Here is a 54,592-nt window from a genome sequence, read left to right as displayed (position 1 = left end):
GTCTCGGGCATGTTGTGGCGCCAGCAGGTGCAGTTGCGCCGCATCGAAAATCAGCGGCTGCTCGCACAGGCGCAATGGATTGCACGCGCCTCGCTCGACTGGACGCGCCTCGTGCTGCGCTCCGAAGCGGATACGTCGGCGGGCATCACGTATCTTGGCGGCGCGTGGGGCGTGCCGCTCGCGAGAACGCGGCTGTCCGACTTTCTCGGCCAGATCGGCGACGCGCGCGCGCAACAGGGCGCGGACACCTGGCTCTCGGGTTCGATCGAAGACGCCCAGGCGCGCTTCAATCTGCGCGATCTGGTGGCGAGCAACGCGCCGGGCTCGCTGCAGCTGAACCTGACCGAGATCGAAGCGTTCGCGCGCCTGTTGCAGATTCTCGGCATCGACCAGCAACTCGCCAAGAACACCGCGGTGTATCTGCGCTCGGGCCTCGCCTACTCGGCAACGCGCTTCCAGACGCAAACCGCTACGACGAGCGGCACCTCGCAAACCGAGGTGCTCGCAGGCGGCGGAACGACTGGCGGCGGCAACTACACCGACAACCCCGGCCTCTCCGATTCCGACAACAACAGCGGCGTCGCGCCGCTCCTGATGACGAGCGTCGATTCGCTGCTCGACGTGCCCGGCTTCACGCCCGACGCCGTCGCACGGCTGCGCCCGTTCGTGACGATCCTGCCCACCGTGACGCCCGTGAACATGAACACGGCGAGCGCCGAGGTGATCGCCTCCGTCGTGACGGGCATGAGCCTGTCGAACGCACAGGCGCTCGTCGCGCGTCGCCAGAGCGTGTTTTTCCGCAATGTGAGCGACGTGCAGCTCGCGCTCGAAGGCGTGGGCGTGAAGCAGGCCTCGATCGATACCACGCAGATCGACGTCAACACGAGTTATTTTCTGGTACATGGGCGCGTGCAGCACGAGCGCGCCGAGGTGGACCGCACGACGCTTGTCTGGCGCGACCCGCTCACTCATACGACGCGCATCGTGCGCGTTCGCGACGAACCATGAATCCGTCCCCGACCAACATCGAAAAGAGGTGCGTTTGAGCACGCTGATCGTTCTCATGCCGCCCCGCGACCCGGCGGTCCACTCGCAGGAATGGCAGCTGCCGGAGCTGCCGTTCGTGCTGCTCGACAAGACGGGCAACACGCAGCGCGCGGGCCGTTCGGCGCTCGGGCTGCTGCCGAAGGCCTCGGCCACCATCCTGATGATCGCCGCGCGCGACCTGCTCACGCTCGCCGCCACCGTGCCGCCGCTCAAGGGGCCGCGGCTGCGTCAGGCGCTGCCGAACGTGGTCGAGGATCATCTGATCCAGGACGCGCAGACCTGCCATCTGGCGCTCGATCCCAAGCGCCTGGCCGACGGCCGCCAGGTGGTGGCGGCCATCGATCGCGGCTGGTTCCGCTTTCTGCTGGAAGGCTTCACCGCCGCGGGGCACCGCAATCTGCGCGCCGTGCCCGTGGCGCGCTGCCTGCCGGCCGCGCAGGCGGTGGAAGCGGTTCAAGAGGTTCAGGTGACCGAACCAGCCGAGCCCGCAGAGCCGACCGCAGCGCCCGACGCCGCGGCTCCCGCGACGCCCGCGCTCGAACCCGTGACCGCGTGCGTGCTCGGCCATGTCGTCGCGACCGCGCCCACGCTGCTGCCCGGCGTCGCGCCCGAACCCGCGGCCGCCACGGCGCAAGAGGCGCTCGAACTCGCGATCGTGCGCGGCGCGCTCGCCGAGGGCTTCGCGGTGCCCGCCGCGAGCGTCGCCGCCACCGTCACGGCGCTCGCGGGCGGCGCGCCGGTTTCGGGCTACGTCCTCACCAATCTGCCAGGCGAGCCCGTGAGCGCCGCCGCGCGCGCGTCGCTGGCCGCCACGTTGCCGGGCGCGCAGACGCTCACGTTCGAGGCGCTCGCGCGCCGCGCGCTCGCCTGCCGTTTCGACCTCTGCCAGTTCGAGTTCGCCTCGCAGCCGTGGCGGCTCGACCGCGCGACGCTGCGCCGTCTGCGGGTGCCGATCGTGCTCGTGGCGGCGTCGCTCGTCGTGGCGGTCGTCGGCGCGAATATCCAGTGGCTCATGATGGCGCGCCAGCGCGACGCGATCAGCGCGCAGATGACCGAGCTGCTGCTCAACGCGTTCCCGAAGACGACGGTCGTGCTCGATCCCGCCGGGCAGATGGCGCGCCAGTTGCAGCAGTTGCGCCTGGCCGCGGGCGAGCCTTCGCCCGACGACTTCCTCGCGCTCTCCGACGGCCTCGCGCGCTCGCTCGGTCCGGTGCCCGCGAACGCCATCGCGGCCCTCGACTATCACGACCGGCGTCTGGACGTGACCTTCAAGCCAGGCGTCGACGTCGACGCCGATCTCGTAAAACGCCTCGCGGCCAACGGCCTTGCGGGCACGGTGGATGCCAGCACGGGCAAATGGACCATCAGGAGCGCATCGTGAAGACAACGGCTGTGAGCGGCGCGTGGGCCGAGGCCTGGACGGACTTCTGGGAGGCGCGTTCGACGCGCGAAAAGGCGCTGCTCACGTGGGGTGGCGCGGTGCTTGCGCTCGCGATCGGCTGGTCGGTGCTGTGGCAGCCCGCCGCCGACGGCCGCGCGCGCCTGCGTGAGAGCTTGCCCGGCATGCAGCGCGGACTCGCGCAGATGACGGCCGAGGCCGACGAGGCGCGCTCGCTGGCTGGCGCGGCGGCGAGCGTGGCGCCGGGCGGCCAGGCGCTCAAGGACGCGCTCACCGCCTCGCTCGCCGATCACGCGCTCACGGGCGCGCAGATTCAACTGATCGGCGCGACGGTGCAGGTGCAGATGAAGAACGCGTCGTTTCCGGCGTGGGCCGCGTGGCTCGACGACGTGCGCAAGCAGTTCAAGGTGCAGGTGGTCGAGGCGCACATCACCGCGCTGAAGGCCGATGGCCAGGTCGACTTGACGGCCTCGCTGCAACCGGCGAATACGCGTTAAAAAGAAAAAGCGCGCATCGAAAAGCGCGCAAAGAGAATCGCCGGAGAAATAAGCAATGAGTTACTGGATGCGGCGTCTGCGCGCCGCGTTGCCCTGGCTGATCGTGGGCCTGCTGTCGAGCGCCGTCGTGCTGCTCGCCCGCCTGCCCGCGGCCTGGATCGCGCCGCAGTTCGCGCGCGCGACCCAGGGGCACGTGAATCTGATCGACCCGGAAGGTTCGCTCTGGCACGGCTCCGCCACGCTGATGCTGGCCGCGGGCCAGGACGCGCGCGGCGCGACGCTGCTGCCGGGGCGCATCGTCTGGCGTACGGCGTTCTGGCCGCTTTTCGTCGCGCGCGTGCGCATGGAAATGCTGCAGACCGAGGCGATGCCCGACGCGGTCACGGTGGATGCGTCGATGCGCGGCGCGAACGTGAGCGCGGGCACGATCGCCGTGCCGGCGTCGCTGCTCGCGGGTCTCGGCGCGCCTTTCAACACGCTCGATCTGGACGGCAAGGTGCGGCTCGCGTGGAGCCCGTGGCGCGTGTTCGGCACGGATGCGTTCGGACGACTGACCGTCTCGCTCGCCAACATGAGCTCGCGCGTTTCGCTCGTGAAGCCGCTCGGCACGTATCAGGTGGTGTTGCAGGCGCAAGGGGCGACGTCGACGCTCGATCTCTCGACGCAAAAAGGACCGTTGATGCTCGAGGGGCGCGGTGCGTTCTCGCGTGCGTCGGCATCGTTTCAGGGCACCGCGAGCGCGGCGCCGGATCAGCGCGACAACCTGGCGGGCCTGCTGAATCTGCTGGGCCGGCCGGTCGGGCCGGGAACCGTCGCGTTGACCTTCATGCGCTGAGGTTCGTGGTCTGAGCGTGCGCCCGCCTGCGCGGGCGCGTACGCATTACTGCGGCTGCGCGGCCGTCGTAGCCGTAGTCGCCGCCGCTGGGGACGAAGGCGCCGAAGCCACCGAAGCCACTGCCGGCGCGGCCACGCTGCCCGTCTCGTGATCCATCTGCGAGGCATCCCAGCCGCCGCCCAGCGCCTTCACGAGCCCCACCGACGACACCATGCGCTGGCCGCCGATGCTCACGAGCTTCTGCTGCGCGGTGAAGGCCGTGGCCTGCGCGGAAAGCACGTTCTGGAAATCGGTCGTGCCCGCTTTGTACTCGTTCGTCACGATCGCGAGCGCATGCTGTGCCGACTCCACCGCCTGCTGCTGCACGACGACCTCTTGCCCGAGGATGCGCTGCGAAGCGAGGTTGTCCTCCACATCCTGGAACGCGGCCAGCACCGTTTGCCGGTACGTGGCCACCTGCTGGTCGTAGGCGGCGCGCGCGGCCTCAGTCTGGGCCTTGCGCAGCCCGGCGTCGAAGATCGTGCCGGCAAGCGAGGGCCCGAGCGTCCAGAAGCGCGAGGGCATCTGCAACAACTGCGACATCACCGAGCTTTCGAAGCCGCCGCTCGCGGACAGCGTGAGCGTGGGGAAGTACGCCGCGATGGCGACGCCGATCTGCTCGTTGGCGGACGCCGCCTTGCGCTCGGCCGAGGCGATGTCGGGCCGGCGCTCGAGCAGCGCCGAAGGCATGGCGAGCGGCACCGTGGGCGGCGTGGCGGCGAGCGGCGACGGCGGGATCGAGAACGTGGAGGCGGGCTGGCCGACCAGCACGGCGATCGCGTGCTCGTCCTGGGCGCGCGCCACGCCGTTGTCGATCGCGGAGGCCTGGGCGGATTGCAGCTGGGTTTGCGCCTGGATCACGTCGGCGCGGCCCGCCACGCCCTGGGCGTACTGATTCTGCGTGAGCTGCAGCGACTTCTGGTACGCGAGGACCGTGTCGTCGAGCAGCTTCTGCTGCGCGTCGAGCGAGCGCAACGTGAAGTAAGTCTGCGCGAGCGTGGCCTGGGCCGACAGTCGCGCGTTCGCGAGATCGGCGGCGGCGCCCTGCTGGCTCGCCTCCTGCGAGCTGACCGTGCGGCTCACCTTGCCCCAGAGATCGGGTTCCCAGGTGGCGTCGAGCCCCAGGTTGACGTTGTTGTTGATGCTGCCGCTCGACAATCCGCCGCTCGAGTTGGACACGCGCGTGGGCGTGTACGAGCGCGTGCCCGCGAACGAACCGCTGATCACAGGGAAGTACGCCGCCCGCGCCTCGCCCACGAGCGCCCGCGCCTGGCGGTAGGCGGCGGCATTTTGCGCGACCGTCTGGTTGCTGGTGTTGAGCTGGTCCATTAGCGCATTGAGCTGCGCGTCGTCGTAGATCAGCCACCACGCGCCGCGGTCGGCGGTATCGGCGGGTTGCGCGACCTTCCAGCCCTCGGGCGCTTCCTTGAACGAAGCGGGCACGGCGGCGCTGGGCCGATGATAGTCGGGGCCGACGGCGCAGCCACTCAACTGGAAGGTAAGCGCGGCAGCCGCGCACAGCGTCAGGATGGAAAGCGGCTTGGGCGCGCGGCGCGCCACGGACCCGGCGGATCCAGCGGTCGCGCCGGAGCGGACGAAACGGCAAGGCATGCAAGGATTCCTGTCGATGCAACCGGCGCGCTCAGGCGGCCGGGCGCGCACGGGGTTGTCGCGTTGCGGCAATGGTAGCGCACGCGCTAGTCATTACACGGAATCCGAAAGCTTACGCGTTGGAAGGGTTGGCGGGTGTTACGGCGTGAGGCGCGCAGGTTACGCGTCGTTACGGCGGCGCTTCGGTGCGCGGCAGGCGGGCTGGCCGCCACCGCACACGGGCGCATCCGCTGCTGGTGTTACTGCCGCTGCTGCCGTTGCGGTCGCGGGCGTGGCCGGCACGACAGCGCTTGCCGCGGCGGGTTCGGGCTGCGCGCGCCGACGCTGCGCCCACACCACGGCCACCACCGCGATCGATCCACCCGGCAGCGCGAACATGGCCGCATACAACGCGAGCTTGCGCCAGCGCGACGACTCACCGGTCTTCGCGAAAGCGAGGCGGGCGGTGTCGGTGACGGAGCGGCCAAGGCCGCCAAGCGCGTTGATCAGGAAAAGCATGATGCGGAAACGGGTGGACTTAGGAGAATGAAACTGGTTGCCTGTCATAATATTGACTATGCAATCAAATCACAACATACTTTGCAGCGCATCAAACCAACTGTTGTTTTTACGCGCCGATCGCCGCAGCCGAAGCCTTGGCAACCCGGCGATTGACTTATCTGCCTGAGCAGCGAAATAACCCGTTATAATCCGCTCGTCTTTTGAGATGCTGCAAAGCGAACTGCCATGAGCGATGGTCCTTTCGTCCCGGCCAGTCTGGGCGTCGAGCCAAGTCTCGGCTATTTCCTTTCGACCGCGCGCAACGTGCTGGCCGGGCGTATCGACCGTGCGGTTGCGCCGCTTGGACTGACATCCTCGCAGATTGGTGTGATCCTTTTATTGTGGTTCGAGCGCGCCAGCACGCCGAATGAGATGTCGCGCGCGCTCTCGTACGACACCGGCTCCATGACGCGCATGCTCGACCGGCTGGAGAAAAAGGGCTTTCTCGAGCGGCAGCGCAGCCAGGCGGACCGCCGGGTCGTGGAACTCGCACTGACGGAGCAGGGGCGCACGGCGGCGCAGCAATTGCCCGACCTGATCGCCGCGGAGATGTCCGAGCAGCTGCGCGGCTTCGCGCCCGAAGAAGTCGCGACGCTGGTTCATTTGCTGCAGCGCTTCATCGCCAATGACGGCTCGACCACACCGCTCTGCGGATCGATGGACGGCACCGGCAAGGACGCACAAGCGCCGGCGCAGGAAGACGGCGACTAGCAACGCCGCACGCTGCGCGGCAGCGCAACACATGGCGTAGTTTGATCCAATCACTGTCTGGGCAGAAAATGCACAGACACGAAATAGCAGGCTGCCGTGCGCGGCTCCCCGGGGGCAGCGGCAACGGCCGACCCAACAAGGACACGGAACATGGCAGCTTCTCCCGCGGTGCCCGCGCAGGCCGAACCCGCACCGTTTTCCGGCGGCACGCTCGCGCTCCTCACAGTCGGGCTCGCGCTCGGGACCTTCATGGAGGTGCTGGACACCTCGATCGCCAACGTGGCGGTGCCGACCATCTCGGGAAACCTGGGTGTCGCCAACAGCGAAGGCACGTGGGTCATCTCCTCGTATTCGGTCGCCTCGGCGATCGCCGTGCCGCTCACCGGATGGCTCGCGCGCCGCGTAGGCGAAGTGCGCCTCTTCACGCTCTCCGTGCTGCTGTTCACGCTGGCCTCGGCCGCTTGCGGCTTCGCCACCAACTTCGAAACGCTCATTGCGTTCCGTCTCGTGCAAGGGCTCGTTTCCGGGCCGATGGTCCCGCTTTCGCAGACCATCCTCATGCGCTCCTACCCGCCTGCGAAACGCGGCCTCGCGCTCGGGCTCTGGGCGATGACCGTGATCGTCGCGCCCATCTTCGGACCGGTGATGGGCGGCTGGATCACCGACAACTACACGTGGCCGTGGATCTTCTATATCAACGTGCCGATCGGCGTCTTTTCGGGCATCTGCGCGTACCTGTTGCTGCGCGGCCGCGAGACGAAGACGACGAAGCAGCGCATCGACGCCGTGGGCCTCGCGCTCCTCGTGATCGGCGTGTCGTGCCTGCAGATGACGCTCGACCTCGGCAAGGACCGCGACTGGTTCAACTCGACGTTCATCGTCACGCTCGCCATCATCGCGGTGGTCGCGCTCGCGTTCATGCTCGCGTGGGAGGCGACGGAAAAAGAACCCGTGGTCGACCTCTCGCTCTTTCGCGACCGCAATTTCGCGCTCGGCGCGATGATCATCTCGTTCGGCTTCATGGCCTTCTTTGGCTCGGTGGTGATCTTCCCGCTCTGGCTGCAGACCGTCATGGGCTACACGGCGGGCCTCGCGGGTCTGGCCACCGCGCCGGTGGGCCTGCTCGCGCTCGTGCTCTCGCCGCTCATCGGGCGCAACATGCACCGGCTCGATCTGCGCATGGTCGCGAGCTTCGCCTTTGTCGTGTTCGCGATCGTCTCGCTCTGGAACTCGACGTTCACACTCGACGTGCCGTTCGACCACGTGATCCTGCCGCGTCTCGTGCAGGGTATCGGCGTGGCCTGCTTCTTCGTGCCGATGACGACCATTACGCTCTCGAGCATTCCCGACGAGCGGCTCGCGAGCGCCGCGGGCCTCTCGAACTTTCTGCGTACGCTTTCGGGTGCGATCGGCACGGCGGTGAGCACGACGTTCTGGGAAGACGCCGCGATCTATCACCATGCCGTGCTCTCGGAATCGGTGACCCAGTACTCGCCGAACACCGTCGCCTACAAGGACGCGCTCGCGAACCTCGGTTTCGCGGGTCAAAGCCTGACGGCCAAGCTCAACGACGTCGTGACGACGCAAGGCTACATGATGGCCACCAACGACTTCTTCCGCATTTCCTGCGTGATGTTTGTCGTGCTGGCCCTGCTGGTATGGGTGACGAAGCCGAAAAAAGGCGCGGGACCGGCAATGGGTCATTGACGGTCCCGAGAAAGGCCGCCCGAGCGACGCCGCGGGCGACCGGGTGCGCGTTGCGCTGCGTTACTGGCGCAGTGTGATGCCGCTTGTCTGGATCTCGACGCGACGGTTCTTTGCGCGGCCTTCTGGCGTGGCATTCGACGCGATGGGCCTCGAGAAGTCGTAACCGTGCACTTCGTACTGGCCAGCGTGGAGGCCACGCGACTGGAGATAGCTGCGAACGGCCTCGGCGCGGCGCAGCGAGAGGCGATCGTTATACGCCTTCGAGCCGACCGAGTCGGTGTGGCCGTCGATCACGACCGTACCGATGTTCGCACCGTCGCTTTCCCTGACGAACTGGTCGAGCGTGCGCTTGCCGTCGGGCAGCAGCTCGGCCTTGTCGAACGCGAAGTTGGCGTCGGCGTTCAGCGTGATCGTGCGCGGCTGAACCTGGGGCGGCGTCTCGCCGATCGGCGCCGGGGCGGGCGACGGGACCGGCGCCTGTGGCGACTGGCAGATGAACGTGATTTCACGCGGGTCGTCTTCCGGCTTGAGGCCGGAAACGGCGCGATCCACCGATGAGACGCGCAGCGGCGTCTTGCTGCCGCAGATCTCGCTGACCTTTTTCATACAGGTTCTGGAGCTTTCGAACAGGCCGAGACATTGCACGCGGTACGCCTGCGAGCCGTTAGCGAGCGTGACGATGTCGAGATTGTGGGTGGGGCCTGAGGCGGTGGTACAGCCAGCGGCGGCGGCGATGACGGCAGCCGCGGCACTGGCAGACAGAAGGCGCAATTTCATTGTCGATTCGAGTTGTGGATGAGGATGAACGGCCCAGACCACGCAGGCCGAATCGAGCCCAAGATACGGGCTCCTCAATCCCTCCCTCAATCAGACAATGCCCAAAATCGGGCATCAGCGATCAATGCGCGCTCGAAGCCGGCTCGGCCACGGCTGCGCCGCTCACGCCAGCCGTGTCGCCACCTGCGCCCGTGGTCGTGTCGCCGGGAATCGGCGCATCGACGCCGGTTCGCACGTACTGCTTGAACGCCGCGCCCGCCGACCACGGGTTGGGCTTGCAGCCGAGCGAACTGTCGCAATGCGCGGCGAAGCCGATCGTGGCCGTGCCGTCGTTGTTGGCGGACTTCGTGATTTCATAGGCGAGCAGACGCCGGCCGCCGCCCGGGCCCGACGTCTGGATCAGCGTGTCGGTCACGGTTTGCACTTCGTACTTCGAATGACTGCGCACCCAGTCCTGGGCGCGTTGCCACCAGAGATCGCATTCCGCCTTGTTCGAACAGGTGAGCGGCGCGGTTGCGATCTGCATGACGTCGGGATTGACCTGCCCGCGCGACGCGCAGGCCGCAGCCGTCGCGCACAGCAGGATCGCAAGAATTCGTTTCATCGCGTGGATTCCTCCCAGAGTGAGCCGTATTGCGCGCGGCCCGTGCATTTTTGGTGTTTTCAGCTTCGTTCGTCCGGCGCGCTCGTCCGCGCGGTTCGGTAACGCGGCGCCTACCCTGGTTGGACCGCATCTGCACGCTGACGTTGCGCGCAAATGCGGTGCCCGGGACAAACCTCGATGGGATGGGGCGCGCCGCAGCGGCGCACCGGCACGCGGCTCAGACGCTGAAGCGATTGAGCGTATAAGCGCGATAGGCGGCGACGAACGCGTCGAACGAGCCGACTTCGTCGTGCTCGAGTTGCGCCTGCTCGGCGAGCGATTCGCGCGCGAGCGTTTCGAACTCGGCCGTAGCTGCGGCATCGAGCGGACGCGCGAGGAATTGCGCCGCGTGGTGCTCGCTTTGTGCGCGTGCAAATTGCAGGAAGGACTGCTTGCTATCGCGCATGGTTTGCAGCACGCGCGCCGACGGCGTGAGCGACGGGTCGGCCAGCTTCGCGCGTTGTGCCGCGAGCGAGCGCGTATGCGCGTCGCTGCCGTGCTCCGCGTCGAGTACGGCGGCTGCGTGGCCGATCTTTTCGAACAGCGCTTCGGCCCACTCGTGCATCGCCACGTCCTTGCCGTCGCGCTTGAGCGCGAGACCCGGGCGGCGCCCTTCTTTCGTCACCAGGCCAAAGTTTTCATTGGATTCGGCGTAGGCGTCGGCAGGCAGGAACGGGCTTTCATCGAGCGCGCAGGCGAGCAGGTAGGCGTCGAGAAACCGTGCGGTTTCGAGCGAGATGCCGGTCGGCTCGAACGGATCGATGTCCATGCAGCGCACCTCGACGTACTGCACACCGCGCGCGGCGAGCGCATGCAGCGGCCGCTCGCCCGGATGCGTGACGCGCTTGGGGCGAATCGTTGAGTAGAACTCGTTCTCGATCTGCAGCACGTTCGTGTTGATCTGCACCCACTCGCCGTCGCGATGCGTGCCGATCGCCTCGTAGGGCGGATACGGCTGGCTCACGGCCTGCGCGAGCGCGTCGAGATAGCCTGCCAGCGTGTCGTAGTCGGCGCGCAAGGCGGACTGGCCCGTCGTGTTCGAGTAGCCGAGATCGCTCATGCGCAGGCTCGTTGCGTACGGCAGATAGAGCGTGTCGGCGTCGAACGCTTCGAGCTTGTGCTCGCGGCCGCGCAGGAAGCGTGCGTCGAGCGCGGGCGAAGCGCCGAACAGATACATGAGCAGCCAGTTCGTGCGGCGGAAATTGCGGATCAGCGCGAGGTAGCGCTCCGACTGATAGTCGGTGAACGAGGCCGTGGACTGATGATGCGCATGCAACACGCGCCACACTTCGTCGCTCAGCGAATAGTTGTAGTGGATGCCGGCAATGCACTGCATCGTGCGGCCGTAGCGCAACGCGAGGCCCATGCGGTACACGTACTTGAGGCGGCCGATGTTCGAGCTGCCATAGCGCGCGATGGGAATGCCGTCGTCGGTGTCGGGCAGGAGGCCCGGCATCGATTCGTTCCAGAGCATCTCGCCGTCCCGCGCGAGTACCGCATAGACGTAGCGATGCAGCTCGTCGAGCTTCGCGAGCGTGATCGACGCGTCGGGCTCGGCGGGCGTGATGATCTCGATCAGCGCTTCCGAATAGTCGGTGGTCAGCGACGGATGCGTGAGCGCCGAACCGAGCGCTGCCGCGTGCGGCGTCATGGCGAGGCGGCCGTCGCGCGTCACGCGCAGGCTCTCCTTCTCGATGCCGCGCAGACCGCGCGTGAGCGCGCCGCGATGTGGCCCGTCGCCCAGCACAGAAAGGCGCTGCGCGAGAACGTCGTTCGTGCGTGTAGAGGTCGTGTCTGACATTGGGGCAAGTCGGGCTCGGGCCGGCGGTGCAGTGCTGCGCGCAGTGCTGCTAACACTCGCCGGCCGGGATTCTTTTCGGTAGCGGGCACTTTAACATCTCGCCGAAAGACCTGCTTGGGCCTGCCTCGGGCGGGGTTTTGGCCTGTCGGCGCGTGCTTCTCGCGGTGATGGCACCCCGTTCCCTGCCGCTGCCTTCCGCTGCCCTAGCCGCCGCGCGCCGCGCCCGCGCGATCGGCGATTTCGTTCCACAAATGCATGGCCGCGTATGCGCGCCAGGGGCTCCATGTGTCAGTGCGGGTGCGCTGCTGGGTCGCGCGCACGAGCGCCGGGTCGCGCGCCGCGATGGCCTGCATGAGCACGAGATCGGTCGCGGGCCACGCGTTCGCGTCGCGCCATGCGCGCATCGCGACGTATTCCACGGTCCACGGTCCGATGCCAGGCAGCGCGAGCAGCGCGGCGCGCATGGCGTCGAGGCCGGCGGGTTCGGGTGCGATAGCGTCGATTTGTCTGCTTTGACGCTTGCCGCGCGGCTTGTTTTGATCCTTCTGCGCGTAGTCGCGTTCGATGATCACCGCGCCGCTCGCCACGGCCTGCGCGAAGCCCTGCAGCGCGGCGACGCGCTTGCCCGGCATGCCGATGCCCGCGAGATCGGCGGCGGCGAGCGCGGCGGGCGTCGGAAAGCGCCACGCGGTGCGCGCGTGCGCATGGTCGTCGATGCGCTTGCCTACGCGTTCGACGAGGCGCCCGATGATCGTCGTCGCCGCCTTCACGCTGACCTGCTGGCCGACGATCGCGCGCACCACGAGCTCGAAGCCCGACCACGCGCCGGGCACGCGAAGCCCCGGAACGGCCGCGACGAGCGGTGCAAGCCACGGGTCGCTGCGCAGATGGGCGGCGACGGCGGCGGGATCGGCCTGCAGGTCGAACATGCGCGAGAGCGGCGCGGCGAGCGCCGCCGCATGCGCGCTCACGGGCCCGTCGATCTGCACGACGAGGCAATGCTTGCGCGCGTGGCGGCGCACGGCGAGCGTGCCGCTCGCGCCGTTGAAATCGATTGCACGCAGCCACGCGCCGTCCTCCACCGCCTCGACGCCCGGCGTGGCGCGGCCGCTGAAGAAGCGCAGCACGCGTGGCCAGTCGTAGGGCGCGCGAAACGGCAGTTCGAGTGTGGCGCGGTGCGTCGGCGCCTCGGTTTGTGCTTCGGGTTGCGAGGCGATAGCGCTCAAGTGGCGGTCTCCGGCGTGTTGGCGCGGTTCGGGGTCGATCGGGTGCTTTTCGGGTTTTTTGCGCCGGTTTGCGCACCTTGCGAGGCGCGCGCTTCGGCGTCGATCAGCGCCGCCTTGCGCTCGAGCCCCCAGCGATAACCCGCGAGCGAGCCGCCCTTCTGCACGACGCGATGGCACGGAATCGCCAGCGCCACCGGATTCGACGCGCACGCACTCGCCACGGCCCGCACCGCGCGCGGCGCGCCGAGCGTTTCGGCGATCTGCGAGTAGCTGCGCGTCTCGCCGTAGGGAATGCGCTGGAGCGCGTCCCAGACGCGCTGCTGGAACGCCGTCGCGGCAATGTCGAGCGGCAGATCGAAACGCTCGCGCCGGCCGTGCAGATACGCGTCGATCTGCGCGGCGAACGGCGCGATTGCGGCCTTGTCCTCGATGCACTGCGCGTTCGCGAAATCGGCCGTGAGTGCGGCGGTGAGCGTCGCGGCTTCGTCGCCGAACGCGATCCGGCAAATGCCCTTTTCCGTTGCCGCGATGAGCACGAGCCCGATCGGCGTGGGCGTGGCGGCGTAGTGGATCGTCTGGCCGGCGCCCTTGCGGCGGTAGACGGAAGGCGCCATGCCCAGCTCGCCCGGCACGCTGTGATAGAGCCGCGACGACGAGCCGAAGCCGGCGTCGGCGCTAGCGCGCGTGACGTCGGCGCCCTCGCCGAGCGCGTCGCGTAGCACGGCCCCGCGCCGCGCCGCCTGGTATTGGCGCGGCGAGACGCCCAGCACGCGCTTGAAGAGGCGCTGCAGGTGAAACGGGCTGAGATGCACGGCTTCGCCCAGCTGCGCGAGCGTGAGCCGCTCTTGCGGGTCGGCGTCCAGCGCCGCACACGCGCGCCGCACGATTTCCAGTTCGCGCGGCAGGCCGCCCGGGCGGCAACGCTTGCATTCGCGATAGCCGGCGGCACGCGCGTCGTCGGCCTCGGCGAAGAATTCGATGTTCTCGCGCCGCGGCAGCCGCGACGCGCACGACGGGCGGCAGAACACGCCGGTAGTGCGCACGGCGTAGAAGAACGCGCCGTCGGCGCGCGCGTCTCGCGACGTCACGGCTTGCCAGCGGTCGGCGTCGTTGGTCCACTCGCTGTCTGGCGTTTGCCTGGGTTTTGCGGGTTTCATCGCGGGTTTCATTGCAGGAACGGCGCTCATTTGAGGGCTCCTCGAAGTGCCTGTCTGTATGCCCTTACTCTAACTTCGCGTACGGAGGACGGCGCGCCGGATCTTGCGCTGTCATTGCGGTCGACATGTGCCGTGAATGCGCCATGATCGGGTACTTTTATGGCCTTCGGTGAATCCCTGGTGGCGTCTTGCAGATTCCCGTGCGACAAAATGGCAACTTTGCGGGTTTTCCCTTAAAAACTTGTTGCGTCGCGACAGCCGACTCGGTATAGTGGTTCCTGTCTCCTCCATGTCTCCTCCTGATATGGATTAAGCCCGCTCACAGCAGCGGGCTTTTTTTCGTCCAGCGTTTCCTTACGTCAACTCGCCCCCCGCGCGGCGCGCCCGCAAATTCCGCGGCTTCAGCGCTTTCGGCTATTTTCCGCCGCTTCCCACTGTTCTGCTGCCGGCGATTCCGCTTCGCGAGTCTCGCTGAAATGCGCGCCTTCTGCGCAGCCCGGCGTCCACAGGTTCATCATGAGAATCCCAGCACGACCTCGAGGACGCCATGCGGATCCAGATTCGCGAGATCGATCACGTCGTTATCCGGGCCGCCGATATGGCCGCCATGACGCGTTTCTATTGCGAAGTACTCGGTTGCCAGCCGGAGCGTGAACAGCGCGATCTCGGCCTCGTGCAGTTGCGCGCGGGGCGCTCGCTCATCGATCTCGTGACGATCGGCGGCCCGCTCGACCGGGGTTCCGGCGCGCCGCCCGCTGGCGCGAGCGGCAACATGGATCATCTTTGTCTGCGCGTGGAGCCGTTCGACGCCGAGGCGCTCGCGTCACATCTGACGCAGCATGGCGCGCGTCCAGGCAATGCCGTCGAGCGCTATGGGGCGGAGGGTTTGGGGCCGTCGCTGTATCTGTTCGACCCGGAAGGCAACATGGTGGAACTCAAGGGGCCGCCGCACGCCTGAACGCGCACAGCCCGCTTTCACACGTTTTCGGGCGCCTTGAATACGCTCCATTCGACTGCCACTGGCTCGGCGCTCGTATTGCCGATCCACGCCGCGCCGTCCTGCACCGTGCATTGCAGGCGCATGGTGCGCTCGGCCAGCGCGCCGAGCGACGTGGCGACGCCCTCGCCCAGCGACCAGACCGTCACGTTGCGCAGGCGCTCGACCTTGTTGCGCACGCCTTGCCACCAGATGTCGGAGGTGCGCCCGCCGTAAGCGATCACGATGACTTCGCCCGCACGGCCGCTTGCCTTGGCAATGCGGCGCTCGTCGGGCTGGCCGACCTCGATCCACGTTTCGATCGCGCCCGTGTAGTCCTTGCACCAGAGGTCAGGCTCGTCCGTGTCGGAGAGTCCCTTGCAGAATTCGAGCCGCTCGCCCGCAAACAGCGCGAACGCCGCGATGCGGACCATCATGCGGTCGTCGGTTTCGGACGGATGGCGCGCGATCGTGAGCGCATGGTCGGCGTAATAGTGCCGGTCCATGTCCGCGATCTGCAGTTCTGTCTTGTAGATGGTCGATTTGAGTGCCATACCGAATTCCGGTCGCGCGAAAGCCGCACATGATAGCGAAGTTTCTAGCAAGCGATGTGCCGGTCGAGTCGACGCGCAGCGCGCGTCGATGCGGCGCGCGACGCAATGCGGATGGTCTGACGAGAAAGTGACGGGGGTTTGACAGCGGCGCGCGACGCGTTGCATTACGTCACGGCCGCGCGCCCGGCAAGCACGATGGCCCGGCGCACGTGCGTCGGGCCATGTCGAGAGGCGCGATGGGAGAGGCGGCCTTACTGCTTGATGAAGCGGTCCGTGGTCCAGAGACCTTGCTCGTCGGTATTCGCCGCGTTGACGAATTCGACGTCGTGGCCCACCACCTGTACGACGCGGAACGACTGGTTGTCGGGCGTGGACAGACACTGGAATCCCGAGAAGTATTCCTGCATCTGCTGATGCTCGCCGGCCTGCTCGTGAAGCGCGACGGCGTCGAGCTTGTCTTTCGTGAGGCAGCCATAGGAGCCCGGCTTGAGCTGCACCGTTTGCTGCGCCTTGACGCTCACATCCTGAGCCTGAACCGCAACGACGCAAGCGAGGCTGGCCGCCGCGACGACCATACCGGATAGCATTTTCATGATTGCCTCCTGCGGGTTTGTACTCAGGTTAGCTATGTATTTAACTCTCATGCCATACCCGCGTCTTTAAACATAGAAAACTGCCGAAAGACTGCAAGCCCGACTTGTGTGCGCTCGCAATAGTCGTGGAGGCTCGCAGCATGATGTCGAGCGCCGCTATGCCATTCAGCCTGACACTAAAAGGCGTCCAGCAGCACTCCGAAGCATCGATTACAAAGCCCCGCGCCTTATCCAACAAGGCATAGACGGTTATAGCGGGGATAGAAGAATCGAACTGGCTTTGATTTAAACGGCTTAATAGATCGCGGGACAGCCAATGACGCGGCGCACCCAAAGTCGCATGGGCGCCAAGTGGGGACGCGAACATTAATGGATTGGCGACAGAATAAAAACAATGCCAGGCGCCACAGGAAGCTCTCGAAACGAAGCCGCGCGCCGCGCTTGCATCCCGCAAAAGTTCGTGGATAAATCGGGCTTCCCAATGGAGGAACCCCATGACTTTCGCTCACTGGCTGCCGTTCGCGATCGCGTCGGCCATTCTCGTAGCCATTCCCGGCCCCACCGTGCTGCTCGTCGTTTCCTACGCGCTTGGCCACGGCCGCCGCTACGCGCTCGCAACCACGGCTGGCGTCGCGCTTGGCGACTTCACGGCGATGACCGCCTCCATGCTCGGACTCGGCGTGATCCTCGCGGCTTCCGCCACGCTGTTCTCGGTGCTTAAATGGATTGGCGCCGCCTATCTGATCTATCTGGGCGTGAAGCTCTGGCGCGCGCCCGTTGGCGTTGGCGACGACGCACCGGACACCTCCGAGACGCGCACCGGCCGCATCTTCGCGCATGCGTACGCGGTCACCGCGCTCAACCCGAAGAGCATCATTTTCTTCGTCGCCTTCGTGCCGCAGTTCATCGATCCGCATCTGGCCATGACGCCACAGATCGTCGTGTTCGAGGCCACCTTCATCGTGCTCGCGACGCTCAACGCTCTCGCCTATGCGCTGCTCGCGGCGGCGGCGCGCAAAGTCGTGCGCAGCCCGCGCGTGCAACGCGTGGTCAATCGTACGGGCGGCACGCTGCTCATCGGCGCCGGGCTCTTTGCCGCCGCGTGGAGAAAGTCGGCGACATAAGCGGCACATTCGGATCGACGGCGACCCTGACGCGGGGCGCGTCCCGGGCCCCGCGAATCGGGCACGCAGGCTGCTCTTCGTGGCTTGTGATGGTTGGCGAACATTGTTTTCAAGCTTCAGTGCGCGCCCAATGGGCAAACTGTCGCGTCTTGGCTACAATGCAATTGCAAACCGCTTGACAACCAGGAGGTAATCGTGATCGAACACGTAATACTGGGCGCGTTTCTGGTGATCCCCCTTGTCATCGTCGTCTTCCTGTTTTCCGACGAAATCCTCGAGGAACATCGACAGCGCGTAGAAGCGGGAGACGGACATCATATGGACTGGCGCCATCCGCTACGCAGCTTCCTGCATCACTGAGCGGGAGCACGCATCGCGCGGATGAACGCGCCGAAGCACATGGGTGGCACTCGTGGATTTCGAGTTCTCCTGGATGGCGTACTTCGTCGCATTGTTCGTGCTGATGGTGTTATCCATCGCGCTCACCCTTCTCTGTCCGCCTGCCGGGCAGCGCGGTAGCACGCCGCGCACACACGAGGCAGACGCGCACGACGGCGAGCACGCACGCTGACGGGATTCGCTCCCGGCCAGCGCGCGCTGGCAAGCCACACCTTCCGGTAATTCGGCGTTACCACTTGCAGCACCTGTATCCAGCAATCGGGCTGACAATCGCTCGCATGTTTTCAAAGGTTCTCAGGGAGAACGACATGCGAAAGATGGCAGCCGTTTTGGTGCTGGCGGGGTGTGCGGTGGCGGCTGGCCCCGCGAGTGCGCACGATCACGGCGGTGACGTGGTGGGCGCGCTGGTTGGCGGCGCGTTGATTGGCGCCGCGGTGGGCGCCGTGCTGAACAGCGGCCCCGCGGTGGCCTACCCGGCACAGCCGGCCTATGTGCAGCCCGCGCCCGTGTATGCCCAGCCGGCGCCGGTTTATGCCCAGCCGGCGCCTGTCTATGCCGCCGCCCCGGCCGGCGCAGCGTGTTACGACCAGTATTCGGGCCGCTACGTGCCTTGCGCGCCAGTCCAGATCGCGCCGCCGCCGCAATATGACGACGGCTACGCGCAGCCCGGCTACGGGCAACCGCCGGTTTATGCCCAGCCTGGCGGCGGCTGGTAATGCACGAAGCGGCGCACGCCACGGTGCGCCGCCCTTCACCTCGGTCGTTCCTTGCGCCTAGCTCGCCTGCTCGACGGGCGTCACGCTCAGGTTGAGTCGCTGCGTCAGGCGAATCACGCCGATTTCCACCGTGCGATCGATGCGCGAAACGTCGAAGAGACGCTGCAGCGTGTCGATACCGTCCACCGGCACCCCATCGATCGTCACGATCGTGTCGTCCACGCGCAGGCCGCCGAGCGCAGCGGGACTGCCCTTGACGATCTCCATCACGCGCACGCCGGTGGTCGCGCTCAGGCCGAAGTAACGCTGCACCTTGCGCGCGATCGGCACCGTGGTCCCGGCAATGCCGATATAGGCCCGCCGCACCCGGCCGTGCGCGAAGAGCTGCGTGATGACCCACTTTGCCGTGTCGATGGCCGTGGCGAAGCAGATGGCCTGCGCACCCGGAATGATCGCCGTATTCACGCCGATCACCTGACCCGCCGAATTGATGAGCGGCCCGCCCGAGTTGCCCGGATTGAGCGCGGCGTCGGTCTGGATCACGTCGTAGATCATGCGGCCGGACTCCGAACGCAGCGAGCGGCCGAGCGCCGACACCACGCCCGTCGTCACCGTTTGCGCGAGGCCGAGCGGGCTGCCCACGGCGATCGCGATCTGCCCGACGCGCAGGCCCGCCGAATCGCCGAGCTGCGCGTGCGGCAGCGCCTCTGGCGTGCCGATACGCAGCACGGCGAGATCCGTGCTCGGGTCGTCGCCGACGAGGTCGGCGCTCTGCGTCGTGCCGTCCGCAAGCGTCACGCTCAGCCTGCTTGCGCCATGCACGACGTGGCTGTTCGTCAGCAAGTAGCCGTCCGGCGTGAACAGGAAGCCCGAGCCGCTGCCGCCGCGCGCGGGGGCCGGGCCCGATGCGCGGCGCTCGACGGCAATGTGCGCGACGGCCGGCTGCACGCGCTCCAGCGCGCCGATCACGGTGCGCGAATAGGCGTCGAGGAGCGCGTCGTCGTCGAAGCCCAGGCGCTGGCCCGCGCCGTCGGGAGGGACGCCGCGAGCCAGATCGTCAATGAAGGAAGGTCGTCTGCCCACGATCTGAATCTCCGAAAAAGTGGGCTCTACATGCAGGGGGCGCGCGACGTTTTCAAGAGCGCGCGCCGAGTCGGCCGAAACGTTAAGGATTGTCAAATCGGGGCGCAAAGCGTTGCTGCGCCTTGGGCGAGCCGCGAGAATGGTGTGGCGGCGACAACCCCTCGGCGCCGCGTAGGATGCCTGATGGCAAGCTCTTGACCGCGGCCCCTGCCGCGGTCTTTTTACGTCTGCCAGCCCGTTGCGAGCGCCCCGGAAAAGAAAAAAGCCCGCTCGCGCGGGCTAATCCATGCTCGGGTGACATGGCGAGGTTAAGCGGGAATTCGCGGCGCGGCGCGCTCGCGAAGCAAACGCGTGAACCGGTGAGTCAGGCGGCCAGCGCCTCGCGCACTGCTGCGCCGGTGGCAGCCTGGCGCGATTCGAGTTGGACCATGAGCGCGTCGACGGTGCGGAACTGGGACGGCGTAATCTGGGCAAGGTCGAGCAACGCGCACAGGCGCGCGTACCAGTAATCGAATGAAAAGACAGCCGGCGTCGTGCCGGCAGATAACGAGGGCGCCATTACGCGCGTGATATGCGCGATCTCGTCGTCGATGAATCTCATGGTTGCCCCCGTGCGCTGGTCCAACGTCTTGTGAAAACCTGTCCCGCCACTTTAGTTCGGCGGCGGCGCGTGTCCAGCTATCACATCGGATAGGTCAAGTTCATACGTCAGACATCAACCTTTCAGACGGCTTGTTACGGTCCCCTTAACGTCGCCAGCCGTGGCCGTAATAGCCGCCCACGCCAACCCCGATATCTACCGACGGCGCCGCATAGTAGCCCGGCGCATAGCCATAGCCGTAGGCCGGCGCAGGCGCGTACGCGTACGGCGGCGCCACCACACAACCCGTGAGGCCGGCCGACAAGCCAACCAGAGCAATTACACAGAAGAGTGTTTTCATCGTCGTTCTCCTATACCGCTGATTGTCGGCGAGCCACGCCGAGGCAAGGGTTTGGAAAAGCAACGATGTGTGTCCACAAATTACAGCCGCACACCGCGGCCGTTGTGCGTTTATGGAGGCAGAGCGGGGCGCGTTAGCGAGCGGCAGCGTTGAGGCGCCCGCAGGACGATCGCCTGCTTGTGAACTTGAAGATAGGTCGCACTACGAATTAAATGACCTGGCAGTTAGCTCGTAGTGCGCTGAGATGAGGCTGAACAAGCTTTGCTTTTGAGCAGCGTCGCCGATTTGCTTGACGGTCGCTGGAAAAAGCGCCCGGGCCAGAAGGCCCGAGCGAAGCCGTCGCGTCAACGACGGCGGAGGTATTCGTTCAGGTATGCGAAACGCCTGCTGGAGATGATGGCAAGCGTTTCAGCAGTATTCCCGTGTTACGGATGGTTATACATCGCGTTCCAGTCGGCCTTGGACACCGCCGGGCGGCCTGCATCCGAGTTGCCGGCTGCCGCGCCGCCGTAGCCGCTCGTTGCGCCGTTCGCGGCGGCTACCTTGGCTTCGGCTGCGAGAAGATCGTCGGGGTAGTGCGGGTCGGCCCCTGCGCCCGGACGCCAGCCCGCCTTCGCGAGCTGCTCGAGCTCGGCGCGCACCTGGGCGCGGGTCACGGGCGCATTCGATTGCGCGAACGATGCCATCGGCACCACGAGTGCAACGGCAACGGCTACGGTCTGGATCAGGGACTTCATGCTAACTACCTCCTTTGGCTTTTGATTCGGTGCGACAACCTGTCTGCATCCGATGAGCGAAAGTCTAGGAGGATTGGCGCCGAGGGTTAACCCTCGGGCTTCGAAGGGATTGTTCCAGGCTGAAGAAGAATGGGGCGGGGCGTGCTCGCGGGTTACTTCCCGATACAAAAGCGGCTGAAAATCACGCCCAGCAAGTCATCGGAGGTGAATTCGCCGGTAATCGAATTCAGCGACTCCTGCGCGAGCCGTAGCTCTTCGGCGAACAGATCGAGCAATTGCGAATTCTGGTCGGCGTGCGCCGCCGCGTGCGCGAGATGCTCGCGCGCCGCACGCAGCGCGATGAGATGCCGCTCGCGCGCGAGATAGACGCTTTGCGCGTCCGCCTGCCAGCCCGCAATGCGCAGCAACTCGGCACGCAGCAGCCCGACGCCGTCGCCCTGTTTCGCCGAAAGACGCAACTCGCAGACTTCGCTGCCGTTCCCGGCACGACGCTTCGCCACTTCGGGCCGCACACCGGTCAGGTCGGTCTTGTTCAGCACGCGCACGACCGGCACGCCGGCGGGAAAGCGCGCGGCGATCACCTCGTCTTCGGCGTTCATGCCCGTGCGCGCATCGAGCAGATGCAGCACCACGTCTGCGCGGCCGATCTCGCTCCACGTGCGCTCGATGCCGATCTTCTCGACCTCGTCCTCCGTGTCGCGCAAACCTGCCGTGTCGATCACATGCAGAGGGATGCCTTCGACCTGGATGGTTTGGGAAATCTTGTCGCGCGTCGTGCCGGCCACGGGCGTCACGATCGCGAGTTCCGCGCCTGCCAGCGCGTTCAACAGCGACGACTTGCCCACGTTGGGTTGTCCCGCGAGCACGACCGAAAGTCCCTCGCGCAGCAGCGCGCCCTGGCGCGCTTCGGAGAGCACGTGGTCGAGCTGATCGCGAATGCGTGAGAGCTTGCCGCGTGCGTCCGCGGCCTCGAGGAAGTCGATCTCTTCTTCGGGGAAATCGAGCGTCGCCTCCACGAGCATGCGCAGCGTCACGACGTCGTCCACGAGCGCGTGAATGTCGCGCGAGAACGCGCCGTCGAGAGAGCGGCCGGCCGAGCGCGCCGCCGCTTCGGTGCTCGCCTCGATCAGATCGGCCACGGCTTCCGCCTGGGCCAGATCGAGTTTGTCGTTGAGGAAAGCGCGCCGCGTAAATTCGCCAGGCTCGGCGAGGCGCAGCCCGAACTCGCGGCCGGCCTCGATGCAGCGTTGCAAAACGAGTTGCAGCACGATCGGGCCGCCGTGGCCCTGCAGTTCGAGTACGTGCTCGCCGGTGTACGAATGCGGCGCGGGGAACGACAGCGCGATCCCCCGGTCGAGCACCGTGCCGGCACCGTCGAGGAACGGCACGTAGCTCGCATGGCGCGCAACCAGCTCCTGGCCTGTGAGGGCCTGCATCAACGCGACAGTCGCCGCCGCGCCGGCGCGGCCGGCCGAGACGCGCACGACACCAATCCCGCCGCGTCCGGGCGCAGTAGCAATGGCGACGATGGGATCGGAATCGGTGGCGAGCATGATGGGCGTGGACCGTAAAGCAGGGCTGGAATCGGGATGGAGTGCGCGGACTCACTGCGGTCTCACGAGCACTCGCAAAACGCGAGGCATTGTAACGCGGCGGACAGAGCGTTTTCCGGCTGGCAACCCGGCTGAGAATCGTCTCGCTTTATCTTAAATTAGCTAAGATTAGTCTTAAGGAATTCTGTCAGATTTCAGATAATTCGAGCGCCAAATCCCGCCAACGGCTTTCCACTAGGGAATTCGTGGGGATCTCGACCGAAGTCATACGGTAGCCAGAAGCAGGTGAATTATCTCTTTTATACGCTAAATGTAGCCCAACTGGTTGTCATCTTCGGCTATTTCGGGCTGCACAATCTGGCCCATGCCGACATCCGACGAAAAAGCCGCCTTTGCCGAACGTCTCAGGTTCGCGATGAAGCGCGCGCCCGAAAAACTACGCGGCAGCACCGACCTGGCGAACCGGTTCAATCTGCGCCATCACGGCGAGCATCCGGTTTCGCCGCAAACCGCTCACAAATGGCTGAGTGGCCGCACCATTCCCACGCAGGACAAGCTGGAGACCCTGGCGAAATGGTTCGACGTGGACATCCACTGGCTGCACTACGGTCCTCCGGGCAAGGCGGGCTCGACTGTGCCGCGGCCCCGCAAGCCTGACGGCAAATATCCGGTTTCCGAGGAAACGCTCGAACTGGCCTCGAAGATCGAGTCGCTCAGCGCCCATCACCGCTATCTCGTGCAGGAACTGGTCGCCCAATTCTACGGCGACGCCGAGAAGAACTAACGCGCACACACGAACGCTGCGCTCTGCGCCGTCAAGGAAATGGCGCTCCAACCATGCAAAAAGCCGTCCGGTTCGCACCGGACGGCTTTTTTTCGAGCCTTGATTCAGGTGGCGGCATCACTGCCGCCCCGGCACTCAGGCGGCCTTCTTCTTGCCTTTACCCATCATGCGCGTGATGTAGTACTGCTGCGCGATCGACAGCACGTTGTTCACGACGTAGTACAGCACGAGGCCAGCCGGGAAGAAGAAGAACATGACCGAGAACGCGATCGGCATGAACATCATCATCTTCGCCTGGACGGGGTCCGGCGGCGTCGGGTTCAGCTTGGTCTGCACGAACATCGAGACGGCCATCAGCACCGGCAGGATGAAGAACGGGTCCTGCTGCGAGAGGTCGTGAATCCAGAGAATCCACGGCGCGCCGCGCATTTCCACCGACGAGAGCAGCACCCAGTACAGCGAGATGAACACCGGGATCTGGATCACCACCGGCAGACAGCCACCGAACGGGTTCACCTTCTCCGTCTTGTAGAGCTCCATGAGCGCCGCGTTCATCTTCTGCGGGTCGCTCTTGAAGCGCTCGCGCAGCGCCTGCATACGCGGCGTGATTTCCTTCATGCGCGCCATCGACTTGTAGCTGGCGGCGGAGAGCGGGAAGAACACGGCCTTGATGAGCAGCGTGAGCAGCACGATCGACCAGCCCCAGTTGCCCACGTAGCCGTGGATCTTCTCGAGCAGCCAGAAGAGCGGCTTGGCGATGATCGTCACCCAGCCGTAGTCCTTCACGAGCTCCAGACCCGGCGCGATGCCTTCGAGCATGCGCTCTTCCTGGGGACCCGCGAAGAGGCGAGCCTGCACGGTATCCGTCGCACCCGGTGCGATCGTGCCGAGCGGCTGCTTCACACCCACGCGATAGAGCGAGTTGTCGAACTTCTCGACGTAGATGCTGCGCTTGGCGCCTTGCTGCGGAATCCACGCGGTCGCGAAGTAGTGCTGCACCATCGCGACCCAGCCGTTGTCGGCCTGGCTCACGAAGTCGGCCTTGTTCTTGTCGATGTCGCTGAACGTGATCTTCTGGAAGTGATGCTCGTTCGAGTACACCGCCGGGCCGATGAAGGTGTGCGAGAAGCGCGGCGTTTCGACCGGTTGGCTGTCACGCACGATTTCCATGTAGAGCGTGGGCGAAACCGGCGCGCCGCTGACGTTCTGCACCTTCCAGTCCACGCCGATCACGTAGCTGCCGCGCGTGAACGTGTAGGTCTTGGTGACCTTCACGCCGCCTTTCTCGGGCGACTGAAGCGCGACCTGGAAGGAGTTGGCGTCGCCGGTCAGCTCGCGCGGGCCTTCGACCGCCGTGAACACGTCGTTGTGGTTCGGGAAGTCGCCGCCGAGCAGGCCGGTGCGCGCCAGGTACGTGTGGTCGTTCGTGTGATCGAACAGCGTGATGTACTGGTCGGGACCCTTGCCGTCGGCGCTTTCCTTCAAGAGCGAGAGCTTCACGAGCGTACCGCCGCGCGTGTCGATCACGCCGTCGTAGACGTCGGTGCGAAAGTGAACGAGCTGTGCTGCGGCTGCAGCCGGCTGGGCGGTGTTCGTCGGCGCCTGGCCCGCGGCGGCGGCGGCCGTCGGCAGGTCGGACGCGCCGTTGGCGGCGCTAGCCGGCGCAGGGCCGCCTGCGGCGGTTTGCGTCTGCGTTTGCGTCGCGTTCGGGAAGAACATCGACTGGCGTCCATGGTCGCGCTGCCAGTTGTCGTACAGCATGACAGCTGACATGAAGAAGATGACCCATAGGACGGTGCGTTTGATATCCATGCGTTGTCTCAGTGTCGATGGAATGGCGCGTCAGCGCTTTTTCGGAGATGCAGGCGGGACGAGATCGACGCCGCCCGCCGAAAACGGATGGCAGCGGCACAGCCGCCGCGCGGCGAGGTAAGTCCCACGCGCGGCGCCATGATACTGGATTGCCTCGCGTGCGTAATCCGAACAGGAAGGATAAAAACGGCACCGGCTGCCGAGGAGGGGACTCACGGCGAGCTTGTAGAAACGCAGCAGTGCGATCAATACCGTTTGCATGGCGTTGCGGCCTGGCTGCGCCGCGTTCGATGACGAACCACGTGCCGCTTGCGCGGCGGCGACGTCGGATATGCCGGACTCGCGCGCCCCGCTCATGATGCGCGGGGCTTGCTCTCGTCCGGCGGCAAATCTTTACTGGCCTGGGCCTGCGCCGGTTCCCCGGCTGCCTGCCCACTTGGTGCCGCAGCCTGCGTCGCACAAGGGGTGCGCGCAGATGTCGCAGGCGCAGCACTGCCACGCCGCGTGACTTCGCGCGCGGCCTTTTCGAGCAGCGTCTCGATCTCGCCGCGGCACAAAGCTTTGAGCCCCGGCGAAGACGCGGCCGGCCGTGCCTTGCGGTCGAACTTCGTATGCAGGCGCAGCAGCAGGTCGAAACCTTCGAACTGCGCACGGCGCACACGAAACGCTTCGCGGGCAATCCGGCGCACCAGGTTGCGCGTGACCGCGCGCGGTGCGTACTTCTTGCCGATCACGAGTCCGAGCCGCGCCTCGTTGCCGGTGGGCCGCCCGTACACGACGAAGTGCTCGGTGCGGCGCCAGGGGCGCAAACGAAAAACGGATGAGAACTCATCCGTTTTCAGTAGCCTTGCGGCTTTCGGAAAAGCGGCTTGCGTTCGCGACGGCATGACGCCCCGATCAGTTACCAGGTTCGTCCTGTTCGCCGTGCTCGCGAGCGGGCCGCTACCCGTGATTTCGCTGATAGCGATGCTGCCCGACTTAGACGGCGAGGCGCTTGCGACCCTTCGCACGGCGTGCGTTGATCACTTTGCGGCCACCAGCGGTCTTCATGCGCACGCGGAAACCGTGGGTACGCTTGCGACGGGTAACGGAAGGTTGGAAAGTACGTTTCATGTTGCTCTCACTGTTGAGTTTTGACCGCGGCGAGCATCGCGGAAAAAGGCAATGGCCGGTGGTACTAGGGATTGGTTTTCGAGGAACCCGCTATTTAAGCCGGTTTTTCGTTGGCCGTCAATAGGTTAGGCGATCGAACCTTCTGGACCGGGCGCGCAGCGCCTGCATCGGCCGTGGCGCGGGCACGAACGAGCGTGCGTTGATCCGTCCCTGTGGATAACTTCCTGGTGAGGGTATTTCGGCGTTAGAATCTCGCCTATCCCAAGAATCCTGCATGCCGCTCCGGCCCGCCTGCTTGCCGCAAGACCTTTGCCGCGCGGGCTTCCGGAGCCATTGCCGTCGCCTCGTCAGGGCCTCGTCGCGTATGTGCGACAAGAGCGGAGTGACCGCAACGCATGCAAACAAAACGACCACAGCAACTCGATGAACGATTTCTGGCAACACTGTTCCGCACTACTGGAGCGTGAGCTAACGCCCCAGCAGTACGTGACGTGGATTAAACCGTTGGCCCCGGTTGCCTTCGATGCTGCGGCGAACACGCTGCAGATAGCCGCTCCCAACCGTTTCAAGCTCGACTGGGTCAAGAGCCAGTTCTCGGGCCGGATTACCGATCTGGCCCGCGACTTCTGGCAGACCCCGGTCGACGTGCAGTTCGTCCTCGATCCGAAGGCGGGCATGCGCGCGCCTCACGTCGCACCGGCACCCGCCGCGTCGCGCGCGCCGCTGGCTGCCGCGTCGGTCATGAGCGCAGCCGCCGCGCCGCAGCCGGCCGCCATGACTGGCGGGACGGGACTCGCGGGCATGGTGCAAGCCGCGTCGGCCGCCGCCGCGCAGGCCACCGCCGAAGACGCCGCCGACCTCGATCTGCCCAGCCTCGACGCCAACGAAGCCGCCGCCGGCCGCCGCACATGGCGTCCGGGCCAGGGGGCGGCCGCGGCCGCTTCGAGCGGCGAACCGGACCCGACCTACGAGCGCTCGAAGCTCAACCCGGTGCTCACGTTCGACAACTTCGTGACGGGTAAGGCGAACCAGCTCGCGCGCGCGGCCGCCATCCAGGTCGCCGACAACCCCGGCATCTCGTACAACCCGCTATTCCTCTACGGCGGCGTGGGTCTCGGCAAGACCCACCTGATCCACGCGATCGGCAACCAGCTGCTGCTCGACAAGCCGGGCGCGCGCATCCGCTACATCCACGCCGAACAGTATGTGTCCGACGTGGTGAAGGCTTACCAGCGCAAGGCGTTCGACGACTTCAAGCGTTACTACCACTCGCTCGACCTGCTGCTGATCGACGATATTCAGTTCTTCTCGGGCAAGTCGCGCACGCAGGAAGAGTTCTTCTACGCGTTCGAGGCGCTCGTCGCCAACAAGGCGCAGGTGATCATCACGAGCGATACGTATCCGAAGGAAATCTCGGGTATCGACGACCGCCTGATCTCGCGCTTCGACTCGGGCCTGACCGTGGCGATCGAGCCGCCCGAGCTGGAAATGCGCGTGGCGATCCTGATGCGCAAGGCGCAGTCGGAAGGCGTGAGCCTGAACGAGGACGTGGCGTTCTTCGTCGCCAAGCACCTGCGCTCGAACGTGCGCGAACTCGAAGGCGCGCTGCGCAAGATCCTCGCGTATTCGAAGTTCCACGGCCGCGAGATCTCGATCGAGCTGACCAAGGAAGCGCTCAAGGACCTGCTGACAGTGCAGAACCGCCAGATTTCGGTCGAAAACATCCAGAAGACGGTGGCGGACTTCTACAGCATCAAGGTCGCCGACATGTATTCGAAAAAGCGCCCGGCGAACATCGCGCGCCCGCGCCAGATCGCCATGTATCTGGCCAAGGAGCTCACGCAGAAGAGCCTGCCGGAAATCGGCGAGCTGTTCGGCGGCCGCGACCACACCACGGTACTGCACGCCGTGCGCAAGATCGCCGACGAACGCACCAAGGACGCCCAGCTCAATCATGAGCTGCACGTGCTCGAGCAGACGCTGAAGGGGTAATACACAGCCAGGCGGCACCGGAATGGCGGGGCGGACGGCCGCAACCCGAAGGTTTGCCTTGTTTATTTCGCGGATCGCCCCCAATTTAGGGAAGTGGTCCGTTTTCAGGCACAATATGGGTTTAACCGCCCGGCGGTCCGGGGCGGGAACCACGCCGCGGCCTGTGCTGCATTAACCGCCAGAGCGGCGCCGGGGTCGCGTGACATACGTGGGGTCATGTCGGCAAAACCGGCGTCAGGCGGGCGCGCAGACCGTCACATCAACGAAGGAACTCTATGCAACTGGTCAAGACCGAACGCGATAACCTGCTGAGGCCGCTGCAAACGGTGAGCGGCATTGTCGAACGCCGCCACACGTTGCCGATCCTCGCCAATCTGCTGATCACCAAAACCGGTTCCGACGTCTCGTTCCTGTCGACCGACCTCGAGTTGCAGATCACCACGACCGCCGACTTCGGCGTCGGCAACGACCAGGTGGCCACGACCGTCGCCGCGCGCAAGCTGCTCGACATCCTGCGCGCCATGCCAGACGGCCAGGTCACGCTCACGCTCGCCGACAAGCGCCTCACGGTGCAGTCTGGCAAGAGCCGCTTCGCCTTGCAAACGCTCGCCGCGGACGAGTTCCCCACGGTGGCGCAAGCCAAGGACTTCGGCGCGAACCTCGCGGTGCCGCAGAAGACGTTCCGCCAGTTGCTCGGCATGGTGTATTTCGCCATGGCGCAGCAGGACATCCGTTACTACCTGAACGGCATGCTGCTCGTCGTGGACGGCGACCAGCTCATGGCAGTCGCGACCGACGGCCACCGTCTCGCGTTCTCGTCGATGAAGATCGAAGGCTCGTTCGCGCGCCAGGAAGTCATCATCCCGCGCAAGACCATTCTCGAACTCCAGCGCCTGCTCGAAGACATCGACGACGTGCTGAAGATCGACATCGGTTCGACCCAGGTGAAATTCACGTTCGGCCAGGTCGAACTGGTTTCGAAGCTCGTGGAAGGCAAGTTCCCCGACTTCCAGCGCGTGATCCCGAAGGCGCACAAGAACACCTTCCAGATCGGCCGCGAAGAACTGCAACGTTCGCTGCAACGCGCGGCAATTCTCACGTCCGACAAGTTCAAGGGCGTGCGCTGCATCATCGAGCCGGGCCAGCTCAAGATCATGTCGACCAACGCCGACCAGGAAGAGGCGCAGGAAGAACTGGAAATCGCCTACCAGGGCGACACCATCGATATCGGGTTCAACGTCACGTATCTGCTCGACGTCCTCGCGAACCTGAAGGTCGACACGCTGGAAGTGAGCCTCGGCGACGCCAGCTCCAGCGCGCTCATCACGATTCCCGAGAACGAGGAATTCAAGTACGTGGTGATGCCGATGCGCATCTAAAAAGCGCGACAGAAGAAGAACACCAGGGGGCGCTGCGCCCCTTTGGCGTTTTTATGGCTTTTTGAAAAAGTCTCGAGCAGTAACACAGGCAGTACGCAGAACCGGAAAATTCCATGACTGATACGAACAACTCGCAACCCGACAACAGCAGCTATGGCGCCTCGTCGATCCAGATCCTCGAAGGTCTGGAGGCAGTGCGCAAGCGGCCCGGGATGTACATCGGCGACACGTCGGACGGCACCGGTCTGCACCATCTCGTCTTCGAAGTGCTGGACAACTCGATCGACGAAGCCCTCGCCGGCTACTGTAACGACATCCGCGTGGTGATTCACGCGGACAACTCCATCTCGATCACCGACAACGGCCGCGGCATTCCCACGGACGTGAAGATGGACGACAAGCACGATCCGAAGCGCAGCGCCGCCGAAATCGTGATGACCGAGCTGCACGCGGGCGGCAAGTTCGACCAGAACAGCTACAAGGTCTCGGGCGGCCTGCACGGCGTGGGCGTGTCGTGCGTGAACGCGCTCTCGAGCTTCCTGCGTCTCACGGTGCGCCGCAACGGCAAGAAGCACTTCATGGAATTTCACCGTGGCGTGCCGCAGAACCGTGTACTCGAAGAGCGCGACGGCCACTCGGTCTCGCCCATGCAACTGCTCGGCGATACCGAAAATCGCGGCACCGAAGTGCACTTCATGGCCGACGAAACCATCTTCGGCAGCGTGGAGTACCACTACGACATTCTCGCCAAGCGTATTCGCGAGCTCTCGTTCCTGAACAACGGCGTGCGTATTCGCCTGACCGACCAGCGCACGGGCAAGGAAGACGATTTCGCCTTCGGGGGCGGCGTGAAGGGCTTTGTCGAGTACATCAACAAGGCCAAGCAGGTCCTGCACCCGACCATCTTCTACATTCAGGGCGAGAAAGACGGCGTGGGCGTCGAAGTGGCGATGCAGTGGAACGACAGCTACAACGAAAGCGTGCTGTGCTTCACGAACAACATCCCGCAGCGCGACGGCGGCACGCACTTGACCGGCCTGCGCGCGGCGATGACGCGCGTGATCAACAAGTACATCGCCGACAACGAAATCGCAAAGAAGGCCAAGGTGGAAACCTCGGGCGACGACATGCGCGAAGGTTTGTCGTGCGTGCTTTCGGTGAAGGTGCCGGAGCCGAAATTCAGCTCGCAGACGAAGGACAAGCTGGTTTCCTCGGAAGTGCGCGCGCCGGTCGAAGACGTCGTGGCGAAGGCGCTCGAAGAGTTCCTGCTCGAAACGCCGAACGACGCGAAGACCATTTGCGGCAAGATCGTCGACGCCGCGCGGGCTCGTGACGCCGCGCGCAAGGCGCGCGAAATGACGCGCCGCAAGGGCGTGCTCGACGGCGTGGGCCTGCCGGGCAAGCTCGCGGACTGCCAGGAAAAGGATCCGGCGAAGTCGGAGGTCTATATCGTCGAGGGCGATTCGGCGGGCGGCTCGGCCAAGCAAGGCCGCGATCGCAAGTTCCAGGCGATCCTGCCGCTGCGCGGCAAGGTGCTGAACGTCGAAAAGGCGCGCTACGACAAGCTGCTGTCTTCCGAGCAGATCGTCACGCTGATCACCGCGCTCGGCTGCGGCATCGGCAAGGACGACTACAACCTCGAGAAGCTGCGCTACCACCGCATCATCATCATGACCGACGCGGACGTGGACGGCGCGCACATTCGCACGCTGCTGCTCACGTTCTTCTATCGCCAGATGCCGGAGATGATCGAGCGCGGCTACGTGTATATCGCGCAGCCGCCGCTGTACAAGCTCAAGGCGGGTAAGGACGAGCGTTATCTCAAGGACGATTCGGAGCTCAACGCGCATATGCTGCGTCTCGCGCTGCAAGGCTCGGAGCTGGTGCCGAACGAAGGCGCGACGCCGATCTCCGGCGATGCGCTTGGCGAACTCGCGCGCTCGTACCAGCTTGCGCGCGGCGTGGTGGATCGTCTCTCGCGTCTGTACGACGAGCGCGCGCTCGAAGCGATCATGGACGGCGTGGCGATCGACCTGTCGAGCGAAGCCTCGACCGAGACTTCGGCGCGTGCACTCGAAGCGCAGCTGCGCGACGATCCGCTCAAGCCCGAAGTGAGCGTGGTGCCGATGTACGACCAGGTGCGCGAGCAACGTTCGCTGCGCGTGGAGCGCCGCCATCACGGCAACGTGAAGGTCTCGGTGATCGACGAGGAGTTCCAGCTCACCGCCGACTATCAGCAGCTCGTGAACACGGCCAATACGTTCAAGGGCTTGATCGGCAAGAACGCCGTGATCAAGCGCGGCGAGCGCAGCATGGCCGTGAACGACTTCAAGAGCGCGATGAAGTGGCTGATCGCCGATGCCGAGCGCAACGTGTCGAAGCAGCGCTATAAGGGGCTTGGCGAGATGAACCCCGGGCAGCTGTGGGAAACGACGATGGACCCGACGGTGCGCCGTTTGCTGCGCGTGCAGATCGAGGATGCGATCGCCGCCGATGGCATCTTCACGACGCTCATGGGTGACGATGTCGAGCCGCGTCGTGCGTTTATCGAAAGCAATGCGCTGCGGGCGGGGAATATCGACGTTTGATCCTCTGCTGCCGTGATTGAAAAACAAACGCCCGGTTTCCCGGGCGTTTGTTTTTTGTACTTCCTCGCGCCGCAATTCAAACCGCAAAGCCCACCGGGATGACATAGACGACGCTCTGCCCGGCAGGCAAACCGAGCGCCTGGGCTGCCTGCGGCCCGTCGACCGCGCCCACGGGCACGGCGACGAGCCCGAGCGCGACGGCCTGCAGCAGCATGTTCTGGGCGGCGTGTCCGGCCTCGAGGTCGCTATACACACTGGCTCTCGCGCCATACCGCTGCTTGAGCCGGCTGGGATCGGCAGCCACCGCGAGCAAGGCCGGCGCCGCCCCGACAGATGCCTGGTTTAGCGCAAGCGCTTTCAGCTTGGGGCGCATATCGGGTGTCGCTCGCGTTTCGGCCCGGTGGCCGTGAGGCAGGTAGTGCATCACCTCCGCGGGGGTCACCGCGTAGAGTTCAAGCGCATACAGGGCGCCGGCCGAAGGTGCCGCGCGCTTGCCGTCCGCGCTGGTGACGCCCTGGCCGGCCCACAGCAGCTGGCCGATGGTCTCGACAGGCAGCGGGTCGGACCGGAAGGTGCGTACGGACCTGCGCCGCTGGATGGCATCCTCGAGGGAGACCGTGCCGGAGATTTTGGGCTTGGGCAGTGTGATCTCGTTGGTGTACTTCGCCGGGCTCTCCTGCGCCTGGCCGGTAGAAACTTGGGTCATTGCGCCCGCGGCCAGCACGGCCAGCAGTTCACGGCGTTTCATCCGGCGCCTCCATGAGTGAACGAGCAGGCCCGCATGGCCTTCGCGATTCTCACTATTTCACGTTTTCGAGCGACACTCGGGCCATGGCGCAATTTGATCAACAGTCACGTGCTGGCCTACTCGCAGAAGTTATAGACCGTAAATTCGAGATTGCGAGGCCCGATTTAACGTCGCGATTTTCAACAGCGAAAAAGCGCCTTTGGAGGCGCTATTTTTTGTCTGGAAGACAGCGGGAATTCGCGTCCGGCACTATCCACAGCCCCTAGCGGATAACTCCCGGAAAACCCCTGGAAATCACTGTGCATGAATCGGGGATAACTTCGGCAGCGCGCAAAATGTGGAAAAGTTGCCAGCAGCTGCCTGGCGTTGTCCCGTTAACGCCCGCAAGGTTATGTTTTTTCCACAGCCTTGTTTACTCAATGGTTTTCCGGGGTTATCCACAGAATACCCAGGGGCTTGTTAACTATTACTACGTTTACGTATACATAAGTTATTAAAACCTTAGGACCCTCGCATCGGAAACGAAGATGCCGCTGGAAAACGTCCCGGCGGCATCGTTCAAACCGTGCGAATCGCATAGCTCACGCGAGCGGGATATAGAGCTCCGTCTTCAGGTCATCCGGCGTCGCCTCATCGGGCGTATTCAGATAAACCTCGAACGATGGCGCCGAAAAGTCCGGCGTGCGTCCGAGCTTCTGCAATCCTTCGTTGTAAAACCACATCCACGCCTGGCCGAGCCCTTGATACGGCCCCTTGTGCAGCATCATCGCGTGCTCGCCGCCGCGCAGCTGGAACTTCTCGACTGGCGCCACGACCTCCACGTCGGCTTCCTGCCCCAGATGCAGCGCCGCCTTTGAGCGCAGCTTCGATTCTTCGACCGTGTTGGGATCGTCGTAATAGATGCCGACCATCTTCGAGCCCGATGTGCGCACGTTGCGCTCGCCGAGCCATTGCGCGAGCGTGTAGAACGCGTCGCCGATCTTCATGTACGGACCCACGTGGCTGACGGCGAGCAGGTCCATCGGCTCGAGGGTGAGGAGTTTCACGTCGTGGTTTTGCATGATGGCGTCTCCTGGTGCGATGGCCGCGCGAATGCGCAGCGCCTGCGAACCAAGATAGCACCACGCTCCGTGCGACGCCCCTGGCGTGCCGGGCGCCCGAGCCTCACAAACTCACGCGCGTCACCGGATGCGCCTCGAGCCACGCGTTCTCTTCGTCGTCGTAGAGCCGCGAGCGCGTGAGAAAGCGCAGGCCCGTGGGTCGTTCGAGCGAAAACATGCCGCCGTTGCCTGGCACGGCGTCGATGATGAGCTGGGTGTGCTGCCAGTACTCAAACTGCGCCTCCGTCATATAGAACGGCATCCCGCCAATTTCTCCCAACTGCACGTCGGCATTGCCGACCATGAATTCGCCGACGGGAAAGCACATGGGCGCGCTGCCGTCGCAGCAGCCGCCCGACTGGTGAAAGAGCAGGGACCCGTGCTCGCGCGCCAACTGCTCGATCAGCGCGAGCGCGGCCGGCGTGGCGGTAACGCGTTCGACCATGTCGTAACGCTCCTCTCAAGGTGCAACGAAGGGGGCGTCGCGCGCGGCCGCGGCCGCTCGACCGCACAACACCGCGCGCGACGCACAGGGCACACAGTGCGATCAGAAGAACCCGAGCGGCTGCTCGCTATAGCTCACGAGCAGGTTCTTCGTCTGCTGGTAGTGGTCGAGCATCATCTTGTGGTTCTCGCGCCCGATACCCGACTGCTTGTAGCCGCCGAACGCCGCATGCGCAGGGTAAGCGTGGTAGCAGTTGGTCCACACGCGCCCCGCCTGGATCGCGCGGCCGAAGCGGTAGGCACGCGTGCCGTCGCGCGTCCAAACGCCTGCACCGAGGCCGTAGAGCGTGTCGTTGGCGATTTCCAGTGCTTCCTCTTCGGTCTTGAAGGTTGTGACGGACACCACCGGTCCGAAAATTTCTTCCTGGAAGATGCGCATCTTGTTGTGGCCGCGGAAGACGGTCGGCTTCACGTAATAGCCCTCGCCGAGTTCGCCCGTGAGGCTGTTGCGCTCGCCGCCAATCAGGCATTGCGCGCCTTCCTGCTTGCCGAGGTCGATATACGAGAGGATCTTCTCGAGCTGCTCCTGCGAGGCCTGCGCGCCGATCATCGTTTTCGTGTCGAGCGGGTGGCCCTGCTGGATCGCCGCTACGCGCTTGAGCGCGCGCTCCATGAAGCGGTCATAGATCTTCTCGTCGATGAGCACGCGTGACGGGCACGTGCACACTTCGCCCTGATTAAGCGCGAACATCGCGAAGCCTTCGAGCGCCTTGTCGAAATAGCTGTCGTCGTGGTCGAGCACGTCGGCGAAGAAGATGTTCGGACTCTTGCCGCCCAGCTCCAGCGTCACGGGAATGATGTTCTGGCTCGCGTACTGCATGATGAGGCGGCCCGTGGTGGTTTCGCCCGTGAAGGCGATCTTGGCGATGCGCTTGTTCGAGGCGAGCGGCTTGCCGGCTTCGAGGCCGAAGCCGTTCACCACGTTGAGCACGCCGGCCGGCAGCAGGTCCTGGATCAGTTCGGTGAGCACGAGGAACGACGCGGGCGTCTGCTCGGCGGGCTTGAGCACCACGCAGTTGCCGGCCGCGAGCGCCGGCGCGAGCTTCCACGCGGCCATGAGAATCGGGAAGTTCCACGGAATGATCTGGCCGACCACGCCCAGCGGCTCATGGAAGTGATACGCGACCGTATCGTGATCGATCTCGGAGATGCCGCCTTCCTGCGCTCGCACGCAGCCCGCGAAATAGCGGAAGTGGTCGGCGGCGAGCGGGATGTCGGCGGCGAGCGTTTCGCGCAGCGGCTTGCCGTTGTCGATGGTCTCGGCCACGGCGAGCTTGTGGAGGTTCTGCTCGATGCGATCGGCAATGCGGTTGAGAATATTGGCGCGCCCGGTGGGCGAGGTCTTGCCCCAGGCGGCCTTGGCTTTGTGTGCGGCGTCGAGTGCGAGTTCGATGTCGGCTTCGCGCGAGCGCGGGATGGACGTGAACGCGTGGCCGGTGATGGGCGAAATATCGTCGAAATACTCGCCGCCGAGCGGCGCGACCCACTCGCCGCCGATGAAGTTGCCATACTGTTTCTTGTACGGGAATTCGGTGGTCAGGAATTGCATGTCCGCGTGATTCATCTGCGTGCTCCTCTGTGTTCTCGATCTCGATATGGATGGACGCGGCGAGGCCGCGCTACCGCGGCACGCTAACGCGAGAACCATGCCAGCGCGGCGGCGCAACGGCGTTGTGCCGTGCGGCAGCGGCACGGCACGCGCGCGTCATGGAAATGCGCGGTCTGCGGACTACGCGAGCCATCGCGCGATTGCGTCAGGCCGGAACAAAAGGGCGGCCAACTGCTCAAGAAGTGAACAGCCTGGCAGCGTAATCGCGGCGGGAGTCGGAGATTTGCGGCGCGCGGGCCGCACTTGCGGTAGGCTTTGCACCCGTAACAATCAGGAGAGTCTGCATGTCGAGTACATTCGTTTGCCGCAACCAGTCGTGCGGCACCCCGTGGGAACAGAGCGAGGTCGTGATCAAGAACGAAGGGCAGGGGCCCTTGTTCCGGTGTCCGCTGTGCGGCGCCCGAAACTACCTGGAGCAGTTCGAAGACGACGACGGCAAAGTCGTCTATGAACAGGTGGACGGCAAGCCGTTCCTCTGAGCGCTGGCGGCTAGAGGATCTGGGTCGCGAGCGTGACGCCGAAGAAGAAGCCGCCAATCACGCCAAGCGTGCGGCCGACCAGTAGCTGGTTCAGATCCTCGTCCAGCATCGTCGGGTCGCGCCGGTCGCGCAGGACCGTTTTGAGCAGCAAGGGGTGGATCAGGAGCGCGCAGGCGGAAATGAGCACCGGCACTGCGAGCCGCAGTGCCAGGCTGACATGCTTTTCGGGCGGAATATCCAGCCAGACCAGGAGCAGGACTAGCAGCGTGGTGACGAGCGCGCCGACGATTGCGCCTGTCACGAGCCGGTCGACAGGATGACCGTGCATCATGATCTACCTCGTAAGACGGTTAACCTGACTATGATCAACAGCTAGTCAGCCAGACCCTATAGGAAGAGTCCGAAAAGCGAGGCAGTTCGTTCGGAATGAAATAATCTGGATTCCGAAATTTCTCGCCGCCTATGGGGTGACAGACCAGGCAAGCATGGAAAGTGAATGACTGGCCTGCCGGCGAACGACGAAGCGCGAGAGTGGGGCAGCGAGGCGCCGGTTTCGGCGGCGTCGATCCCAATTTAGTCGGACTATTTGTTACCTATCCATACGGGTAGGCTGGCGAGCGCCCCGGAGCGTCCTACAGTACTTCATACGATAAGAAACCACGGCAGGACCAACGGGGATAGCCATGACATTCGTCGAACAGGAAATCGCGCACATCGCGCGCGTGATGCCGCCGTCGCTGGCTGGCGATTTCGAAATGCCGGTGATGGGGGTCGCGTACTGGCGCAAGCGCCTGCATGCGCTTCTGAAGCAAAACCATCTGACACACGTTCAGCTTTCGACCGTCGACACGCTGCTGCGCCAGCTCGACGGCTTCGAGGCGCTTGGCCGCTGGCTGCCGCGTCCGAAGCAGGCGTCGCGTCACGTGAGGCGCGTGAAGTAACTCAGGCCAGTGGCCGCGGAGAAATGCAAAAAGCCCGATCGCAAGGATCGGGCTTTTTGGCTGAATTCGCTGGTGGGGCGTGAGTGACTCGAACACTCGACCTACGGATTAAGAGTCCGCTGCTCTACCAACTGAGCTAACGCCCCCAACAGAAAAAAGATTATGCAGGACTTTTAGGGGCTTGGCAAGCCCCCTCTGTAAATTATCCGTAAATAGTTTGTCGATCCGGCGCAGGCTCCGTCTGCGCAGGCGTTTGCGCCATTACCACGGGGGCCGTGCTGTCCCGGTATGATGTCGCCACTCCTGGCATCAAGCCCGGTTTCAAGCCAGTCGCTGTGCACCGCCTGTTTGCCGAAGCCGAAGCTGGCCGAGGTCGGCGGCAATCGGCTGGAATCGTCGCACGGCAATCCACAAAGGCAAACGATGGACGACAACGCAATCGACGCGCTGCTGGAGCGCGTGCTGGCCCCGTGGGTGCGCGCGCTCGGGATGAAGCCCGTCGAGGTCTCGGAAGACAGTGCCACCCTGCGCCTGCCGTTTTCCGGCGAGCTGCGCCATTCGGGCGGCGTGATCTGCGGCCAGGTGTTCATGGCGGCGGCGGATACGGCCATGATCGTCGCGATCACGGCCGCGCTCGGTGGCTTCAAGCCCATGACGACCGTCGCGCTGAACACGAATTTCATGCGCGCGGTGCGCAAGGGCGACGTGCTCGTGACGGCGCGCGTGCTGCGCATGGGCCGTAATCTGGTGTTCGGTGAAATAGAACTCTACGACGAAGACGGCCGGATGGCGGTTCACGCGACCTCGACCTACGCGCTGCTCGATTAAGCTTGGCGCTTCCGATCGGTTTCGATCGCTTCGAAGGACGCAGAAGGCATGTTCGATCAGGTGGTTTTCGCCGGCGGCGGCAATCGCTGCTGGTGGCAGGCGGGGTTCTGGGACATCGTCCAGCCCGAACTGCGCATTCGCCCGCGCGTCATTACGGGTATTTCGGCGGGCGCGGCCACCGCGTGCATGCTCTACACGCGCGACGCCGACTGGGTCATGCGCTATTACGAGGATGCGCTGCGCCACAACAAGCGCAACGCCTACTGGGGCAATCTGCTGCGCGGCGAGTCGGTGTTTCCGCATTACCGCATCTATCGCCAGGCGCTGCTCGACATCTACGGCGAGCCGTTCACGCAGCTCCAGGACGCGCCTGAGATCCGCATCGGCGTGTCGCATGTGCCGCGTTGGCTCGGCGCGCGCAGCGCCGTGGCGGCGGGTCTCATCGCGTACAACATCGAAAAGCACATCCGTAAGACGCTGCACCCGACGCTCGGGCGCAAGCTCGGGTTTCATCCGGAGTTCGTGACGGCGCAGGAATGCGCGAGCGTCGAGGATCTCGCCGATCTCATCCTGCAGTCGTCATGCACGCCGCCGTTCACGCCGGTGCTGCGGCGCGACGGCCGCCCGGTGCTCGATGGCGGCATGGTCGACAACGTGCCGGTCGGCGCGCTCGACGACACGCCCGGCCGTGTGCTGGTGATGGTGACGCGGCTCTATCCGCGTCCGCAGATGTTCGTGGTGCGGCATCAGGCGGCGCAGGGCGTGCAGCAGCGCCTTTACGTGCAGCCGTCGGCCAGGGTGCCGATCTCGAGCTGGGACTACACGAGCCCACAGCAGATGCAGCATGCCTACAACCTCGGCCGCGTGGACGGCGAGCGTTTCCTCGCGCGTTTGCCCGAGGTCATGGAAGCGGCCGCGAACGCCTGAGCGCACGCGGCCGGATCAAAAGCAGCCGGAAAATCGCACGAAGGGCGGCGCGCGCCGCCCCGTGCAGCCGCGCTTACTTGCGGCGGCCGCCCTGCAGCGCTTCGGGGTTCGCGACGCTCACGTGATCGCCCGCGTCGAACGCGAGGATATTGCGGAACGCCCCGCCGAAGTACAGCTCGTAGCTCTCGCGCTCCACATAGCCGATGTGCGGCGTGCAGATCACGTTTTCCATGCGCAGCAGGCTGTAGCCCTGCAGGATCGGCTCGCTCTCGAACACGTCGATCGCGACCATGCCCGGCCGGTTGTGCGAGAGCGCGCCGAGCAGCGCGTTTTCTTCCATCAGCTCCGCGCGGCTCGTGTTGACGAGCAGCGACGTGGGCTTCATGCGCAGCAGATCTTCCTGCTTGACGATCCCGCGAGTGTCATCGTGCAGGCGTAGATGTAGCGACAGCACGTCGCTCTCTTCGAACAGCGCCTCGCGGCTTGCGGCGGCTTCGTAGCCGTCGGCGCGCGCCGCTTCGAGCGAATGCTCGCGGCCCCATACCAGCACGCGCATGCCAAAGGCCTTGCCGTAGCCGGCCACGAGCCGGCCGATCTTGCCGTAGCCCCAGATGCCGAGCGTCTGGCCGCGCATCACCTGGCCGAGGCCAAAGTTGGGCGGCATCGCCGAGGTCTTGAGGCCCGACTGCTGCCACGCGCCCTGCTTGAGATTGGCGACGTACTGCGGAATGCGGCGCTGCGCGGCCATGATGAGCGCCCACGTGAGTTCGGCGGGCGCGACGGGCGAACCGGTGCCTTCGAGTACGGCGATGCCGCGCTCGGTGCAGGCCTCCATGTCGATATGCGGACCGGCCTTGCCCGTCTGGCTGATCATGCGCAGATGCGGGAGCTTGTCGAGCAGTTGCGAGGTGATGCGGGTGCGTTCGCGAATCAGGACGAGCGCGTCGACTTCGGCGAGGCGGCTGGCGAGCTGGCCGAGGCCGCGCACCGTGTTGTTGAAAACCTTGACCTCGTGGTCGGCGAGCAGTTGAAAGCAGTCGAGCTTGCGGACGGCGTCCTGGTAGTCGTCAAGGATGGCAATTTTCATGGCAGCGGGTTGTTTTGCGTGTTATGCATCGCGCCTTTCGTAGCGCGACTTCGGTGTTCATCTGGTGGTTATCCCACTATGCAGCGGCGGGAAGGCTGGTATGAATATAGGGAGCCTTCACGTCGCTCGCCGCGTGCAGCAGCAGGCATTGCAATTGCGCAAGCCCGAGGCTACGCACACAGGTTTTTTGACGCGGTAATCAGCCGCGAATTTGCAACTTTTAACAGCTTGTCGGGCTCCGATGCAAGCCGCTTTACAGACGGTTTCGAACCCCAGGCTAAAGGACCTTGACGACCTGCCCAACTGCGCGAACCGATTCGCATGTTGATCTGCCATCGACATTCGGTTCGCATGCGTTGCGCCTCTCGCGAGCAGCGTCGAAAAGGGCCGATTCCTTTTTTACAGCCCTAAGAATGGAGACAGCTCGATGAACCATCCCGATTACCAAGCCCAGGCCGCCGCACAGGTGCCCGCCTGGGTCCGGCACCGGAAACTGATCGACTGGGTGCAGAAAATCGCAACGCATACGCAGCCGGATCGCATCGTGTGGTGCGACGGCTCCCAGGAAGAATACGACCGCCTGTGTGCGCAGATGGTCGACGCCGGCACGATGCGCCGCCTCAATCCGCAGAAGCGCCCGAATTCGTATCTCGCTTGCTCCGACCCTTCGGACGTCGCGCGCGTGGAAGACCGCACCTTTATCTGCTCGCCCACCAAAGAGGACGTCGGCCCCACCAACAACTGGGTCGCGCCTGCCGAAATGCGCGCGACGCTCGACGGCCTGTTCGCAGGCTCGATGCGCGGCCGCACGATGTATGTCGTGCCGTTCTCGATGGGCCCGCTCGGCTCGCCCATCGCGCATATCGGCGTGGAGCTTTCCGATAGCCCCTACGTGGCCGTGAACATGCGCATCATGACGCGCATGGGCCGCGCCGTGTACGACGTGCTCGGCGAAGACGGCCCGTTCGTGCCGTGCGTGCACAGCGTGGGCGCGCCGCTCGCCGCAGGCGAGCAGGACGTGCCGTGGCCGTGCAACAAGACGAAGTACATCGTCCATTTTCCGGAAACGCGCGAGATCTGGAGCTACGGCTCGGGTTACGGCGGCAATGCGCTGCTCGGCAAGAAGTGCTTCGCGCTGCGCATCGCTTCGACCATGGGCCGCGACGAAGGCTGGCTCGCCGAGCACATGCTGATTCTCGGCGTGCGTTCGCCGGAAGGCCGCAAGTACCATGTCGCGGCGGCGTTCCCGTCGGCATGCGGCAAGACCAACTTTGCCATGCTGATTCCGCCGCCCGCCATGAACGGCTGGGAAATCACCACGATCGGCGACGATATTGCCTGGATCAAGCCCGGCCCCGATGGCCGTCTCTATGCGATCAACCCGGAGGCCGGCTACTTCGGCGTGGCGCCGGGCACCGGTGAGAAGACCAATTTCAACGCCATGGCGACGCTCAAGGAGAACGTGATCTTCACGAACGTCGCGCTCACCGACGACGGCGACGTCTGGTGGGAAGGCATGACCGATGAGCCGCCCGCGCATGCGATCGACTGGCTCGGCAACGACTGGACGCCCGCCATCGGCAAGGAAACCGGCCGCAAGGCCGCGCATCCGAACGCGCGCTTCACGGCGCCCGCGTCGCAGTGCCCGTCGATCGATCCCGAGTGGGAGAACCCCAAGGGCGTGGCCATCGATGCGTTCATCTTCGGCGGCCGCCGTTCGACCACGGTGCCGCTCGTGACCGAGGCGCGCGACTGGACCGAGGGCGTCTATATGGCCGCGACCATGGGCTCGGAGACCACGGCTGCGGCCGCGGGGCAGCAGGGCGTCGTGCGCCGCGATCCGTTCGCGATGCTGCCGTTCTGCGGCTACAACATGGCCCACTACTTCGGCCATTGGCTCGACGTGGGCGAACGCCTCGCCAGCGCTGGCGCAACGGTGCCGCGCATCTTCTGCGTGAACTGGTTCCGCAAGGGGCCGGACGGCAAGTTCGTGTGGCCGGGCTTCGGCGAGAACATGCGCGTGCTCGAGTGGATGGTGCGCCGTATCGAGGGCAAGGCCACGGGCGACGAGCACGCATTCGGCGTGTCGCCGCGCTACGGCGATCTCGAGTGGAGCGGCCTGGACTTTAGTGAGGCGCAGTTCGAGCAGGTGATTTCGGTGGACGCCGACGCCTGGCGCGCCGAACTCGCGCTGCACGCCGAACTGTTCGACAAACTCGCGCATGGCTTGCCGCAAGTGTTGAAGGACGCTCGCAAGGCGCTGGAAACGCGTCTGTAAGCATGTGATGTGAGCGCTCGCTAACTGAATGGCCGCCTTCGGGCGGCCATTTTTATTTCCGGGGTCGAATGCATTGGTGCAGTGCAGAGGCCCGTCTGTTCGGCACCTGAGCGGTTATTTCGCTGCAATGCGCAAAATTGTTTCGTTTGAGGTAACAATCGGACCACTGTTAATGCATTTTGGGGTGCAGTCGAAGAATTCGTAAAGAAAATAAGGGCTTCGGAGGCAACTTCTGCAGGATTTCTGCTGTCGTAGGAGAATTCGCGGTTTCCTCCGCTGATTAACAGCGGGGTAGTAACAGGCAGGAGTTGTCTCATGGATCATTTGCAGTCGATGCGAGTATTCGTCAAAGTGGCCGACCTCGGCAGTTTCGCCCGGGCTGCTTCTGCGATGGATATCTCCAACGCGGTTGCGACGCGGCATGTTGCCGACCTCGAAGGTCGACTCGGCACGCGTCTGCTCAATCGCACGACCCGCAGTCTCTCCCTGACCGAATCGGGTCAGGTCTATCTCGAGCGCGCCCGCCAGATTCTCGATGAGCTCGAGGATGTCGAACAGATGGTCGTCGCGCGCAATCACGAACCCGTCGGCACGCTGCGTATCGTCGCGCCGGTCGTGTTCGGGCTCCATAATCTCGCTCCGGTGCTGCAGACGTACACGCAGCGCTATCCGCAGGTCATTCCCGACGTCACGCTGGTGGACCGTCAGGTCGATCTCGTCGAAGAGGGCTTCGATCTGGGCGTCGTGACCGCGCGCCAGATGCGCAGCGCCAGCATCGTCACGCGCCGCCTCACCACGGGTTGCATGACCGTGTGCGCCACGCCCGCGTACCTCGAAAAGCACGGCACGCCCACGCGCCCCGAGCACCTCATGGAGCACCCGAGCCTCTCGCTGCCCTCCGAGTACTGGGGTGACGAGCGCGTGTTCACGGGTCCGGACGGCGAAATCCGCGTACGCCCGACCAACGTGATCGTGGCGAACAACACCGAGATGCTGCGCCAGTTCGCGCTGCTCGGCATGGGCATCGCGATCCTGCCGAGCTATCTGATCGGCCGCGACATGACGCGCGGGCGCCTCGTACGGCTGCTTGGCGACTATCGTCTGCCGCAGGTGGAGATCAACGTCGCGTATCCGAGCCGCCGTCACCTGCCGGCCAAGGTGCGCACGTTTATCGACCACCTCGTCGAGCACTTCAGCCAGACGCCGAACAGCCAGCTCGGCGAGCAGTGGGTCAAGGACGGCCTCGCGCGCCCCGCTGTCGCGGCTCGCAATGGCGTTGCAAGCGACGACTACGATGGCGTGCAGCCCGCGCCGGGTGGCAGCCTGCACGACGGCGAGCACAACGGCATGGACGGCGAGCGTGCACCGAAGGCCGCGCGCGCTTCGGCGGCGCGCACCCGGACTTCGGCGATTTCGCCGCTATAAGCCCGTTATCCCCGTCCATCGGTCGATAAAAAAGGCGCAGCTTCGTGAGAAGCTGCGCCTTTTTGCCTGCTTGCGCGCGGGCCGGTGACGGCCCGCGAAAGGACGGCTTTACGACCCCGTCTTGCGTGCCGGTGTCTTGCGTGCGGCGGTCTTGCGCGCCGGTGCGGCTTTGGCGGCCGCCGTCTTGCGCGCGGGCTTCGCCTTGCCTTCTTCCGCCGAATCTGCCGCGTCGTTCGCGGCATCGTCCGTGGTGGCCTCAGCCGATGCAGCCGACTTCTTTGCGGCTGTCTTGGCCGCCGTCTTCGCGCTCGGTTCCTTCTTCTCGAACTCGAAGCCGATCTTGCCGTCCGGCTGCTTGACGAGGAAAGCCTTGAAGTTGCGGCCCGTCCGCGACGACTTGAAGTTGGTCAGCAAGTCGGTGCGGCCCTCGGCCAGCAGCTTGGCCATCTGGTCGCGCGCGATCTCCTGCTGCAGGATCACCTTGCCCGAGCGGAAATCGCAGCTCTTCGGATTCGCAACCGAGTGCTCGCACACGTAGCTCATGCCGTGCTCGTACACGCGCCCCTTGCATTTCGGGCACGCGCCCACCGGTTCCTGCTGCGAGAAGTCGGGCGCTTCGCCATCCTCCGCGCCAGAGTCCTGGCCGAAATCGAACTCGAGCTTGTAGTTCTTGATTTCGTCGTCGAACGAGAGCTTGAGGATGGCCGAGAACGGCCGGCCCATCTTGCTGCGGAAGCCCGAGAGCGGGCCAATCGTCTTGTTCTGGAGCAGTTCTTCCACTTCGGGGATTTCGAACTGACGGCCGCCCGGAATCTTCGAGATCGAGAACTCGCACTTCGTGCATGCGAAGCGGCGGTAGTTTTCCTTCACTTGGCCGCCGCAATTCGGACACGGCGTTTGAAGCGTCGCGTAGTCGCCGGGGATCGTGTCCGAGTCGTATTCCTTCGCGCGCTTCACGATGGTCTGCGTCATGCGGGCGATTTCCTGCATGAACGCGTCACGCGGGAGCTTGCCGCGCTCCATCTGCGAAAGCTTGTACTCCCATTCGCCAGTGAGTTCCGGCGCGGTGAGTTCTTTCACGTCGAGACCCCGCAGCAGCGTCATGAGCTGGAACGCCTTGGCCGTGGGGATCAGTTCGCGGCCTTCGCGCACGAGATACTTTTCGCCGAGCAGACCCTCGATGATCGCCGCGCGCGTGGCCGGCGTGCCAAGGCCCTTGGCGGCCATGGCCTCGCGCAGCTCTTCGTCGTCGACGAGCTTGCCCGCGCCTTCCATGGCCGAGAGCAGCGTCGCTTCGTTGTAGCGCGCGGGCGGCTTGGTCACGAGCTGGTGCGCCGCGATCTTGTCGGTCTTGACCTTCTCGTCCTTCTTCACCGGCACGAGGTTGGCGTCATCGCCGCCCGCGTCGCGGCCGTAGACCTGCAGCCAGCCCGGCTCGACCAGCACCTTGCCTTCGGTCTTGAAGTGATGCCCGGCGACTTCGGTGATACGCGTGGTGACGCGATATTCCGCCGCCGGGAAGAACACGGCGAGGAAGCGCTTCACGACGAGGTCGTACAGCTTCTGTTCGGGCTCCGAGAGCGACTTCGGCGCCTGCAGCGTGGGGATGATGGCGAAGTGGTCACTGATCTTCGAGTTGTCGAAAATGCGCTTGTTCGGCTTCACCCAGCCCTTGTCGAGCACCTGCTTGGCGTGCGGCAGGTAGTTGTTGCTCTCCTTGAGCATCTCGAGCGTGTGCTTGACCGTTTCGAGATAGTCCTCGGGCAGCGCGCGCGCGTCGGTACGCGGATAGGTGAGCACCTTGTGCTTTTCGTACAGCGCCTGGGCGAGGCCGAGCGTGTTCTTGGCCGAAAAGCCGAAGCGGCCGTTGGCTTCACGCTGCAGGCTCGTCAGGTCGAAGAGCGCGGGCGAGAGCTGGGTGGACGGCTTCGATTCCTCGCTGACCGTGCCTTCGCGGCCGTGGCAGGCGGCGACGATGCTCTCGGCGGCCGGCACGCTCCAGAGGCGCGAGTCGCGCTTTTCCGGATCGAATTCGTCCCTCTTGAATTTCGGGTCGTACCAGCGGCCTTCGTAGAAGCCACCCGCGCAGACGAACTCCGCACGCACTTCCCAATAATCGCGCGGGATGAAACGGCGAATTTTCTCTTCGCGTTCGACGACGATTGACAACGTTGGCGTCTGAACACGGCCGACGGTCGTGAGGAAGAAGCCACCGCCCTTGCTGTTGAAAGCGGTCATCGCGCGCGTGCCGTTGATGCCGACGAGCCAGTCGGCTTCCGAGCGGCAGCGGGCGGCGTCGGCGAGCGGCTGCATGTCGTGGTCGCTGCGCAGGTTCGCGAAGCCGTCGCGGATCGCCTGCGGCGTCATCGACTGGAGCCACAGGCGCTGGACCGGCTGCTTCGCCTTTGCGTGCTGCGCGATGAGGCGGAAGATCAGCTCGCCCTCGCGCCCCGCGTCGCAGGCGTTGATGAGTTGCGTGACGTCCTTGCGCTTCATCAGCTTGTTGAGCACCTTGAGCCGCGATTCGCTCTTGGCGATCGGGTTCAGGTCGAAGTGCGGCGGGATCACGGGCAGGTGAGCGAAGCTCCACTTGCCGCGCTTGACCTCGTATTCTTCCGGCGCTGCGATTTCCAGCAGATGGCCGACTGCCGACGAGAGTACGTAGTCGTCGCTCTCGTAGTACTCGTCATGCTTGGTAAAACCGCCCAGCGCGCGCGCGATGTCGTTCGCGACGGACGGCTTCTCGGCGATGATCAGAGCTTTGGACATGACTGGTTGCTTGTGGGTGTATCCGGTTGGCGCCCCGGGGCCGATGCCACCTGAATGGGCGCTTGGGCGCGATGCCCGGCGTTGCTGCCCCGCTCGGGGGGCCGTTCTCGACCGCTTTATAGCACATGGCGCGTCGGCGTCGATTTTTGCGTCATCTCATGACGACACCCGCGCACCCGCCAGGGCGCCCAATCATAAGGGCGCGCCACGCCGCGCGGCAAGCGGTGTGCCTGAGCGGGGTCAGATGTGGAGTGCGCTCAAACTACAGCCAGCGCGGGTCGCAGCTTGGGCGCGTCGGACACGCCCGGCAGCGCGCTGAGGTCCGAGAGCATGCGCTCGACCACGGCGGCGTGCGGCAGGACCGTGCCGAAAAAGCGCGTGGCGTGACCGTCCTCGATCAGGATGGTCGGGAAGTTCTCTACATCGAGATCGTCGAAGCGATCGGCATGGGTTTCGATGTCGATGTACGCGAAGCAGACGTCGGGATGCGCCTCGGCGATGCGGTCGAACGTGGCACGGTAGTCGCGGCACGTCCCGCACCACTGCGCGCACAGGCACGCGACGAACAGCGTGTCCTGATTGCTGACGCGCTCGGCGATCTGGTCGGCGTCGGTGTCGAGGTCTAGCGCGGGCATGGTCGTTCCTTGCGTTCTCTTATATATAGAGCGGGGTATTTGGCGCGAATGTATCACGGCGGCGCGCGGGCGGTGATGCTCCCCCAATCCGCGGCATCAGCCGCACGAAGCCCGCACGAACCAGCCGCCGGGCAGGGCGTCGAGGTGTCCCGCGAGTTCGAGTTGCAGCAGCGTGCCTTGCAGCACCGCTTCGGCCATATCGGTGCGCTGCGCGAGGATTTCAACCGTGGCCGGCGCGTGACCGAGCGCTTCGAGCAGGCGCCGGGCTTCGGCGCCAAGGCTGGCAAGCGATTTTCGTGCTTCAGCGCGATGTGCAGTCGGTGGCTCGGGACGGGGCAATTCGAGCGCCAACTGTGGCGTCTCGCTTGTGTCGTCGCGCTGGATGCGATCGACGGGAACCGGGACCTTCTGCCGGCGTTGTTCCCGCGGCGACGCGAGCGCGCGCCCGGCACCCGGGGGTTGCCCAACATTGAGCGCATCGAGCACTTCTTCGGGCGATTCGACCAGCTGCGCGCCCTGCTTGATGAGCCCGTGGCAGCCGCGCGTGAGCGGCGCATGAATCGAGCCGGGCAGCGCGAATACGTCGCGTCCCATTTCGTTGGCGAGCCTTGCCGTGATGAGCGAGCCGGAACGTTGCGCGGCCTCGACCACCACCACGCCTTCGACGAGCGCGGCAATCACGCGGTTGCGCTGCGGAAAGTTCGCCGAGCGCGCCGGCGTGCCGAGCGGCCATTCGGAGACGAGCGCGCCGTGCGCGGCGATCTGCGTGGCGAGCGGATGATGCGCCGGGGGATAGACGAGATCCGCGCCGGTGCCGATCACGGCGACGGTGCCGCCCTGCTCGTGAAGTGCGCCGCGATGCGCAGCGCCGTCCACGCCGAGCGCGAGCCCCGAGACGACCGTGAGACCCGACGCGGCGAGCATGCGCGCGAAGCGCGCTGCGTCCTCGACGGCCTGCGGCGTGGCGTTGCGGCTGCCCACGACGGCTACCGCGCGTGCGTGGAGCAGTTCGAGCCGGCCCTTTGCATAGAGCAGCGGCGGTGGATCGGGCATGTCGAGCAGGCGGGCCGGATAGGCCGGGTCGGCAAGCGTGATGAGCGCGTTGCCGGGTGCCGCTCGCCAGGCCTGCAGGGCTTCGAGTTGTGCCGCGAAGTCCGGCCGGGGCTCGGCGAGGGCGGCGTGGGCGGCTTGCGCACCCGCCACCGCGGCGAGTGCGGCGAACGGTTGGGCCAGCACGTTTTGAGGCAGACCGAACGCGCCGAGCAGCGCACGCAGCGCAGCGGGCCTCAGACCGCGCGCGAGAGCGAGGCGCAGCCAGGCGGCCAGTTCCTCGGCAGATATCGGCAAGGTCGTCGGCATTGCGTTCCCCGGGCGCGGACGGTTTGCCGCACCTCGTGATAAAATTTTCACCATCCGAAATACACCGTGGCGTCTTTACCCGTGGCATTGCGCGCACGCCTTCGCGCGCAGCGCGTCCGCACGGGCGATAAGCGCGTTCAACGTTGAATTGCGGCCCTTTCGTCCGAATATGAGGAGATATCCTCCGTATCCGGCCTGGGACCCGCAAGCTGGCCGAATGGCCAGGCCGCGCATCGTTCCCTGTTCCTGGCTCTTTCAGGCGCCCAACGAGAAACCCGTCAAATCATGGCTCTACTGAACATTCTTCATTACCCGGACAAGCGTCTGCACAAGGTCGCGAAGCCGGTCGAGGTGGTCAATGACCGCATCCGCAAACTGGTCGCCGACATGGCCGAAACCATGTACGCCGCGCCGGGCGTCGGTCTCGCGGCCACCCAGGTCGACGTGCATGAGCGCGTCGTGGTGATCGACGTTTCCGACGCGCACGACGAACTGCGCGTGTTCATCAACCCGGAAATCATCTGGTCGAGCGACGAGCGCGAAGTGCATGAGGAAGGCTGTCTTTCCGTGCCGGGCATCTACGATGAAGTCGAGCGCGCGGAAAAGGTGCGCGTGCGCGCGATGAACGAAAAGGGCGAGACCTACGAGATCGACTGCGAAGGGCTGCTCGCCGTGTGCATCCAGCACGAAATGGATCACCTGATGGGCAAGGTGTTCGTCGAATACCTCTCGTCGCTCAAGCAGACGCGCATCCGCAGCAAGATGAAGAAGCTCGAACGGGCGATGTAAGCGCGATCCGCGCCGTCTCTTTCTTCATCAACCCGCTTTCAGCGAACTGAGCACCGAGCGCCCATGAGCCACACCCTTCGCGTCATCTTCGCCGGCACGCCGGAATTCGCCGCCGCGGCGCTCGCGGCGATTCACGAAGCGGGCTTCGCCGTGCCGCTCGTCCTGACCCAGCCCGACCGCCCGGCAGGCCGCGGCATGAAGCTCCAGGCAAGCCCGGTCAAGCGCTATGCGCAGGAGCACGGCATGGCCGTCGCCCAGCCACCGTCGCTGCGCCGCACGGGCAAGTACCCGCAGGAAGCCGCCGCGGCGCTGGACCTGCTGCGCGCCACGCCGCACGACGTGATGGTGGTCGCGGCCTACGGGCTGTTGCTGCCGCAGGAAGTGCTGGACATCCCGCCGCGCGGCTGTATCAACATTCATGGATCTATCCTGCCGCGCTGGCGCGGCGCGGCGCCGATTCATCGCGCGATCGAAGCCGGCGACGCCGAAACCGGCATCACGCTCATGCAGATGGACGCGGGGCTCGACACCGGCCCGATGATCTCCGAGGTGCGCACGCCGATCGCGCCGGGCGACACCACGGCGACGCTGCACGACCGCCTTGCGCAACTCGGCGCAAAGCTGATCATGGATGGGCTCGTCGCGCTCGAGCGCGACGGTGCGCTGCCCGCCACGCCGCAGCCGGCAGAAGGCGCGACTTACGCCGAAAAGATCGGCAAGCAGGAAGCCGCGCTCGACTGGCGCCGGCCAGCGGTGGCGCTCGCGCGGCAGATTCGCGCGTTCGACCCGTTCCCAGGCGGCGCGGCCACGCTGGACGGCGCGCAGCTCAAGCTGTGGGCCGCCGAGCCGGTAGCGCGTCCGGCGGGCACCGCCGGCGAGCCGGGCGAGATTCTCGAAGTGAGCCCGGCGGGCGTGGTGGTGGCCTGCGGCGAGGGCGCGCTGCGCCTCACGCAGCTGCAAAAGCCGGGCGGCAAGCGGCTGCCCGCGCGCGAATTCCTGGCCGGCATGCCGCTGACGGCGGGGCAGAGGTTCCAGTTGCCCGAGACCCCTGCGGCCTGAGCCAGGGCTCGCGCCATTGCCTGAACGCCCTCACCTGAAAATGGCAGGTACGCCAAACGCCGCGCGGTTCCCGGCGCGCTAGAATCAATGGCGTTTGAAGCGCGTTTTTCGATTTTGAGGTTGTCATGCTCGGCATTACCCATTTCGGTTTCTTCGTCGTCGCCGTATTTCTCCTGAACGTGACGCCGGGGCCCGACACGGCCTATATCGTCGGCCGCAGCGTCGCGCAGGGCCGCGGCGCGGGCCTCGTTTCCGCACTGGGTATCTCGGCGGGCTGCTGTGTGCACACGCTCGCCTGCGCGTTCGGTTTGACCGCGCTGCTCGCGGCGTCGGCCACCGCGTTCACGGTCATCAAGATCGTCGGCGCGATCTATCTCGTGTATCTCGGCGTGCGCCTCGTGCTCACGAAGCACGATGTCAGGCCAGCCGAAGGCGCCGCTCAGGCCGCGGCCCCTGCCGCCGCGCCGCGCCCGCTGCGCCAGCTGTTCGTTGCGGGTTTCTGCACCAACGTGCTCAATCCGAAGGTGGTGCTGTTCTTCGTCTCGTTTTTCCCGCAGTTCGTGACCACGGGGACGGAGCACAAGGCCCTCGCTTTCCTCACGCTCGGCGCCGTGTTCTTGCTGATGAGCACGGTCTGGAACAGCTTCGTCGCGTGGGTGGCGGGCAGCGTCACGCAGCGCTTCTCGGGCAAGCCGGGCGTGAAGAAGTGGCTCGACCGCACGGTCGGTTCGGCGTTCGTCGGGCTGGGCCTGAAGCTCGCGACCGCCACGCGCTGAGATTGAATTTTTCGGACCTGCCCATATCTAACAAATCGCTTACAATGCGCTCGCCTGGCGCCAGCTGACCGGCTGGCGGCGGGCGTTTAACGATCGATTTGATGCCCTCGCGGGTGAAGGAGCACAGCACATGTTCAACTGGGTCAAAACCGCGATGTTGATGGCCGCGATTACGGCCCTTTTCATCGTGATTGGCGGGCTGATCGGCGGGCATCGCGGGATGGTGCTGGCGCTGTTCTTCGCGCTCGCCATGAACTTCTTCTCGTACTGGTATTCGGACAAGATGGTCCTGCGCATGTACAACGCGCAGGAAGTCGACGAGACCACGGCGCCGCAGTTCTATCGCATGGTCCGCGATCTGGCCACGCGGGCGGGCTTGCCGATGCCGCGCGTCTACCTCATCAACGAGGACGCGCCCAACGCCTTCGCCACGGGCCGCAACCCCGAGCACGCCGCGGTCGCGGCGACCACGGGCATCCTGCGCGTGCTGTCCGAGCGCGAAATGCGCGGCGTCATGGCGCACGAGCTGTCGCACGTGAAGCACCGGGACATTCTCATCTCGACCATCTCGGCCACCATGGCCGGCGCGATCTCGGCGCTCGCCAACTTTGCGATGATCTTCGGCGGCCGCGACGAAAGCGGCCGCCGGGCGAACCCCATCGCGAGCATTGCCGTTGCGCTGCTCGCGCCGATCGCGGGCGCGCTGATCCAGATGGCGATTTCGCGTGCGCGCGAGTTCGAGGCAGACCGCGGCGGCGCCGAGATTTCCGGTGATCCGCAGGCGCTCGCCTCGGCGCTCGACAAAATCCATCGCTACGCGCAGGGCATTCCGTTCCCGGCGGCCGAACAGCATCCGGCCACGGCGCAGATGATGATCATGAATCCGCTTTCCGGCGGCGGCTTGCAGAACCTCTTTAGCACGCACCCGGCCACGGAAGAGCGCATCCGCCGGTTGATGGAGATGGCTGCAGGCGGCGGACGCTAAAGCGACGACCGGTAACGGGTAACGAAAAAAACGCCTCTTCGGAGGCGTTTTTTTATTCAGCCCGTCGCCGCGGCGTCGCCGTCCACGTGTCGAGCGCCCGCTCGGGCCGAAACCCGCAATGCCCGTTGACGCAGCGAAACCACGAAGAACACGAAATAAACGCCGATGAACCAGGACACGTCGAGCGCGTAGTAGACGTGCCCGAACTTGACGACGATCCACGCGGCGATGAACGCCAGTGGTACGGCGTAGAAAAACACGCGATCCATCCGGTTATCGTCGTTGCTGCTCTGGAAGAGCGAAACGTAGCAGCACGCAAAAAACGGCGCGATGTCGTATTCCTTCATTCTCGGATTCAGCGCGAGACAGAACGCGAGCACATAGAACAGCCTGCCGGGCACGCTTTCGTTTTCGGCAACCATGAGCCGTCGCCCGCGCAATGGATTGACCGCGTACGCGAATAGCGCCACGACCACCAGTTCGTAGAACAGGACGTCCTCCAGGGTCGATAACGCGCGCACGTGTTGTTCGAGTATCCCGAACAGCACGAGCCCGGAATCGTTCTGGGCGAGCATCTGCCAGCGCAGCAGGGTTTCGAAGTCGGTCCACAGACGCGGTTCCAGCGCGAGCTGCGCGATGGTTGCGAGCGCAACACACAAGGGCACGGCGAAGAAGTAGCGCGTGCCTTTGGGGATAAAAAAGAACACGACGGCGTAGGTCAGGAAATAGATCTTGATCGAGGCAAACAGGGCGATGAAAAAAGCCAGCGCGCAGTACTTTGCCGTCGCGTTGCCGCTTTGCTGCGAAGAATGCGGTGAAGCGTCCCGCGAAGCCGCATAAAAAAGCGCAATGATCAGCAAGTGGCCGAAGATCGCAAAATTCCCCGTGAGGATGCCGCCCACGCCCGAGCCGCCGGTCAGAAACCCCAACGCACCTGCGACGACGAAATCCGCATGCCGGATGCTGTAGGCGAGATAGATCAGCGACGCGACAACGAATGCCAGATAAAGCCAGTGAAACGGCACGCGCGAAAAGAGATTCAGGAAGAGGGGCGGATAGACGAAGGGGAATCCGTGCGGGATATACGGGTTCGCGCCGCGCTTGAACTGATCCAGCGCGTACGCGTACACCTTGTAGTCCCAGAAGGGCGAGAACAGCTTTCCCCGTCCCTGCTGGTACACGGAAAAAAGCGCAACGAAGGCGAGGAACGCGAAGTCTTGTTTCTTCCCGAGTAGTTTCATGATGGCCGCTACGACGCAGGGAGGAGGGGCATTTTCTGTCGCCATCATGCGGCGAGCCGTTAGTCGGTATCCGCCAATATGTATCTCTGCGCTTTTCGCCGCTGTTTGCCTGCGGGCGCGGTGCCGTCAACGGGAATCGCGCCGGCTGGCAGTGTTGCGCGCTCGCCACGCTACAATGGCTCGCTTGTGCATCATTGACGCCGCACTTCACCGCGGCCCGCATCCGGTTTTTTCATGACATCGAGCCCATCCCGGCGACCCAGCAAGCCGTCTCACGGCAAAAAGAGTTCCGCATCGCCCGCGCGCCAGCAGGGCGCAGCGCCTGCGCGCAGCCACGCCGTGCACCTGGCCCCCGAATCGCTGGGCTTTGCGCTCGACCAGGCCGCTCATGCGATCGGCGCGGTGCGCGCCGGTGCGGCGCTGCCCGCCGCGCTCGCGAGCGCGTTCGCCGCGTTGCCCGCCGACTTCGCGCCGCAGGCTCGCGGTGCCGTGCAGGACATCGCGTACCGCACGATGCGGCGGCTCGGCACGGTCGACTGGCTGATCCGGCAGCGCGTGAGCAAGGCGCCGCCGCCGCTCGTCGCGAACCTGCTGGCCTGCGCGCTGGCGTTGCTCGCCGAAGACGAGGCGAGCGCGGCCTACACGCCGTTTACGGTCGTCGATCAGGCCGTGCGCGCCGTGGCTGCGCGCCGCGAGGTCGCCTTCGCGAAGGGGCTCGT

The 54,592-nt window shown here is 65.1% G+C and carries 54 protein-coding genes, 1 tRNA gene and 1 pseudogene (2 of these 56 running past the window's edge); 27 read left to right on the top strand and 29 right to left on the bottom strand.

From position 1 onward, the window contains the following. The 4 genes in view from gspK to A3CW_RS0109015 are tightly spaced (at most 55 nt apart) and all read left to right on the top strand, a layout consistent with a single transcriptional unit that may run on beyond the window. On the top strand, positions 1-1,008 hold the 3' portion of the coding sequence (gene gspK / locus A3CW_RS0109030) for a type II secretion system minor pseudopilin GspK (RefSeq protein ID WP_028203264.1). It extends 123 nt beyond the left edge of the window; only the last 1,008 of its 1,131 coding nucleotides appear in the window; its start codon lies off the left edge, out of view; its stop codon occupies positions 1,006-1,008. Between the two features lie 34 nt (positions 1,009-1,042). Beyond that, entirely contained in the window at positions 1,043-2,428 is a 1,386-nt protein-coding gene (gene gspL, locus A3CW_RS0109025) for a type II secretion system protein GspL (protein WP_028203263.1), read from the top strand. Beyond that, complete coding sequence (locus A3CW_RS0109020) at positions 2,404-2,943, top strand: type II secretion system protein M (RefSeq protein ID WP_051481334.1); 540 nt, start codon at positions 2,404-2,406, stop codon at positions 2,941-2,943. The genes gspL and A3CW_RS0109020 overlap by 25 nt, the downstream gene beginning before the upstream one ends. A gap of 55 nt (positions 2,944-2,998) precedes the next feature. Next, positions 2,999-3,778: a type II secretion system protein N gene (locus A3CW_RS0109015; protein WP_028203261.1), complete on the top strand. Its 780-nt coding sequence runs from the start codon at positions 2,999-3,001 to the stop codon at positions 3,776-3,778. A 45-nt stretch (positions 3,779-3,823) separates the two neighbouring features. Here the strand turns inward: A3CW_RS0109015 and A3CW_RS0109010 are convergent, their stop codons facing one another. Both A3CW_RS0109010 and A3CW_RS45745 read right to left on the bottom strand, forming a co-directional pair. After that, positions 3,824-5,428 carry an efflux transporter outer membrane subunit gene (locus A3CW_RS0109010; RefSeq protein WP_081771574.1) on the bottom strand — a complete coding sequence of 535 codons (1,605 nt, stop codon included), beginning with the start codon at positions 5,426-5,428 and terminating at the stop codon, positions 3,824-3,826. A gap of 159 nt (positions 5,429-5,587) precedes the next feature. Further along, positions 5,588-5,926, bottom strand: coding sequence for a hypothetical protein (locus A3CW_RS45745; RefSeq protein ID WP_051481333.1), 339 nt, complete (start codon positions 5,924-5,926; stop codon positions 5,588-5,590). Positions 5,927-5,953: 27 nt separating this feature from the next. Between A3CW_RS45745 and A3CW_RS54265 the strand changes: the two genes are divergently transcribed. The 3 genes from A3CW_RS54265 to A3CW_RS0108995 all read left to right on the top strand — a co-directional run bounded on the left by A3CW_RS54265 (position 5,954) and on the right by A3CW_RS0108995 (position 8,386). Beyond that, positions 5,954-6,082, top strand: coding sequence for a hypothetical protein (locus A3CW_RS54265; RefSeq protein ID WP_281175087.1), 129 nt, complete (start codon positions 5,954-5,956; stop codon positions 6,080-6,082). A gap of 72 nt (positions 6,083-6,154) precedes the next feature. Then, complete coding sequence (locus tag A3CW_RS0109000; protein ID WP_028203259.1) at positions 6,155-6,679, top strand: MarR family winged helix-turn-helix transcriptional regulator; 525 nt, start codon at positions 6,155-6,157, stop codon at positions 6,677-6,679. A gap of 150 nt (positions 6,680-6,829) precedes the next feature. After that, the gene (locus A3CW_RS0108995) at positions 6,830-8,386 is read left to right on the top strand and encodes a DHA2 family efflux MFS transporter permease subunit (protein ID WP_028203258.1); all 1,557 of its coding nucleotides are present in this window, start codon (positions 6,830-6,832) and stop codon (positions 8,384-8,386) included. A 60-nt stretch (positions 8,387-8,446) separates the two neighbouring features. Here A3CW_RS0108995 and A3CW_RS0108990 read toward each other — a convergent pair whose 3' ends face one another. The 5 genes from A3CW_RS0108990 to ada all read right to left on the bottom strand — a co-directional run bounded on the left by A3CW_RS0108990 (position 8,447) and on the right by ada (position 13,990). Next, a complete protein-coding gene (locus A3CW_RS0108990) occupies positions 8,447-9,163 on the bottom strand; it encodes an OmpA family protein (RefSeq protein WP_028203257.1) in 717 nt (238 codons plus the stop codon). A 121-nt stretch (positions 9,164-9,284) separates the two neighbouring features. Further along, complete coding sequence (locus A3CW_RS0108985; protein WP_028203256.1) at positions 9,285-9,767, bottom strand: hypothetical protein; 483 nt, start codon at positions 9,765-9,767, stop codon at positions 9,285-9,287. Positions 9,768-9,984: 217 nt separating this feature from the next. Then, positions 9,985-11,607: a glutamate--cysteine ligase gene (gene gshA, locus A3CW_RS0108980; protein WP_028203255.1), complete on the bottom strand. Its 1,623-nt coding sequence runs from the start codon at positions 11,605-11,607 to the stop codon at positions 9,985-9,987. 203 nt (positions 11,608-11,810) lie between these two features. After that, positions 11,811-12,833 carry a DNA-3-methyladenine glycosylase family protein gene (locus A3CW_RS0108975; protein ID WP_407669722.1) on the bottom strand — a complete coding sequence of 341 codons (1,023 nt, stop codon included), beginning with the start codon at positions 12,831-12,833 and terminating at the stop codon, positions 11,811-11,813. Then, positions 12,830-13,990, bottom strand: coding sequence for a bifunctional DNA-binding transcriptional regulator/O6-methylguanine-DNA methyltransferase Ada (gene ada / locus A3CW_RS45740; RefSeq protein WP_035512628.1), 1,161 nt, complete (start codon positions 13,988-13,990; stop codon positions 12,830-12,832). Before ada ends, A3CW_RS0108975 begins: the two co-directional genes overlap by 4 nt. Before the next feature lie 547 nt (positions 13,991-14,537). Between ada and A3CW_RS0108960 the strand changes: the two genes are divergently transcribed. After that, positions 14,538-14,948 carry a VOC family protein gene (locus tag A3CW_RS0108960; RefSeq protein WP_028203253.1) on the top strand — a complete coding sequence of 137 codons (411 nt, stop codon included), beginning with the start codon at positions 14,538-14,540 and terminating at the stop codon, positions 14,946-14,948. A 17-nt stretch (positions 14,949-14,965) separates the two neighbouring features. On the opposite strand, the gene A3CW_RS0108955 is transcribed toward A3CW_RS0108960, so the two are convergent. Both A3CW_RS0108955 and sap1 read right to left on the bottom strand, forming a co-directional pair. Beyond that, the gene (locus A3CW_RS0108955; protein WP_028203252.1) at positions 14,966-15,520 is read right to left on the bottom strand and encodes a YaeQ family protein; all 555 of its coding nucleotides are present in this window, start codon (positions 15,518-15,520) and stop codon (positions 14,966-14,968) included. A gap of 251 nt (positions 15,521-15,771) precedes the next feature. Continuing rightward, a complete protein-coding gene (gene sap1, locus A3CW_RS0108950) occupies positions 15,772-16,113 on the bottom strand; it encodes a surface attachment protein Sap1 (RefSeq protein WP_028203251.1) in 342 nt (113 codons plus the stop codon). A gap of 494 nt (positions 16,114-16,607) precedes the next feature. Here sap1 and A3CW_RS0108945 point away from each other — a divergent pair, with 494 nt between their 5' ends. From A3CW_RS0108945 to A3CW_RS0108930, 4 genes are all read left to right on the top strand, one after another. Continuing rightward, on the top strand, positions 16,608-17,237 hold the full coding sequence (locus A3CW_RS0108945) for a LysE family translocator (protein WP_028203250.1): 630 nt from the start codon (positions 16,608-16,610) through the stop codon (positions 17,235-17,237). A gap of 195 nt (positions 17,238-17,432) precedes the next feature. After that, entirely contained in the window at positions 17,433-17,597 is a 165-nt protein-coding gene (locus tag A3CW_RS53260; protein WP_167334410.1) for a hypothetical protein, read from the top strand. A 43-nt stretch (positions 17,598-17,640) separates the two neighbouring features. After that, the gene (locus tag A3CW_RS52280) at positions 17,641-17,808 is read left to right on the top strand and encodes a hypothetical protein (protein WP_154677890.1); all 168 of its coding nucleotides are present in this window, start codon (positions 17,641-17,643) and stop codon (positions 17,806-17,808) included. A 136-nt stretch (positions 17,809-17,944) separates the two neighbouring features. After that, positions 17,945-18,352 (top strand): hypothetical protein, encoded by a 408-nt coding sequence (locus A3CW_RS0108930; protein WP_028203249.1) that lies wholly within the window; start codon positions 17,945-17,947, stop codon positions 18,350-18,352. Between the two features lie 57 nt (positions 18,353-18,409). Here the strand turns inward: A3CW_RS0108930 and A3CW_RS0108925 are convergent, their stop codons facing one another. The 5 genes from A3CW_RS0108925 to mnmE form a co-directional block, all read right to left on the bottom strand. After that, positions 18,410-19,435, bottom strand: a complete 1,026-nt coding sequence (locus A3CW_RS0108925; RefSeq protein WP_028203248.1) for a S1C family serine protease — start codon at positions 19,433-19,435, stop codon at positions 18,410-18,412. A 364-nt stretch (positions 19,436-19,799) separates the two neighbouring features. Next, a complete protein-coding gene (locus tag A3CW_RS45730; RefSeq protein ID WP_051481332.1) occupies positions 19,800-20,036 on the bottom strand; it encodes a hypothetical protein in 237 nt (78 codons plus the stop codon). A gap of 145 nt (positions 20,037-20,181) precedes the next feature. Continuing rightward, positions 20,182-20,376, bottom strand: a complete 195-nt coding sequence (locus tag A3CW_RS0108915; RefSeq protein ID WP_028203247.1) for a hypothetical protein — start codon at positions 20,374-20,376, stop codon at positions 20,182-20,184. A gap of 425 nt (positions 20,377-20,801) precedes the next feature. Further along, entirely contained in the window at positions 20,802-21,113 is a 312-nt protein-coding gene (locus tag A3CW_RS0108910; protein WP_028203246.1) for a DUF4148 domain-containing protein, read from the bottom strand. A 152-nt stretch (positions 21,114-21,265) separates the two neighbouring features. After that, positions 21,266-22,666 carry a tRNA uridine-5-carboxymethylaminomethyl(34) synthesis GTPase MnmE gene (gene mnmE / locus A3CW_RS0108905; RefSeq protein WP_028203245.1) on the bottom strand — a complete coding sequence of 467 codons (1,401 nt, stop codon included), beginning with the start codon at positions 22,664-22,666 and terminating at the stop codon, positions 21,266-21,268. 364 nt (positions 22,667-23,030) lie between these two features. Between mnmE and A3CW_RS0108900 the strand changes: the two genes are divergently transcribed. Continuing rightward, entirely contained in the window at positions 23,031-23,450 is a 420-nt protein-coding gene (locus tag A3CW_RS0108900; RefSeq protein WP_028203244.1) for a helix-turn-helix domain-containing protein, read from the top strand. Between the two features lie 135 nt (positions 23,451-23,585). On the opposite strand, the gene yidC is transcribed toward A3CW_RS0108900, so the two are convergent. The 4 genes and pseudogenes from yidC to rpmH all read right to left on the bottom strand — a co-directional run bounded on the left by yidC (position 23,586) and on the right by rpmH (position 26,375). Continuing rightward, positions 23,586-25,262 carry a membrane protein insertase YidC gene (gene yidC, locus A3CW_RS0108895; RefSeq protein ID WP_028203243.1) on the bottom strand — a complete coding sequence of 559 codons (1,677 nt, stop codon included), beginning with the start codon at positions 25,260-25,262 and terminating at the stop codon, positions 23,586-23,588. Positions 25,263-25,292: 30 nt separating this feature from the next. Further along, positions 25,293-25,523, bottom strand: coding sequence for a membrane protein insertion efficiency factor YidD (yidD, locus tag A3CW_RS0108890; RefSeq protein WP_028203242.1), 231 nt, complete (start codon positions 25,521-25,523; stop codon positions 25,293-25,295). A gap of 203 nt (positions 25,524-25,726) precedes the next feature. Beyond that, positions 25,727-26,149, bottom strand: a pseudogene (gene rnpA / locus A3CW_RS45725) (ribonuclease P protein component); the annotation flags it as partial. 91 nt (positions 26,150-26,240) lie between these two features. After that, entirely contained in the window at positions 26,241-26,375 is a 135-nt protein-coding gene (rpmH, locus tag A3CW_RS50810) for a 50S ribosomal protein L34 (RefSeq protein WP_026120950.1), read from the bottom strand. Positions 26,376-26,798: 423 nt separating this feature from the next. Here rpmH and dnaA point away from each other — a divergent pair, with 423 nt between their 5' ends. From dnaA to gyrB, 3 genes are all read left to right on the top strand, one after another. Next, entirely contained in the window at positions 26,799-28,367 is a 1,569-nt protein-coding gene (gene dnaA, locus A3CW_RS0108880) for a chromosomal replication initiator protein DnaA (protein ID WP_028203241.1), read from the top strand. 275 nt (positions 28,368-28,642) lie between these two features. Beyond that, entirely contained in the window at positions 28,643-29,746 is a 1,104-nt protein-coding gene (dnaN, locus tag A3CW_RS0108875; protein ID WP_028203240.1) for a DNA polymerase III subunit beta, read from the top strand. 113 nt (positions 29,747-29,859) lie between these two features. Further along, positions 29,860-32,334, top strand: coding sequence for a DNA topoisomerase (ATP-hydrolyzing) subunit B (gene gyrB / locus A3CW_RS0108870; RefSeq protein WP_028203239.1), 2,475 nt, complete (start codon positions 29,860-29,862; stop codon positions 32,332-32,334). Between the two features lie 76 nt (positions 32,335-32,410). Here gyrB and A3CW_RS0108865 read toward each other — a convergent pair whose 3' ends face one another. The 4 genes from A3CW_RS0108865 to adh all read right to left on the bottom strand — a co-directional run bounded on the left by A3CW_RS0108865 (position 32,411) and on the right by adh (position 36,250). Then, positions 32,411-33,082, bottom strand: coding sequence for a SagB/ThcOx family dehydrogenase (locus A3CW_RS0108865; protein ID WP_028203238.1), 672 nt, complete (start codon positions 33,080-33,082; stop codon positions 32,411-32,413). Between the two features lie 581 nt (positions 33,083-33,663). Then, on the bottom strand, positions 33,664-34,143 hold the full coding sequence (locus A3CW_RS45720) for an AraC family transcriptional regulator (RefSeq protein ID WP_035512626.1): 480 nt from the start codon (positions 34,141-34,143) through the stop codon (positions 33,664-33,666). Positions 34,144-34,246: 103 nt separating this feature from the next. After that, entirely contained in the window at positions 34,247-34,627 is a 381-nt protein-coding gene (locus tag A3CW_RS0108855; protein WP_028203237.1) for a DUF779 domain-containing protein, read from the bottom strand. Positions 34,628-34,729: 102 nt separating this feature from the next. Next, a complete protein-coding gene (gene adh, locus A3CW_RS0108850; protein ID WP_028203236.1) occupies positions 34,730-36,250 on the bottom strand; it encodes an aldehyde dehydrogenase in 1,521 nt (506 codons plus the stop codon). A gap of 329 nt (positions 36,251-36,579) precedes the next feature. Between adh and A3CW_RS0108845 the strand changes: the two genes are divergently transcribed. Further along, on the top strand, positions 36,580-36,774 hold the full coding sequence (locus A3CW_RS0108845) for a hypothetical protein (protein ID WP_028203235.1): 195 nt from the start codon (positions 36,580-36,582) through the stop codon (positions 36,772-36,774). A gap of 10 nt (positions 36,775-36,784) precedes the next feature. On the opposite strand, the gene A3CW_RS0108840 is transcribed toward A3CW_RS0108845, so the two are convergent. After that, entirely contained in the window at positions 36,785-37,105 is a 321-nt protein-coding gene (locus A3CW_RS0108840; protein WP_245623570.1) for a hypothetical protein, read from the bottom strand. A 352-nt stretch (positions 37,106-37,457) separates the two neighbouring features. Here A3CW_RS0108840 and A3CW_RS0108830 point away from each other — a divergent pair, with 352 nt between their 5' ends. Continuing rightward, on the top strand, positions 37,458-37,715 hold the full coding sequence (locus tag A3CW_RS0108830) for a hypothetical protein (RefSeq protein ID WP_051481331.1): 258 nt from the start codon (positions 37,458-37,460) through the stop codon (positions 37,713-37,715). A gap of 70 nt (positions 37,716-37,785) precedes the next feature. Here A3CW_RS0108830 and A3CW_RS0108825 read toward each other — a convergent pair. Further along, positions 37,786-37,861: transfer RNA gene (locus A3CW_RS0108825), tRNA-Lys, on the bottom strand. A gap of 277 nt (positions 37,862-38,138) precedes the next feature. On the opposite strand from A3CW_RS0108825, the gene A3CW_RS0108820 reads away from it, so the two are divergent. Beyond that, positions 38,139-38,543 carry a PaaI family thioesterase gene (locus A3CW_RS0108820; protein WP_028203232.1) on the top strand — a complete coding sequence of 135 codons (405 nt, stop codon included), beginning with the start codon at positions 38,139-38,141 and terminating at the stop codon, positions 38,541-38,543. Between the two features lie 48 nt (positions 38,544-38,591). Continuing rightward, positions 38,592-39,470 carry a patatin-like phospholipase family protein gene (locus A3CW_RS0108815; RefSeq protein WP_028203231.1) on the top strand — a complete coding sequence of 293 codons (879 nt, stop codon included), beginning with the start codon at positions 38,592-38,594 and terminating at the stop codon, positions 39,468-39,470. 73 nt (positions 39,471-39,543) lie between these two features. On the opposite strand, the gene A3CW_RS0108810 is transcribed toward A3CW_RS0108815, so the two are convergent. After that, positions 39,544-40,557: a D-2-hydroxyacid dehydrogenase family protein gene (locus A3CW_RS0108810; RefSeq protein WP_028203230.1), complete on the bottom strand. Its 1,014-nt coding sequence runs from the start codon at positions 40,555-40,557 to the stop codon at positions 39,544-39,546. 427 nt (positions 40,558-40,984) lie between these two features. On the opposite strand from A3CW_RS0108810, the gene A3CW_RS0108805 reads away from it, so the two are divergent. Together A3CW_RS0108805 and A3CW_RS0108800 are read left to right on the top strand one after the other, a co-directional pair. Then, the gene (locus A3CW_RS0108805) at positions 40,985-42,835 is read left to right on the top strand and encodes a phosphoenolpyruvate carboxykinase (GTP) (RefSeq protein WP_028203229.1); all 1,851 of its coding nucleotides are present in this window, start codon (positions 40,985-40,987) and stop codon (positions 42,833-42,835) included. A gap of 315 nt (positions 42,836-43,150) precedes the next feature. Next, positions 43,151-44,260 carry a LysR family transcriptional regulator gene (locus tag A3CW_RS0108800; protein ID WP_028203228.1) on the top strand — a complete coding sequence of 370 codons (1,110 nt, stop codon included), beginning with the start codon at positions 43,151-43,153 and terminating at the stop codon, positions 44,258-44,260. Between the two features lie 108 nt (positions 44,261-44,368). Here A3CW_RS0108800 and A3CW_RS0108795 read toward each other — a convergent pair whose 3' ends face one another. The 3 genes from A3CW_RS0108795 to dprA form a co-directional block, all read right to left on the bottom strand. After that, positions 44,369-47,029 carry a DNA topoisomerase III gene (locus A3CW_RS0108795; protein WP_028203227.1) on the bottom strand — a complete coding sequence of 887 codons (2,661 nt, stop codon included), beginning with the start codon at positions 47,027-47,029 and terminating at the stop codon, positions 44,369-44,371. Positions 47,030-47,286: 257 nt separating this feature from the next. Further along, positions 47,287-47,664, bottom strand: a complete 378-nt coding sequence (locus tag A3CW_RS0108790) for a thioredoxin family protein (RefSeq protein WP_028203226.1) — start codon at positions 47,662-47,664, stop codon at positions 47,287-47,289. 96 nt (positions 47,665-47,760) lie between these two features. Then, complete coding sequence (gene dprA, locus A3CW_RS0108785; protein ID WP_028203225.1) at positions 47,761-49,023, bottom strand: DNA-processing protein DprA; 1,263 nt, start codon at positions 49,021-49,023, stop codon at positions 47,761-47,763. A gap of 285 nt (positions 49,024-49,308) precedes the next feature. Between dprA and def the strand changes: the two genes are divergently transcribed. From def to htpX, 4 genes are all read left to right on the top strand, one after another. Further along, the gene (gene def / locus A3CW_RS0108780) at positions 49,309-49,812 is read left to right on the top strand and encodes a peptide deformylase (protein ID WP_028203224.1); all 504 of its coding nucleotides are present in this window, start codon (positions 49,309-49,311) and stop codon (positions 49,810-49,812) included. 63 nt (positions 49,813-49,875) lie between these two features. After that, on the top strand, positions 49,876-50,871 hold the full coding sequence (gene fmt, locus A3CW_RS0108775) for a methionyl-tRNA formyltransferase (protein WP_028203223.1): 996 nt from the start codon (positions 49,876-49,878) through the stop codon (positions 50,869-50,871). 125 nt (positions 50,872-50,996) lie between these two features. Continuing rightward, a complete protein-coding gene (locus A3CW_RS0108770; protein WP_028203222.1) occupies positions 50,997-51,647 on the top strand; it encodes a LysE family translocator in 651 nt (216 codons plus the stop codon). 130 nt (positions 51,648-51,777) lie between these two features. Beyond that, entirely contained in the window at positions 51,778-52,632 is an 855-nt protein-coding gene (gene htpX, locus A3CW_RS0108765) for a zinc metalloprotease HtpX (RefSeq protein WP_028203221.1), read from the top strand. A 56-nt stretch (positions 52,633-52,688) separates the two neighbouring features. On the opposite strand, the gene A3CW_RS0108760 is transcribed toward htpX, so the two are convergent. After that, positions 52,689-53,873: a hypothetical protein gene (locus A3CW_RS0108760; protein WP_028203220.1), complete on the bottom strand. Its 1,185-nt coding sequence runs from the start codon at positions 53,871-53,873 to the stop codon at positions 52,689-52,691. 234 nt (positions 53,874-54,107) lie between these two features. Between A3CW_RS0108760 and rsmB the strand changes: the two genes are divergently transcribed. After that, positions 54,108-54,592, top strand: partial view of a 16S rRNA (cytosine(967)-C(5))-methyltransferase RsmB gene (rsmB, locus tag A3CW_RS0108755; protein ID WP_028203219.1) — the 5' end (the start) only. It continues 1,054 nt past the right edge of the window; the window shows 485 of its 1,539 coding nt (coding positions 1-485); the start codon lies at positions 54,108-54,110; its stop codon lies off the right edge, out of view.

The organism is Paraburkholderia nodosa DSM 21604 (genome assembly GCF_000519185.1).
GTDB lineage: Bacteria > Pseudomonadota > Gammaproteobacteria > Burkholderiales > Burkholderiaceae > Paraburkholderia > Paraburkholderia nodosa.
The sequence above is the reverse complement of the archived record's forward strand: the minus strand, read 5'-3'. Positions and strand labels throughout refer to the sequence as shown.

Excerpts from the sequence above, each read along its gene's own strand:
- fmt (WP_028203223.1), top strand. The coding sequence starts at position 49,876 with ATGAGCCACACCCTTCGCGTCATCTTCGCCGGCACGCCGGAATTCGCC.
- A3CW_RS0108805 (WP_028203229.1), top strand. The coding sequence starts at position 40,985 with ATGAACCATCCCGATTACCAAGCCCAGGCCGCCGCACAGGTGCCCGCC.
- A3CW_RS0108945 (WP_028203250.1), top strand. The coding sequence starts at position 16,608 with ATGACTTTCGCTCACTGGCTGCCGTTCGCGATCGCGTCGGCCATTCTC.
- A3CW_RS0108845 (WP_028203235.1), top strand. The coding sequence starts at position 36,580 with ATGTCGAGTACATTCGTTTGCCGCAACCAGTCGTGCGGCACCCCGTGG.
- A3CW_RS0108820 (WP_028203232.1), top strand. The coding sequence starts at position 38,139 with ATGGACGACAACGCAATCGACGCGCTGCTGGAGCGCGTGCTGGCCCCG.
- A3CW_RS0108840 (WP_245623570.1), bottom strand. The coding sequence starts at position 37,105 with ATGATGCACGGTCATCCTGTCGACCGGCTCGTGACAGGCGCAATCGTC.
- A3CW_RS0108990 (WP_028203257.1), bottom strand. The coding sequence starts at position 9,163 with ATGAAATTGCGCCTTCTGTCTGCCAGTGCCGCGGCTGCCGTCATCGCC.
- A3CW_RS0108800 (WP_028203228.1), top strand. The coding sequence starts at position 43,151 with ATGGATCATTTGCAGTCGATGCGAGTATTCGTCAAAGTGGCCGACCTC.
- A3CW_RS45720 (WP_035512626.1), bottom strand. The coding sequence starts at position 34,143 with ATGCAAAACCACGACGTGAAACTCCTCACCCTCGAGCCGATGGACCTG.
- A3CW_RS0108830 (WP_051481331.1), top strand. The coding sequence starts at position 37,458 with ATGACATTCGTCGAACAGGAAATCGCGCACATCGCGCGCGTGATGCCG.
- dnaA (WP_028203241.1), top strand. The coding sequence starts at position 26,799 with ATGAACGATTTCTGGCAACACTGTTCCGCACTACTGGAGCGTGAGCTA.
- sap1 (WP_028203251.1), bottom strand. The coding sequence starts at position 16,113 with ATGAAAATGCTATCCGGTATGGTCGTCGCGGCGGCCAGCCTCGCTTGC.
- rpmH (WP_026120950.1), bottom strand. The coding sequence starts at position 26,375 with ATGAAACGTACTTTCCAACCTTCCGTTACCCGTCGCAAGCGTACCCAC.
- A3CW_RS0108900 (WP_028203244.1), top strand. The coding sequence starts at position 23,031 with ATGCCGACATCCGACGAAAAAGCCGCCTTTGCCGAACGTCTCAGGTTC.
- A3CW_RS45730 (WP_051481332.1), bottom strand. The coding sequence starts at position 20,036 with ATGAGATTCATCGACGACGAGATCGCGCATATCACGCGCGTAATGGCG.
- A3CW_RS0108855 (WP_028203237.1), bottom strand. The coding sequence starts at position 34,627 with ATGGTCGAACGCGTTACCGCCACGCCGGCCGCGCTCGCGCTGATCGAG.
- A3CW_RS0109015 (WP_028203261.1), top strand. The coding sequence starts at position 2,999 with ATGAGTTACTGGATGCGGCGTCTGCGCGCCGCGTTGCCCTGGCTGATC.
- A3CW_RS0108960 (WP_028203253.1), top strand. The coding sequence starts at position 14,538 with ATGCGGATCCAGATTCGCGAGATCGATCACGTCGTTATCCGGGCCGCC.
- A3CW_RS0109000 (WP_028203259.1), top strand. The coding sequence starts at position 6,155 with ATGAGCGATGGTCCTTTCGTCCCGGCCAGTCTGGGCGTCGAGCCAAGT.
- def (WP_028203224.1), top strand. The coding sequence starts at position 49,309 with ATGGCTCTACTGAACATTCTTCATTACCCGGACAAGCGTCTGCACAAG.
- dnaN (WP_028203240.1), top strand. The coding sequence starts at position 28,643 with ATGCAACTGGTCAAGACCGAACGCGATAACCTGCTGAGGCCGCTGCAA.
- A3CW_RS0109010 (WP_081771574.1), bottom strand. The coding sequence starts at position 5,428 with ATGCCTTGCCGTTTCGTCCGCTCCGGCGCGACCGCTGGATCCGCCGGG.
- A3CW_RS0108985 (WP_028203256.1), bottom strand. The coding sequence starts at position 9,767 with ATGAAACGAATTCTTGCGATCCTGCTGTGCGCGACGGCTGCGGCCTGC.
- A3CW_RS0108795 (WP_028203227.1), bottom strand. The coding sequence starts at position 47,029 with ATGTCCAAAGCTCTGATCATCGCCGAGAAGCCGTCCGTCGCGAACGAC.
- A3CW_RS0108770 (WP_028203222.1), top strand. The coding sequence starts at position 50,997 with ATGCTCGGCATTACCCATTTCGGTTTCTTCGTCGTCGCCGTATTTCTC.
- yidD (WP_028203242.1), bottom strand. The coding sequence starts at position 25,523 with ATGCAAACGGTATTGATCGCACTGCTGCGTTTCTACAAGCTCGCCGTG.
- mnmE (WP_028203245.1), bottom strand. The coding sequence starts at position 22,666 with ATGCTCGCCACCGATTCCGATCCCATCGTCGCCATTGCTACTGCGCCC.
- A3CW_RS45745 (WP_051481333.1), bottom strand. The coding sequence starts at position 5,926 with ATGCTTTTCCTGATCAACGCGCTTGGCGGCCTTGGCCGCTCCGTCACC.
- A3CW_RS0108910 (WP_028203246.1), bottom strand. The coding sequence starts at position 21,113 with ATGAAGTCCCTGATCCAGACCGTAGCCGTTGCCGTTGCACTCGTGGTG.
- A3CW_RS0108915 (WP_028203247.1), bottom strand. The coding sequence starts at position 20,376 with ATGAAAACACTCTTCTGTGTAATTGCTCTGGTTGGCTTGTCGGCCGGC.
- yidC (WP_028203243.1), bottom strand. The coding sequence starts at position 25,262 with ATGGATATCAAACGCACCGTCCTATGGGTCATCTTCTTCATGTCAGCT.
- htpX (WP_028203221.1), top strand. The coding sequence starts at position 51,778 with ATGTTCAACTGGGTCAAAACCGCGATGTTGATGGCCGCGATTACGGCC.
- A3CW_RS0108930 (WP_028203249.1), top strand. The coding sequence starts at position 17,945 with ATGCGAAAGATGGCAGCCGTTTTGGTGCTGGCGGGGTGTGCGGTGGCG.
- gyrB (WP_028203239.1), top strand. The coding sequence starts at position 29,860 with ATGACTGATACGAACAACTCGCAACCCGACAACAGCAGCTATGGCGCC.
- ada (WP_035512628.1), bottom strand. The coding sequence starts at position 13,990 with ATGAAACCCGCAAAACCCAGGCAAACGCCAGACAGCGAGTGGACCAAC.
- A3CW_RS0109020 (WP_051481334.1), top strand. The coding sequence starts at position 2,404 with ATGGACCATCAGGAGCGCATCGTGAAGACAACGGCTGTGAGCGGCGCG.
- A3CW_RS0108865 (WP_028203238.1), bottom strand. The coding sequence starts at position 33,082 with ATGAAACGCCGTGAACTGCTGGCCGTGCTGGCCGCGGGCGCAATGACC.
- A3CW_RS0108810 (WP_028203230.1), bottom strand. The coding sequence starts at position 40,557 with ATGAAAATTGCCATCCTTGACGACTACCAGGACGCCGTCCGCAAGCTC.
- dprA (WP_028203225.1), bottom strand. The coding sequence starts at position 49,023 with ATGCCGACGACCTTGCCGATATCTGCCGAGGAACTGGCCGCCTGGCTG.
- A3CW_RS54265 (WP_281175087.1), top strand. The coding sequence starts at position 5,954 with ATGAAACTGGTTGCCTGTCATAATATTGACTATGCAATCAAATCACAA.
- A3CW_RS0108790 (WP_028203226.1), bottom strand. The coding sequence starts at position 47,664 with ATGCCCGCGCTAGACCTCGACACCGACGCCGACCAGATCGCCGAGCGC.
- A3CW_RS0108815 (WP_028203231.1), top strand. The coding sequence starts at position 38,592 with ATGTTCGATCAGGTGGTTTTCGCCGGCGGCGGCAATCGCTGCTGGTGG.
- A3CW_RS0108995 (WP_028203258.1), top strand. The coding sequence starts at position 6,830 with ATGGCAGCTTCTCCCGCGGTGCCCGCGCAGGCCGAACCCGCACCGTTT.
- A3CW_RS0108760 (WP_028203220.1), bottom strand. The coding sequence starts at position 53,873 with ATGAAACTACTCGGGAAGAAACAAGACTTCGCGTTCCTCGCCTTCGTT.
- adh (WP_028203236.1), bottom strand. The coding sequence starts at position 36,250 with ATGAATCACGCGGACATGCAATTCCTGACCACCGAATTCCCGTACAAG.
- A3CW_RS0108955 (WP_028203252.1), bottom strand. The coding sequence starts at position 15,520 with ATGGCACTCAAATCGACCATCTACAAGACAGAACTGCAGATCGCGGAC.
- gshA (WP_028203255.1), bottom strand. The coding sequence starts at position 11,607 with ATGTCAGACACGACCTCTACACGCACGAACGACGTTCTCGCGCAGCGC.